This is a genomic window from Shewanella sp. SP1S2-4 (assembly GCF_031932075.1).
GTDB lineage: Bacteria > Pseudomonadota > Gammaproteobacteria > Enterobacterales > Shewanellaceae > Shewanella > Shewanella baltica.
Window position 1 is genome coordinate 1 of sequence record NZ_JAUOET010000007.1, and the last position, 57,671, is coordinate 57,671.

Below are 57,671 nucleotides of genomic sequence, written 5' to 3' on the forward strand. Positions count from 1 at the left end.
CGCACAGCGATTTCACTTAAGAATAGTCATCGCCCAGTTTGGCTTACCAAAGTTGGCCACGAGTTATCTTTTGAGTTTAAGGCAAAAAATAACCCAGCCTAAACTGGGTTATTAACGTTAGATTGGCCAATGGCGGAATAATGACCTTGCAAGGTCGTTATCCTTTAACGGCGATAAACCAATTCTCAATTTATTAAACGCGGTTACTTCGCGGCTAAAAACTTCACTAAGGCTGCCAGCTCTTCTGGCGTGTGCGCGGTTGAGGTCAGCATATAACGGCCATTAACCAGTAATGAGGGTACGCCCTTGATCCCAGCAAGCTCAGCTTGAGAGTCATAATTCATTAGAGTGAATTTGGCATCGACGGAATTCATCGCGGCATCAACATCATCCACCTTAGCACCTTGAGCGACAAAGAAAGCTTTAACTTGTTCAGGCGCAGTAAATTGCTCACCTTTCTCATGGATTTGCTTGAAAATAGCGCCATGGGTTTGCTTGGTCATCTTTAATTTTTGCGCCACATAGTAGGCAAGTTGACTCAGTTCCCAAGCAGGACGGCCAGCGCCAACCGGGGTCCGCTCAAAAGCGACATCTTTGCCGAGCAGTTGCACTGTCAAGTCCATAAGCGGTTCTTGTTTATAGCAATGCGGGCAGTTATAGGAGAAAAACTCCCGCAGCACAGGCTTTTGTGCTTCGGTAATTCCCGCTACCGTAACATAATCTTTGCCTTCTTCGAAACTTGCGGCCTGCAGTGCAAAGCTAGCACTCAGGATTAATCCGCACGCCAATGCGGCTATAGGTCGAACTCGATTAAACACGCTCATTATATTGTCTCTTTTTATTCGTCATTGATTTAAATAAGGATGACACATTCGCTCAAGCAAAACTTGGAAGCCAAAGATAACCTAAAAGCTCGGCTTTTACCTTTAACAATAATTAACCTTTCTCAACATGCCGCTAGCATATCCAGCGGAGAAGCATACTGATATCGAAAGCCTAAATCTGTGACAATGGCGTTAGCTTGGATGACTTTACTCGGCATGGATTGTTGATTAAATTCGGGCGCGACTAAACCTAGGGACTCGGCAGCAGCCTGATAAAACTCAGCTTTGGTAGGATGCATTGGCGCGCAGAGGTTATAAATCGGAGCCACAGCTAGCCCTATGCTCGTTGCCGCGAGTATCCGACTTACCGCACTAACACAATCACTTAAGTGAACTAAATTCACTGCCACATTGGCGCCACTGACATCAGTTTTCCCTGCAAGGAAACGTCCAGGATGACGTTTGGGACCTACGAGCCCCGCAAAGCGGACAATACAGCTATGGTGCCGCGCTTGAAATAAAGCTTCTGCATCTAATAGCACTTGGCTGTCGCTGGATTCTGCCAAGGCATCGGCTTCGGTCATCACTTTATCTTGGGCCGGATACACACCTGTGGTGCTGATAAACACAATCCGCTGATATTGCCAGCCTTGGGTTAATGCGATGAGTTGTTGTAATTCATCAAGATACGTGGCGTTACCGCGCTTTAATCGGGGAGGAATATTGACCACTAGATAATCGGTTTGAAATAAACCGCTTAACGCCTGAGCATCGGGGGCAGAGGGTGCTTCGCTGCCCAATTGCAGCGGATAGGCTTCAATCCCAACCTCAGTTAATATCGATAATTCATCGGCGCTACGCTTACAGCCTGTGACTCTGTAACCCTCTTGGACAAGCTGCTTTGCTAAGGCAAAACCAAACCATCCACAACCGACCAAGGCAACACTGGATTTAACTGCGCCGTTTTCTGCTTTTACATTCGCCATATTTGCCCTAAGGGAATCATATCAGCGGATAGAATACGGAACTTAGTGCATAAGATTCAAGTTTGTAGCGAACTAAAATAAAAACTAACCCCTTTATCGACTTGCAAGGTACGAATAGCGCCCTCTGACAACTCTTCCGCTTTGATGGCTTTTTGCACTGTTACGCCTTCGTCACTTAAGAAACGCAGCGAAGCATCACTCCCGTCCACTTTGCAAGCCCAGACTTGGGGCTGACTCACTTCTTTGGTGGTCATGATCACTTTCGCAATACTGTCATCGGAGAGCTTTACTATAGTTCCAGGAGGATAAATGCCAAGAATTTTAACTAACACAGAAATCAGTGATTCCGAATGTTTACTCGAACGATTTTTAAACAGATAACCCAATGCCACTTGAGGAGACGTTGCTTGCTGGCCACTGAGCTGCTGATCATAATCATTTGCTAGGCTTACGATCTGCGTAACGATTGGGATCTTATGCCCCGTTAATCCGTCAGGAAATCCAGAACCATCAACAAACTCATGGTGGTGTAGAATGACATTTAACACCTCTTTAGGGAATAATCCTGACCGATTCAACATGTCAAAACCAAAATTAGGATGCATTTGTAAATAGCTGGCTTCGTGTGTCGTCAGTGCACCACGCTTTCGGCGGATCACATCGGGCACTTTAAGCTTACCGATATCATGCAGCAAACTGCCAAGGGCAATATCACGCAGATCTCTTGGAGTTAAATCCAGCGCGTGACCTATCATCATTGCCAACACCGCCACAGAGACGCCGTGTTGGGTCACACTCACCTCTTTCTCATCCATCCCAACCAAGGTCAGAAACGGTGTTTCAACTTCCTGCAAATGGCTTAGCATGTCTTCAACCAGTGCCGCCGAAAGTCGATAGGCGCCTTCTGGATCGCTGACTATTTTACCAAACACATTACGGGAATTATTCACATTCATTAAAAAACGCTTTTGACTTAAACGCATCGCCTTACGGGTATCGGCCTTGAGATCCCGTTCGGGTTCGACTGCTATCTCGTCTTCAATGTCTTCGTCTTCTTCAACAATATCCAGTTCTGCATTCGATTCCGACAACAAAAACACATAGGGAACCCCTAAGCCACGGATCATTTCGATTTGAGCGGCACTGCTTATATCAACGCGGTTAAATAAAAAGGGGTGATTCGTCCATGACAAGGGCAACTTGACTCTCATGCCAAGTTGAATTTCTGATAGTGATAATTTTTTTTGAGGTACTTTTGCCACGCAGTATGACTCCTTTCAAATGTGATGCGAGACATAAACAGATGACCTCATCTGCGTATCCCACAGGGCACATTCAAGCTAAGTACATATAACTATAGATGATTCAAAGCGTTCGATGCAGAGTACACATGAAAAATCCTTATCAAACTGAGGCATAAGACACATTAATTTGTGCCCTGCGCCTCAGTGTTAAATAAAGGGACTAAATAACAACAGGATAGGATCTTAAGGCTGAAGCTCTTTTTGTTCTATTTTTGGCTCTTCTTTGGGCCAGTCACGGAGATAATAACTGAGTCGCTTCGATTTAATGAGATAAATGCCCGACCAGAACAAGACTAACGCGTCTAAAGCGAGGCTCCAATGGAATAGGAATTGGCCATGGTTCAGCCGCTGCCCCAGCAAGACACCATCAATCATCAGCAGCAACCACAGACCCCATTTCAAATGCACAAAAATAGGTCTTAACCATTGAGGCGAACGGCGACGTTCGGCAATCACCACAAGATAAATCAAAACCGCGCCCAGTCCCGCCCCGAGTGCTAGCAAAAAATCTGACTTTTCAGGGTAAAAAATCCGCACTAACTCAGAACGGTCACCCATCTGGGTCAGCGAGGCGATAAAAATGCACCAACCGCGCGCAAGATAAGCCAAGAGTGCGTATAAAAAGATCGGCGGTTTAATATGGCCTTTATCATCGAGCCAAGTGATGTGACTGAAATTCAAATAGGTTTCCAATTAGCAAAAACTAAAACAGCATATTAAGGAGATGGTGCCAATCGCGGCTAATTCAATAGCCAAAGCAGACTATCTTTCCCCCATTTCTTTTTACGCGTGCAAATAAAAATAGCGCCATAGGTAAGGCGCTATTTAATACTTACGATTCAGTGGTTTTTAAACTGTAGATTCAAAACATCAGACCAGAGCCAGCGGCCTATTTCAGCCCACAGCAATCAAGCGTTCGCAGCGAGCAGTGCCAATAACTCATCCTCATCCATCACTTTAACGCCAAGCTCCTGCGCTTTCGCAAGTTTTGAACCTGCCGCCTCACCTGCCACTAAGCAATCGGTATTTTTCGACACACTGCCAGCGACTTTTGCCCCCAGCGCCTGCAACTGCGCTTTAGCATCATTACGATTGAGCTGATTTAAGGTACCGGTCAATACCCAAGTTTGGCCTTTAAGCGGCTGCGCCTCTGCACTTGGCGCTTCAATGGCGGGCCAATGCACACCAGCAGCGATTAAGGCATCGATAACCTCAAGGTTATGCGGCTGAGCAAAAAAGTGGGCCACATGCTGGGCCACCACGGCGCCAACATCTTCCACTTCAGTTAACTGCTCCACACTTGCCACCCGCAGCGCATCTAAACTGGCAAAGTGCGCCGCAAGGTTTGCCGCCGTCGCCTCGCCCACTTCGCGAATGCCCAAGGCATATAAGAAACGCGCAAGTGTTGTGGTTTTGGCCGCTTCAATCGCCGCTGCTAAATTGGTTGCCGACTTCATCCCCATGCGGTCGAGCATAGTCATCATAGAGGCGGTGAGCTTAAACAGATCCGCAGGACTTTGGACGAGTTCTTTATCAATCAATTGCTCGACGACTTTGTCGCCCATGCCATCGATATCCAAAGCCTTGCGGGATGCGAAATGCTTAATCGCTTCTTTACGCTGAGCTTCGCAGAATAAACCACCGCTACAGCGCGCCACTGCCTCACCTTCGAGACGCTCGACTAAACTGCCACACACAGGGCAATTATGCGGAAATACAATGCCAGTCGCCGTTTCAGGACGTCTTTCTGGCACTATGGCAACAATTTGTGGGATCACATCACCAGCGCGGCGGATGACCACAGTGTCACCGACTTTAATGCCTAAACGGGCAATTTCATCGGCATTGTGCAGCGTCGCATTCGATACCGTCACGCCGCCAACAAATACTGGCTTTAAGCGCGCCACAGGCGTCACCGCACCTGTGCGGCCCACTTGGAAATCGACGCCTTCAAGTAGAGTCATTTCTTCCTGTGCGGGGAATTTATAGGCAATCGCCCAGCGGGGAGATTTAGCCACAAAACCTAAACGTTGCTGCTGGGCAATATCGTTAACTTTCATCACGACGCCATCGATTTCAAAGGCTAAATCGCCGCGACGAGTGAGAATGTTTTTATAGTAGTCATAGACTTGGCTTAATTCAGCGCAGACTTTGATTTCGCTACTAACGGGTAAACCCCACGACTTAAGCTGCTGTAACTGCTCGAAATGGGTTTTAGCTAACGGATGGGAATCCGGCTCAACAACCCCTAGCGCATAGGCATAAAAAGCCAATGAGCGGGCGGCGGTAATTTTACTGTCAAGTTGACGCAAGCTACCGGCAGCAGCGTTACGCGGATTAACAAAGAGTTTTTCATCCTTGGCGCGCGCCCTGTCGTTCAGCGCTTCAAAGGCGGCTTTAGGCATAAAGGCTTCGCCGCGCACTTCAACGAGTTCAGGGAAATCATTACCGCGCAATTTAAGCGGTATCGATTTAATGGTTTTAACGTTTTCAGTGATGTCTTCACCCACTGAACCATCGCCGCGGGTCGCAGCGCGCTCAAGCACGCCATGGCGATACAAGATACTCACGGCAAGGCCATCGAGTTTAGGCTCGCAGCAAAAACTCACCTCACCCACTTTATCGGTGACACGTTTGTGGAAAGCACTGAAATCCGCTTCATCGAAGGCGTTATCTAAGCTCAACATAGGTTTAAGGTGAGTGATTTGATCAAATTTGGCGAGCGCCAATCCGCCCACCCTTTGAGTCGGTGAATCAGCCACAATCAAATGGGGATATAACGCCTCAAGCTTGAGTAAACACTGCATCAACCTGTCGTACTCAGAATCAGTAATGCTCGGCGCATCATCCACATAGTAACGAATGTTGTGCTCGTTCAGTGATTGGCTGAGCGCCTGCATCACCTGCGATGCGTTTTCAGGGTTAACGTCTTCTGACACTAGTGTATCGAGTTGAATGTCTTGCATATTCTTTATCCAGAATGCTTTAGATCACAAAAGTAGATCATAAAAAATGAGGCCGCAATCGCGGCCTCATCAATGTATTAACCGCCAAATTGCGGCGTCGGCTAAGCGTTAGCGCGAATACGGTGTAAATAATCTTGCTTAGTAAACTCGCCCCAAGGCAAACGTTGACCGTCGAGTACCACGGCATCGATCTCCTCAGCGAGTTGGCGCGCAGAGTTAAGCATAATCGAGAAGTTCATTAAAGCATCGCCGTAGCAAGGTAACGTCATGAAAAATACCACACCTTGAGTACTGAACTGCTCCATGTTGTCCGGATCAAACACGCCAGGTTTTAGCATGTTAGCAATAGAGAACAAGACTTTACCATTGCCCGCATTATCCACATGGCGATGGAAAATATTCATGTCGCCATATTTAAAGTTCAAAGTTAAGAAACAAGGCAGTAGTTCAGCGCCGTTCAGCTGTTGGCCATCTTTTGCGACCACATGTAAAACCAGCACGTCGCGTGGCTCACCTAATTCATCTTCAGCGGCTTGTTCAACATGCGCTACTTGTTGATGATCTGTTTCATATTCATTTTCTTCAAACAAAGCAGTTTGCTGCGGCGCGGCACGTAGCGCTTGTTCTTGCTCCGCGGCTTTTTGCGCCACAATAGCAGCATGGGATTGACCCATTTGCGGCACTTGCGTGCCCAAGACGGGCTCTTGGCGCGAGACTTTAGGACCGCGGTGTTGCTCTTTTGCAACAGGTGGCTGCAAGCTAAAATCAGGCTGAGCTAGAATAGGTTCGTGTTTCGTTTCTACCTTCAGCTCTGGCTTAAGCCCTGATTTAAGTTCTGCTTTAAATTCTGGTGATGTCAATTCTTGCGGCTTAGTCTCTAGCTTTACTTCCTGTTTCAAATAAGGATTGGCCGCGGGAGTCTCGTTATTAGGCGTCATTTCGCCAGCTTTACGCACTCGCACAGCACCAATACCGTCGGCATCAAATCCTTCGGCATCAATTCGCTTAGGGCTCGGCTCACCTTTCTCGGCCTGTTTTTTATAAAAATTGCCCATTGGACTATCTTTCAATGACTTAGGTTGTTGTCTTCTGATAGACCAAAATCCATGCACCAGCACAGCAACTATGGCTATGGCGCCTAAAACAAACAATACTAGTTGCAAATCTTCCATTGGTTACCCTGTCTTTGTTCTAGTTATCCAGCGTCAGCCATCGCCACCGCTTGCTCTATGTCTACCGCGACTATACGAGACACACCGGGCTCGTGCATAGTCACGCCTATAAGTTGATCAGCCATTTCCATGGTTATTTTGTTATGGCTGATATAAATAAACTGTACGCTCTGTGACATTTCTTTCAGTAATCGACAGAAACGTTCAACGTTGGCATCGTCTAATGGCGCATCCACTTCGTCTAACATACAGAAGGGAGCAGGATTCAGCCTAAAAATTGCGAATACCAATGATAAAGCGGTTAAGGCTTTTTCACCACCCGAAAGAAGATGGATTGTGCTGTTCTTCTTACCTGGCGGCTGCGCCATGATAGTGACGCCAGTTTCCAGTAAATCATCATCCGTTAACGCTAAGTAAGCTCGACCACCACCAAACACCTTAGGAAATAAGCGTCCGAGATCTTCATTGACTGAATCAAATGTCGTCTTAAAGCGGCTTCGGGTTTCTTTGTCTATCTTACGGATCGCTTCCTCTAAGGTCGCCAGTCCCTTATTTAAATCGTCATCTTGATGATCAAGATAGGATTTTCGCTCACTTTGCTGTTCAAATTCTTCGATGGCTGCAAGGTTAATGGCGCCTAAGCGAACAATTTTCTGCCGTATTTGATCTAAATCACTTTGCCACTTGTCAGGCATGCCCTCTGCGGGCAAGTTGCCGAGGATTTCAGACAGAACAATTTGCTGTTCCTGTAAGGCTTCCAGCTGACTATTGGCTTGGCCTTTTATTCCTTCACGACGTAACTTTAACGTGCTCAGGCTTTGAGTCAAGCCCTCAAGCTTACCAAGCTCTTGTTTTTGCTTTATTCCTATACTGTTTAATGTCTCAGTGAGCCCACTTTGCTGCTGACGGACATTTTTTAAGCCCTGTTGTTGCTCATGTTGTTGCTGTAATAGCTGCGTTAACTGTTCAGTCAGCTGCACACTATTTTTTACGCCACTTAATTGGGCGACTTTGGCAAGTTCGGCTAACACAGACTCACGGGTGTGGATAAGTTCATTGACACGTACTTGCTGTAATTCAATTTGTTCAGTACTGACAGCCATACGCATAGTTACAGCTTGTAAGGCCGAAGTCGTGGTCGATAACTGACGTTCAACCTCTGTAATTCGCGCTTTCAAAGCTTGATGGCGCACGCTATCGGCCTGCGTGTCTTGGGTGAGTTGCCGCTGAATATCAATACTCGCCTGCAACGCATCATCAAGTTCTGTTTCTTGCTCTGCCAATACTTCGCATTGCTCGCTCAAGCGTTCAAGGTCAATCAAGCTCGCGCTTAATGCCGCTTCAAGTTTGTTCTGCTGCTCAGCGCGCGCCTTCACTTGCTCAGTTAAGCCACTGAGCTGCATCGACTTTGTTGTTTTATCCAACTCTAATTGATGCGATTTTTGCGCGCCAGCAGTCAATTGTTGCCTTTGCTGCTGCAAGATAGCCGCAAGTTCCGCCATTTTATCTTGCTGAACGTGCAGAGATTGCTGTAAATCGAGGATGTTTTGCGCTAGCTGAGCTTGCTCTTTGCTGAGCTGCACCAGTGACTGAGCGCCCTCTGTCTTAGTGATTAAAAAACCTTGACCGAGGAGATATCCGTCGGCGGTGACAATCCGCTCATCGGTCTTTAACTGTGACAGTAGTTGTTTTGCCGCGTGAATATCTTTTGCCCACTTAAGCCCCGCTAACCAAGGGGCAAGATTCACCTCAGCCTGTAAATACTCACTCTGGGTAGATTGCGACGCTAACGCTTGAAACCCCATTTCGGTTTCAGTGACGCCAACGGGCAAGGTCAACAAACCATTTAGGGCGAGTTCAGCCGCAGTTTCCCAACCATTTTCAACGGTTAAACTCTGCCATAACTGCGGTTTATCACTTTGCTGTTCCTGCTTAGTCAACCACTGTTCGACCAGCTCATGGCGCGCTTTGGTCGCGGTTAATTGCTGCTGAATCTGCTCGGCGCTATGGCGGGCGTCATCTAAAGCTTGCGTGCTTTCACTAACAAGTTGTTCTTGCTGATGATTAATCTCAGCTTGTTGTCTGGTTGCATATTCAAGAGACGCAATTTCTTGTTGCAGTGGCGTGATGTTTGAGGCGAGATCGCTGTCCACTAAAGCGATGAGCTGCGCTTGCTGCTCACTGCTTTGCTGCTGTTTATGCTGCAATAATTGCTGCTGATGCGCCAACTGACTGCGGCGCAGCTCAAGCTGTAACTTGTGCTGCGAAACATCCACGGCCTGTTGGCGCGCCACTTCGGCCTGCTGCTGACTGCGCTCTATGCTCATTTCCCATTGGGATTGCAGCTCATCCATGATTTCTTGCTGTTCATCATGCTGCGGCCCAAGCTTGGCAAGCTCAAGCTCTAACGCGCTAAGACTCGCTTTATAGCCGTTGAGCTTATCGGTGTTTTGCAGGATCTGTTCTTTAACTTGCGCCAACTGGGTTTCAAGCTGGGCATCACGCTGCTTTTGATTCTGTAACTGTTGTTCTAACTTAGCGATGTCGGTGCCAGTCAGATAATAGGCCTCAACTGCGCGTTGTTCTTGCTCCGCTAATTGGGCGAGTTGCACTTGCAATTCAGTCGTTTGCAATTCATCGGTTTGCGCGAGCGACTGCGCCGCCGCTTGTTGCACTTCTATGGCGCGGATTTGCTCAGACAGACTCGCCATCTGATCTTGCAACTCTTGATAGCGCATCACGAGGAGTTCAGCATGGGTCTTGCGCTCGGCCTGTTTTAGCTCACGATATTGCTTCGCGGCCTTGGCCTGCTGCGCCAGTTTATCTAACTGTTTGCCGAGTTCACTGCGAATATCGCCTAAACGCTCGAGGTTTTCGCGGGTATGGCGGATACGATTTTCGGTTTCGCGGCGGCGTTCTTTATAGCGAGAAATCCCTGCGGCTTCTTCAATAAAAGTGCGCAAGTCTTGAGGTTTAGATTCGATAAGGCGAGAAATCGTGCCCTGCTCAATAATGGCGTAGCTGCGCGGACCAAGACCTGTGCCCATAAACAAGTCGGTAATGTCTTTACGGCGACACTTTTGGCCATTGAGAAAATACCAAGACTCACCGTCTCGGCTCACCTGACGCTTAACGGCGATTTCTTCGTAACTGGCATACTGACCCGCGAGGCGACCATCTTTATTTTCAAAAATAAGTTCAACACCCGCCACAGACACAGGTTTTCGTGCGCTTGAGCCGTTAAAGATCACGTCGGCCATCGAATCACCGCGCAGGTGTTTCGCCGAACTTTCACCCAATACCCAACGCACGGCATCGATCACATTCGATTTACCGCAGCCATTTGGACCAATAATGGCGGTTAATGCCTGTAAAAAAGGAATTTTAGTGGGATCGACGAACGACTTAAAGCCGGCAAGTTTTATCTGTTTTAATCTCATGGTGCCAGTTAGCGCGTCTCTGAAGTCTGGCCCGAAAATGAGCCCAGTGGTGCAAATGCATTCTGCTGGCAACTTTAACAAAGCAGGCAGCATTTTGTAACGCTTTTTATTGAATTCATGCGGCTTTTAGCTTGTCATCTGCCCATGAGTTGATCACAATCGCAGTTATCTTTATATCAGGCTGTCTCTCAAGCTGTAGCCCAACTTTTTGGAAAGACGATATGACACAGAAGAAAACCTTGCCCTTCCCAGCCAAAAGCGGCGTTAATTATTTTCTCGATGGCTTTGGTTTAATTACACGTAAAGGCCTGCGCACTTTCGTATTTATTCCCTTGATGATCAACCTGCTGCTGTTTGCAGGCGTCATTTATGTGGCCATAGGCCAGTTGGACGCCATGTTCACTTGGATGAACGCCCAGCTGCCTGACTACTTAAGCTGGTTAAACTTTTTACTTTGGCCGCTTGCTGTGACCACTATGCTGGTGATGCTCGCCTTTGTGTTTAGCTCGGTGATGAACTGGCTCGCCGCTCCCTTTAATGGTCTGTTGGCTGAAAAAGTCGAGCAGCTATTAACTGGCAAGCCGCTGAATACCGGTACTGGCATAGATTTAATCAAAGACTTACCGCGTATCCTTGGGCGTGAGTGGATCAAACTTAAGTACTATCTGCCCCGCGCATTGGTGTTTTTATTGCTGTTTTTAGTGCCTATGGTGGGCCAAACGCTGGCGCCAATCTTATGGTTCCTGTTCAGCGCTTGGATGATGGCAATTCAGTACTGCGATTATCCCTTCGATAACCATAAGGTCAGTTTTAAGGATATGCGCTTTGCCTTGAATCAAACCCGTGGCACGAGTTTTAGCTTTGGCGCTACAGTGACACTGTTTTCGATGATCCCCATCGTCAACTTTATCGTGATGCCTGTGGCGATTTGTGGCGCAACGGCGATGTGGGTCGACAAGTATCGTGAAGCCTACCGCAATCATGCAATCGCACCAGAATAATTAACGATACAAATACTTATCTAAAATGATGTGGGTTTGATATCAATTCCCGCAACATAAAAACAGCCTCAATTGAGGCTGTTTTTATTGATAAAGATCGCAGAACAATCTGCGATGCCAAGTTCAGCTTAGCACTTCTGCAAAATCACACTGCCGATGGAATATCCCGCGCCAAAAGAACTTAATAAGCCTAAATCACCCGCTTTAAAGTCGCTGGAATACTTATGAAATGCAATCACAGAGCCCGCAGATGCGGTATTGGCGTACTCGTCTAATAAGACAGGCGCTTGTTCCGCTGACACATCATCCCCAAGCAGCTTTCTCACCACAAACTGATTCATGTTGATGTTAGCTTGATGCAACCACAGACGCTTAAAAGACTGCGGCGTTAACGCTTGTTCGGCCAGATGTTCATCCAAATGTTGGTAAATCATCGGCAACAGCTCTTTAAACACTTTACGTCCTTGTTGGTGGAACAGTTTATCGGCCTGATGGGCAGCACTGGGATCGCAGCGATTCAAGAAACCAAAATTACTGCGAATATTATTCGAATAATCAGTAAAACAGCGGCTTGAGAGAATTTTAAACACATTGTCAGATTGAGCTAAGCTTTGCTCTTCCAGTACCAGTGCGGTCGCGACATCACCAAAGATAAAATGGCTGTCACGGTCGCGATAATTCACCTGCGCCGAACAAATCTCAGGGTTGATGACTAACACTCTTGAAGCTGAGCCCGTCGCAATCGCATTAGCAGCGGCAACAATTGCAAAGGTTGCCGATGAACAGGCCACTTGCATGTCGTAACCATAACCGCGCGTACCGAGTGCACGTTGAATTTCAATTGCCATCGCAGGATAGGCACGCTGAGTATAAGCACAGGCAACAATCACCAGATCAATCTGTTCGGCTTTGAGATTGGCATTGTTAAGTGCCATCAATGCGGCTTCAACCCCAATTTCAGCCTGCATAGATAACTCGTCGCTACTGCGCTCTGGAATTAACGGCATCATGACTTCGGGATCGAGAATGCCCTCTTTCACCATCACATATCTGTGCTTGATGCCCGAGGCCTTTTCAATAAATTCGCTCGAGGAATAGGACAAAGCCTCGACATGGCCTTGCTCGATTAAGCCTGCATTTTCAAGATTGTAAATATCCACATAGGCATTGAAGCTCTCAACTAAGGCTTCATTAGAAATACTGTGGGGCGGCGTAAATAAGCCACTCCCCGAAATCACGACCTGTTTCATAGGTGCTCCGAACGGGTGCTTGTTGTAAGGTGAGCAGAGGCGGCATCATCACTCGTAAGCGCGGGCGCTAACTCACTTTGCCCCTGTACTTGCTGCTCTAATCGTTGCTTTTTATGCATTTGTGCTAAGTCTATCACGACTGTTGAAGATATTTTATCTTGGATCCCCTGCCGATTGGCATCCCAAAATATTTGCATAAAGCCAAGTAAGCCAGTGGTGAAGCCTGCGGCGTAACCACCATAACGGCCAAAGGCGGCCCATAAACTGATTTTAGCGCCATCGAGCTGGATCACCCGAATGCCAAGCATCTTCTTGCCTAAGGTTTGACCATCAAACCGCGCGGTAAAAACGGTAAAGTAAAACGCCGCCCAACCAAAGCCCAGCCCCATATCACTCATAAAACCTTTGACCCAAGCGATAACACTGTGGGTTGTAGATTCCTCTTCATCATCGGCGCTTTTCACTCTTGTGCTTGGCGAAGGTACTGTTTTGGTTGTGTCTGTCGTTTCGGTTACTTTTGCTGCATTAGCCACAACACCTTGCGCGGGATCAGTTGGTTCACTGGTTCCAATGGCTTGTGTCGACTTGAGCGGCTCAGACTGAGTATCAGGCATTTGCAACTCAGCTTGGGGCGCGATAACTGGCCACAAGGTGCCATCAAGGACTTCCGTCTGGAGCTTTTCGCTGTCTGCGGCAGACAAACTACTGTTGGCGATGGCGCTAAGGACTATCTCCCGTCGCTCAATCTCTGTCATGCCCTTTGATGCTGAAGCGTTTTCTATCACCTCGCGCAGGGATTGAACTTGAGTTTTACCACAAGCGTAATTATCACAAAGGCTCAACGAAATGATGGCTGGAAGCGAGGTAATAATTTGTTTACCCAATGCAGCCCCCTCAACTGCCTGCTCATTATCGGTATTGTTTGAGCCATTAACATTAAGCAGGTTATCGGCGGTCGTGAGCAACATAAAAGCTAACATTGCGGCATAAAGTCCCCATTTGAGTAAACGACCCAATTGATGACTGCGTTTCTCAATATAAATGATACCGACCACCAGCAATACAAACATCCAATCCATCTGCTCCGCTAACACTGTGATCAGTAAACCATCAATCAACATGGCTAAAGCACGTTTTAAGGGCGCCGCCAATGGCGTATAAAGTACAGTGTCTGCAATGGTAAAAGCATGGGGAGTCACCATAGTTTTTGGGTCTTTGCCCAAATCCGTTTGCTGTTGTTTCATGTTTGCGTCTTGTCCGATACGAGTGATAGGCTTGTTTTACGATTGACACATCAAGAAGTTATCCTTGCGAATGCAACAATCTTTTTTATGTTAGCAAGAGGTTAACACAGTTAAACTGGCTGCCAATCAGGGTTTGCGAATAACAGCACATCCTTTAATAACCAAATCGAATAAAGAAGAACAAACAATCACTTCTAAAAGCGCCACAGCAGATTATGATTCAATAGTGCCAACATAGGAGCAAGCAATCCATGAGCAAAATTTTCGAAGACAATTCATATACTATTGGTAATACCCCGCTAGTACGTTTAAACCGTGTTAGCCAAGGTAAAGTGCTGGCCAAAGTCGAAGCGCGTAACCCAAGTTTCAGTGTTAAATGCCGTATCGGTGCCAATATGATTTGGGATGCCGAGAAAAAGGGTCTACTGACTAAAGACCACGAGCTGATTGAGCCGACGTCTGGCAACACAGGTATTGCGTTGGCGTATGTTGCCGCGGCCCGTGGTTATAAGCTTACCCTAACGATGCCAAATACCATGAGTTTAGAGCGTCGTAAGCTGCTCAAAGCCCTTGGCGCAAATCTCGTGCTGACAGAAGGCGCGAAAGGCATGAAAGGTGCAATTGATAAAGCGGAAGAAATCCGTCAATCGGCTCCTGAAAAATACATTTTATTACAGCAGTTTAATAACCCTGCTAACCCAGAAATCCATGAAAAAACCACAGGTCCAGAAATCTGGAATGATACCGATGGCGAAGTGGATGTGTTTGTTGCCGGTGTAGGTACGGGCGGTACGATTACAGGTGTCAGCCGTTACTTGAAAAAAGTAGCAGGCAAAACCATTACCTCAGTGGCGGTTGAGCCAGCAGATTCTCCTGTGATTGCGCAAACCTTGGCGGGTTTACCGGTACAACCTGGTCCACATAAAATCCAAGGTATTGGCGCAGGCTTTATCCCTGGTAACTTAGATTTAGAGTTGATTGACCGCGTAGAAGCTGTCACCAACGATGAGGCCATCGACATGGCCCGTCGCTTAATGCAAGAAGAAGGTATTTTAGTAGGTATTTCATCGGGTGCCGCCGTTGTTGCCGCAAACCGCATCGCTGAATTGCCAGAATTTGCGGGCAAAACCATTGTGGTGATTTTGCCATCGGCTGCCGAACGTTACTTATCTTCAGTTTTGTTCCAAGGCCAATTCGGCGACGAAGAAAACATTCAATAGTTGACGTTGGATTCCCCTTTAAAATACCCAGCCCTTTAAATACCCAGCCTCTGCTGGGTATTTTTTATTTGTGACATTGCATTAATTAGATCCCGACTGCAGAGCGCAAACAAGTTCCGGCTCAAGTTTGGATGCAGCTCATAGTTCTCAGTATCACCAGTAGCATTAGCGGCTCAGTGAGTTATAAAGAACGGATATTCTCGTCAATCCATTCCTTTTTATGCCTTTTCCCCCTCAACCTATACCAACGCCATTAACACCAATATTGATAAGAAAAAATTACTTTATGAATAAAATTAATCAAATTTATTTATTCTTAATACCCGCAGTACACTGAGGACATCAAAACAGCGCCCCAAAAAAGCGATGTTAAGCATTGTCAGTATTGAGAGGTATTCAACATGACTTCAAAACGCAAACGCTGGACATCCCACGCAGCTAAACTTCCCAGCCCTATGGCAGGACTGGCACTTGCCATTGCCAGCTTAGGTTGGACTTGGGAGAACATGACACCGTCACTTAATGGCGCAGGACAACTCACAGGTGCCATCATCGCCTCTGTGTTGCTGTTACTGCTCATGGGTAAGTTTATGCTGCATCCGACAATTCTAAAGGACGAACTCAGCCACCCAGTGATTGGTAGCGTGATCCCTACCTTCGCCATGGGGCTGATGGTCGTGTCTAAAACACTCGGCGATTATTTCCCCCAAGCTGGCTTAACCCTGTGGCTAGTGGCCATAGGTATACATGTGCTCTTCTTAAGCGCGTTTATCTACTACCGCGCCATCGATTTTAAACTCGAGCACATGGTACCAAGCTGGTTCGTGCCACCGATTGGCATCATAGTCGCGGCGGTGTCTTTCCCTGTATCTGACTACCAATGGCTAGCAAACGCCATTTTGGTTTTTGGGATGTTAGCTTACTTAGTCATGCTGCCTTTAATGCTCTATCGCCTCATTTTCTGTCAGGCAATACCTGATGCCGCTAAACCAACCATTGCGATTCTCGCGGCGCCCGCTAGTTTATCACTCGCAGGTTATCTAACCGTTTGCGAGCAGACGTCAATTCCCTTAGTTGCCCTACTACTGAGCATCGCCATTTTGATGACCAGCATCATCTACTTAGCCTTCTTTCACCTGTTAAAGCTGCCCTTTAGCCCGGGATACGCAGCCTTTACCTTCCCTATGGTGATCGGTGCTACCGCGCTCTTTAAAACCGCCGCTTGGTTAACCCAGTTCAACAACATGGGTGAGTTAGCGATATGGATAAAATACTTAGCAGAATTCGAGCTTGTGATCGCCACCTTAGTGGTTGCCTATGTTGCTCTACGCTATTTAGCACACTACTTTCCACTGCAATTTAAAGTGGAAGAGCTAATAAACAGAATAGAACCAAGTAAAAATTAATTCTCAATTTTATGCGCTCTGTACACATTAATTGGAATAACCTACCAAAACTCAAAGAAAGATGAATCGAGATTCATCTTTTTTTGAGTAACGAAGATATTAATAAAACCCTCAAAAATCAGTTCAATTTCAAACCGAACCTATCCTAGCCCTTCTAAAAAAGTGCATATTTAAGAGAATCAGCCATCTAACTTAAACAGCATGAAATTCTATATATAAAGTTAAGCTGCACAAGAAAACCTGAAGAGATACAGAATGACTAACTAAATAAGCAAAATTTGCTATTTTCCCTATAAAAATAATAAAAAAGTATGATTTAACCAAAAGCAAATTAAAACAAAATGAAAACAATTATAAAAAACAAATAAACATTTAATTAACATGCTTAACAAAAAAACATCAAAACCAGTACTAAGTAGCCATCATTAACGGCATTAATGATGCACAAACCCTTTGTAAAAAAACATTTAGAATAGAAATTTACAAATTTGAAACAATTTAAGCAACATTTATAATGTTGCACTTGTTATTTCCTTGTGGTTATATCTTGAACCTAATTAAAGGTGACACTTATTGGTTACAAAAGTGACTTTTAATAAAATAAGAATTAAACAAAAAAAACAAATGTTAAGGGAGAATAGAATGCGCGCAAAATCTACATTAGCCAAAGCAGTTCGCTTTGCGTTAATCAGCGGAGCTGCTACAGCAGCATTATCAACTTCAGCAGTATTTGCTGCTGAAGACGGTGCAAAAGTTGAACGTATTGAAGTAACAGGTTCTCGTATTCAAAGAACTGATATGGAATCAGCATTGCCTGTTACGGTTTTATCGGCTGAAGATATAGCTAAAACAGGCTTAAGCGACGTTTCTGCAGTATTAGCACAAATGCCATTTAACACTGCGGGAAGTTTTATTAGTGACGCTGGAAGTTCAGCAAGTAACCATGCAAGTTCAGGTATGCGCGGATTAGGCTCTAACCGTACGCTAACATTAATTAACGGACGTCGGATCGCTCCTTCCGCAACATTTGGTGGTGATTCAACCAACCTCAACTTAATCCCCATGGATGCAATTGAGCGTATCGAAATTTTACGTGATGGTGCATCAGCTATTTATGGTTCTGACGCTATCGGTGGTGTAATTAACATCATTCTTAAAAAGACATTCGATGGCTTAGCATTCGATGCAAAATTCGGTAGCCCAACACAAGGTGGCCGTGATGAAAAATCTGCTTCTATTACATTTGGTAAAACTGATGATAAAGGTAGTAGTTTAGTTGTTATCGAACATAAGGCATTTGACCCTCTGCAAGGTGGACAACGCCCTCACATAACAGCTAACTGGGACCAAAAATATGGTCGAAGTGGTTTGTATGCTCCAGAAGGAACATATCGTCCTGTAGCATCTCGCCCAGGAAAAGGCGCTGATGGAACATTTGATGACCCTGTTTACACAGGATTACAAGTTCCAGGTAAAGACTGTCCTGCTGATAGAGTTATTACCACTAAAGATGGCTCGGCCTGTGGATTCAGTCATTTTGATGGCACAGATTACTTACCTGAACAAACTAAAGACTCTATTTTTTCAAATATGACTCATCGCATTACTGATGAACTAGAGTGGTTTGGTCAAGCAATTGTAATGCGTGATAAATCAACCACATCTTCAACAGCATTATGGACTCCTAATCTATATATGGCTGCTGATAACAAGTTAAATCCAACATATGGCACAGCTCAAGCGTCAGAGGTTCAAGCCTATCACCGCTTAAAAGGTGTAGCTGATCGCAAAACAGAATTCGACTCAAATGTAGTCGATATCGTTACTGGCTTGAATCTTGAATTAGATGCTGGTTCATTAAGCTGGTATGTTCAATATTCTGATCAAGTCGTTAATATCGAAACGGACTCTTATGTCTTTGAAGATAAGTTACAAGAAGCTGTAGATAAAGAACTGTATAACCCTTTTGTGGAAGGTGGCAATGCAACACAGGCAACCTTAGATACATTTTTGCATACAGCAACACGTAAAGCGACATCGAACACAACTGGTACAGGTTTATCTTGGGCAGCTTTAGCACCAATAGCATTACCTGGTGGCGATTTAGGCTATGCCGTCGGTGTTGAATATCAAAAAATGGAGTACAAAGATACTCGTGATGCACAACAAGCGGCAGGCAATGTACTAGGTACTTATGGTGGTGATTCAGCTGGTGACCGAAGCTATAAAGCGGCATTTGTTGAATTAGAGCTTCCAGTTCTAGAAAATTTAAACGTTAAACTTGCTAGTCGTTATGACCAATACAGTCTTCCTGATGTTGGCCAATTATCAAGTTCAATTAACGTGCGTTATGAAGTGCTTGATAACTTAGTATTAAGAGCATCTTATGGACAAGGCTTTAGAGCACCGTCTTTAGACGACTTACTAGGCGAGCCAGCAACAAGTTATGATTCAATAACTGATACAACTCTGTGCCAAAGCTTACCTGATGATCAACAAGCAGGTAACAAAGCATGTGAAGATAACCAGTATTTACGTAAAAGTTCGGGTAATAAAGACTTAGATCCAGAGAAATCTGCTCAATACTCATTCGGTGCAGTATGGAACATCACCGAAAATATTGATTTGGTTGTTGATTACTACAATATTGAAATTACTGACCAAGTAAGTTATATCGATGCTCAAACTATTGTCGACTTAGAAGCGACAGCTGGTTTAGGTGCTTACGATCCAAACTATATTTATGTAAAACGTAAAGCTGATGGCACAATAGATGAAATTGGTGCTGGCAACATCAACATGGATGGCGTACAAACTTCAGGTCTAGATGTATCCTTTACGTCTAAATACGATCTAGGCAGTATGGGCGAATTAAAGTTTGCTGTTGAGGGTACATATGCACTTGAATATTCAGAGCAAGCAAGTCCAATCGCTAAACGCTATGATGTTTTAGGAACTAAAGGTTATCCACCACTACGTTTCAATACTACATTTAGCTATGCTATTGACGATTTCTCTGCGTCTTTAATCGCTAAATATATTGATTCCTATGATGGCGAAACACCACAACAACAAGAAGCAGGCACTAATAAGCAAGACTTCTCTTCGTTTACAACTTGGGATATGACGCTAAACTATGACTTTAACAATTATGGAAAAGTTACTGTAGGTGCGCGCAACCTATTTGATGCAATGCCAAATGTAAACTATAGTTTAGGTTACCCTGGGTACGATACAGATACACACAACATCTTAGGTCGTGTAGTATTTGCTGGTTACAAAGTTAAATTCTAACCTAATCAAAAATGGCATCTTTGGATGCCATTTTTATTTGCTGTATTTGCGAAACCCAGTAAATAAGCATAAAAAATGCCCAGCTATTTGCATAATGCCACTCGCTTAAGAGCGAGTGGCATTTTTACTTGGATATTTCACCGTTTTCTTTAGCACCACACGCGGGTAGCTGGGCCGCTTCCTCTTCGCGGGTAAAATCAACCTCTTGCCATTTTCCCTCAGTCGTTTTAAGTGCTGTGGGATCGCTCCTGGACTCCCTCTGTCGCTCCAACCAAACTCATCCTGGATTAAAAACAGGGCATTAATGAAACTTATCCTCTGTGGCTCAACTTTATGCTGTACTGCCATTGCGGCCATCTCTAGCCGAACAATATTGTAGGTCGTCAAGATCCCCCATAATTCTTGATACACCCCATCCTTCTTCTTACTGCGCAAGACGGGTTTATTTTCCAGTTGATATTGCTTCAGCTCGCCATAACCCCTCTCTATCTCCCATCGCTGCCAATACACCTTGAGCAAATCGTTCACTGGATAAGTGTTGGGGCATAGACATGACGTGATAAACCCTTTGATATCACCTTTGGGTGACGGAATAAGGATAAGGCGGGCTTGCCAGCTCTCCCCCAGATAAGGCGCTTGCTGTTTAGCTTGGGGTGATACCGGCATCTCAACCAGATGGTCATACTCTGAGAATGACTCGATAATTTGATAGCGGGTCTTAGACTTTATCGGGGTTAACCAATGGGTGTTTGCACCGCTTCCTTGCCAGCTGATGAGCAATTCGGCAGACATAAACCCACGGTCAAACAACGTGAGCGAATGCTCGGGAGCTGAGCCAACCAATTGCTGGGCATAGTGAATTTCACTGTGGGTAACAGGCCCTAAAGCCGCATCAGAAAGTAAGTGGCTACGCGTAGACATTAAGGTGACCGCCAGCACAGAGGGAAAAGAAGCCGTGCTTTGTGCAAAGCCAAAGTGATGGTTTTCTTCAGTGTTATGCGTCTTAAAATACGTCCCATCAACACTGAGCAATTTCAATCCCGCTATCTCATCAAATTCGCACTGTGTTTCCCACTGTGCAGCGGTTGTTTTGAACAGATAACGCATGGGCTCTGAACCCAACTTTTCTTTGGCTTTGATGATGCTACTGGTCGCCAGTGGCGGGAGCTCCCCCTTGGCGTCGGGAAACGCCAGTGAGAGCGTATCACAGACTTGCTGAATCGAGCGGTTACGCATCAAACCAATGCCTAGAACCAACCAAACAGCTTGCTCTGCAGGGAAACGGCGGGTTCGAAGTGATGCCCTGCCAGTTTGTTGCACAGCCTCAGCCACCCAATCCATGGGAACATGTTTGGCGAATACATCAATATCCTGCGATTGGCAAAATTCAGCAGTAACGAGTAGCTCTTTAGAAAATTCAGACATAAAAAAATCAGCCGCAACTTAGGTTGCGGCTGATTATGAAGCCCTTGAAAGATCGTTCAACTACTTAAAACGATCGGCATTAAGCTATTTGCTGGGCATTTTCTTATCGTTCAACGGGTCATTTAAAACATTCTAGGAATGCTTCGTCAGCTTAATTTCACTCGCATGTTGAGGTTTTTCGGTATGTGAATGGGGCGTTGAAAAGTGCTCATGGTGAGCTTTGTGTGGATCACTTGACGTCGTTTTCCCCTGCTCTATCCACCAATAACCTAAACCCACAATCACACCACCGCCGACAATATTGCCTAGGGTGACGGGGATTAAGTTGTTGAATATAAAGTTAGTCACGGTTAAATCGGCAAACTGCTCTTGAGTCACACCTAAAGATGCAAAGAATTCTGGGCTGGCGATAGATTGGATCATCATGCCCATAGGCACCATAAACAGGTTAGCGATACTGTGTTCAAAACCGCTGCTGACGAACATGGCCACGGGTAAGATCAACAGTAGGGATTTAGTCAACACATCACGGCTGGCGAAGGTCATCCACACGCCTAAACACACCAACATGTTACACAAAATGCCTAAGCTAAAAGCTTGGATCCAAGTGTGATGCAGTTTGTGTTGCGCCACTTTAAGGGCATTTAATCCCCAGTTACCACCATCGAGTTCATACATGCCCGCGGCGGTGATCAAACAAACCATCAGTATAGCGCCGACAAAATTGCCCGCATAAACCCGGCACCAACATTTGAGTAATTCAGCGCCAGAGACTTGTTTTTGTGCCCAGGCGACGGTACTGAGTACTGAACTGGTAAACAGCTCGCCGCCGCAAACTACCACTAAAATCAGGCCTAAACTAAAGGCTATCCCCCCAACGAAACGAACTAAACCCCAAGACGCATCGCCAGCACCTGTGGTCACTGTCAGATAAAATACAAAGGCTAAGGCGATGAAGGCGCCAGCAAACACAGCCAGGCCAAAGGATTGCCAAGGCGCTTTAACCACTTTGCTGGTACCGTAAATTTCCGCCTGATTATAACAACTAAAGTGCGCTGAAACCTGTGGTGCTTCGTGGGCAGTGTTTGTCACCGTTGGGGTTGATGATGGATTTGGGCTTTTCATTGCATGACTCCAACTTCAGATAAACAGACTTGAATGCGTAGCATATATCTCTCCTGCAGCGCCGTTGCGCAGATAGCACGAATCAAAACCGAGATGTTGATTTGCTGAAAATGATGATTCACTAAAGTCTCGCTTTGTACCATACAACGCGCTAATGCTGTGAAGTAGATATTGCTAAAGCGTGATGTTATTCACACCAAAAATGTGAAAACTTTGAAGCCAAAAACACAAAAGGTTAATTGGTCTTACCAATACAGGTCAATTCTAGCCATCAGAATGACATGCTATTTAGGTTGTCCATAACACCAAAATGGCTCGTATCCAGCTAATTCAACTCTCAAGTACACTCGTTATCAAACTCGCTATCAAACGGTTCACAAAATCAGCTTCAGTAAACTCAGATCTACTCAGTCGTGAAGCATTGATTTGGCAGTGAAACAAAGATGGGGCAATAGATTGACTCGCACGCTTCAATATCCACGGTATTGACTCCGCCAGCGCCCCACACATCAGTATTGACAGTTTAGCCCAGCAGCAAGCGACAGCATGCCTGATGAGTAGCAAAAGCCTTGCTCAGCCACTCTTTTATGATTTCTAGCGGAATTCAGGTATTACCGTTTGCCCAGAGGGAGAAACCCTATGCCATTCCCTAAGCATCAACGAGATTAGCGAATAAACTACAATTAATACAAATAGCTAACAAGGAGCTTGTTTCTAAGTCACGAACACAACAACCACTGTCATACCCTATTTATCCGGCCATCACGCCATCCCAGCAAAAATCAATCGATACGAGGATAGATTTCTCCCAAATAAAGGGGGACAGTAAATGGCAACAACCAAAGGCTTAGTGATTTAAGGAGTGACAAGTTTGAATGTCACACCAAGTAGAAAAGCGTGCTGTATTCCTAATAGTAGTAAAAAAATGCTACCTAGCTAGCAAATTTGGGATTAAGCGAGCACAAACCAATCCGTTTAAGATGCGATAGCGGCAGACCTATGTTAATATGCTTGTGGGCAATTGGTCTTACCAATTACAAAAGAGATTGATCGGTAGCCGATAATCAAAGTAAGCGAATATTTGTCATCTTATCGGGTATCAATAGACAGACTTTTGGAGTGACAGCACTTCAAAATCCAGTTCCCATCATAGGGCGTCATCATGAAGGGAGCTTTATTTCAGGAATTAGCTATTGGCTTATACTCAGCATCGCTTCACGCTGATCGCCAATAACCTTTATCTCAACCAGAAGGTATTAGTACGATGACCGAAAAAACTGAACTGTTTGCCAACGCATGGGAAGGCTTTACCCCTGGCGATTGGAAATCTGAAGTCAATGTACGTGACTTTATCCAACAAAACTACGCGCCTTTTGAAGGCGACGAATCATTCCTTGCCGGTGCCACCGAAGCGACCACAATCCTGTGGGATAAAGTCATGGAAGGCATCAAACAGGAAAACCGTACCCACGCGCCTGTTGATTTCGATACTAAGATGGTCTCTACCATCACTTCCCACGACGCTGGCTACATCAACAAAGAATTAGAAACTATCGTTGGCTTACAAACAGATGCGCCGCTAAAACGCGCTATGTTGCCTAATGGTGGTATTCGTATGGTGGAAAGCTCATGCGCTGCCTACGACCGCGTGCTAGATGAAGACGTTAAATACATCTATTCAGAACTGCGTAAAACCCATAACCAAGGTGTGTTCGATGTTTACACCCCAGAAATTATGGCTTGCCGTAAATCAGGTATTTTAACCGGTTTACCTGATGCTTATGGCCGTGGCCGTATCATTGGTGACTATCGCCGTGTGGCACTTTACGGTATCGATTACCTGATGAAAGATAAGTTTGCCCAATTCACTTCACTGCAAGCGCAGTTCGAAGCGGGTGAAGAATTATCAAATGTTATCCAATTACGTGAAGAAATCGCAGAGCAACACCGTGCACTAGGTCAAATGAAGAAAATGGCTGCCAAATATGGCTGCGATATTTCTCGCCCAGCGACCACTGCACAAGAAGCAATTCAATGGACTTACTTCGGTTACTTAGCCGCAGTGAAAAGCCAAAACGGCGCGGCGATGTCATTAGGCCGTACCTCTTCATTCCTCGACATCTATATTGAACGCGATCTGAAAAATGGCACCTTAACTGAGCAACAAGCTCAGGAAATGATTGACCATTTCGTGATGAAACTGCGTATGGTACGTTTCCTACGTACTCCAGAATACGATGAATTGTTCTCTGGCGACCCAATTTGGGCGACTGAGTCAATCGGCGGTATGGGCTTAGATGGCCGTACGTTAGTGACTAAATCAAGCTTCCGTTTCTTGAACACCCTTTACACTATGGGTCCAAGTCCAGAGCCAAACATCACAGTATTGTGGTCAGATAAACTGCCCATCGGCTTCAAAAAATATTGCGCCAAAGTGTCTATCGACACTAGCTCAATCCAATATGAAAACGATGACCTAATGCGTCCAGATTTCCAATCAGACGACTACGCTATTGCCTGTTGTGTAAGCCCAATGGTTGTTGGTAAACATATGCAGTTCTTCGGTGCCCGCGCCAACTTAGCTAAAACTATGTTGTATGCGATTAACGGCGGCGTTGACGAAAAGCTGAAAATCCAAGTTGCCCCTAAAGCCGACCCTATCACTGACGCCGTATTAAACTATGACGACGTGATGAATCGCTTAGACGGGTTAATGGATTGGTTAGCGACGCAATATGTCACAGCACTGAACTCAATCCACTTCATGCACGACAAGTACTCTTACGAAGCCGCGCTAATGGCACTGCACGACAGAGACGTACGTCGCACTATGGCTTGTGGTATTGCGGGTCTGTCTATCGCAGCCGACTCACTGTCTGCCATCAAATTCGCCACTGTAAAACCTGTTCGTGATGAAAACGGCATTGCAGTTGATTTCGAAATCAGCGGTGACTATCCAAAATTTGGTAACAACGACCCACGAGTTGATGATATCGCCTGTGATTTAGTTGAACGTTTTATGGCGAAAATTCGCGACCGTAAAATGTATCGCAATGCGATCCCAACTCAGTCAATTCTGACCATCACCTCAAACGTGGTTTATGGTAAGAAAACCGGTAACACACCAGATGGACGTCGTTCAGGTGCGCCATTTGCGCCGGGTGCAAACCCTATGCATGGCCGTGATGAAAAAGGCGCAATCGCTTCTTTAACCTCAGTGGCAAAACTCCCATTTGCCCACGCTCAAGATGGTATCTCTTATACCTTCTCAATCGTGCCAAATGCGCTGGGTAAAGATGATGATGCTCGCCGTACCAACTTAGCGGCATTGATGGACGGATACTTCGACCACAATGACAAAAAAGAAGGTGGCCAACACTTGAACGTCAACGTGATGAACCGCGAGATGCTCGAAGATGCTGTTAAGCATCCAGACAAGTATCCACAGCTGACCATCCGTGTTTCTGGCTACGCAGTGCGCTTCAATTCACTGACGCCAGAGCAGCAACAAGATGTGATCACGCGTACATTCACCAAAGGTCTGTAAGCTAAATTAGTCAAGGCTGTAGTACACTGTGCTACAGCCTCACTTATTTTAACAGGAGTCACAATGGCAGTTATCGGTCGGATCCACTCAGTGGAATCCTTTGGCACAGTAGATGGTCCCGGCATACGGTTTATCACCTTTATGCAGGGCTGTTTAATGCGCTGCCAATATTGCCACAACCGTGACACTTGGGATCTTGATGGCGGAAAAGAAGTTCTGGTCGATGAGTTAATGAGTCAAATCATCAGCTATCGGCCTTTTCTCGATGCCAGCAATGGTGGTGTTACGGCCAGTGGTGGTGAAGCAATTTTACAGGCAGAATTCGTCGCCGAATTATTCACAGCCTGTCAGCAAGAAGGTATTCATACCTGTTTAGATACCAATGGTTTTGTACGTAAGTACACGCCAGTGATTGATGAGTTACTCGACCACACTGACTTGGTCCTGCTCGACATCAAACACATGGATGATGAAAAACATATTGAGTTAACCAAAGTCAGCAACCATAGAACATTGCAATTTGCGCAGTATTTGGCAGAGCGTAATCAAGCAACTTGGATACGGTATGTGGTGGTGGGCGGATTTACCGACGATGAAGCATCGGCATTACAACTGGCCGAGTTTATCAAGCCCATGAAAAACATTGAAAAGGTAGAATTACTACCCTATCACGAATTAGGTAAACACAAGTGGGAAGCCATGGGCGAAAGCTATCAACTCGATGGCATATCACCACCGAGCCGAGAAACCATGGAAAAGATCAAAGCCGTATTTGTTGGGCAAGGGATTAACGCGATTTATTAATCCACAGTAATAGAAAAGCCAATACGGATAACAGCGGCAACGGCCTAAAGTTCTTCCCAATAACTGGCATCTAAACGCTCAAAGGCTATTTTTAAAATCAGTGCCATATCGAGATAACAGGCTTTAGCGCCTAAAGTTTGGCAATTGATACCCATGGACGACAACTTCGCACTCAACTGGTTACTCCAGTCGAACAGCGTTAACGGTAATGGATGGCGCGCTCGCCAACCTAACCACAGCAGCCCCTGCAACGGTAAGCTGATGAAAAATAAACCGAGAGTGACAGCTTGGGGCAGAAATGCCCAACCGTGAATATACAGCTGGCTCATACTCACAAAAAACGCCAACACTGGCATCACCAGTATGGCGAGCTGAGTAGCTCGGACGACCCGATACTCAGGGAAATAAAAACCCAGTTGTCTAACCATAGGCCAAGTCTTCATATATTGATGACCATCACCTAAGGTTTTGAGGATCTTAATGCTCAATTTTAGACACCAACTACAATGGAATACTGCTTTTACCATAGCACAATCTGGCGAATCGCCCCAAGACTGTTATGGTAAAAACACCGCAGATCCTCATTTTTTTGAATCGTTATATTAAACACAATGGCAAAGGGTTTACACATGTCAAATAATCTGGTTTTAGTTCTCAATTGCGGTAGCTCTTCTCTCAAATTTGCCGTCATTGACGCGCAAACAGGTGACGATCAAATTTCTGGCTTAGCCGAATGTTTTGGTTTAGAAGACTCGCGCATTAAATGGAAAATCAACGGCGAAAAACATGAAGCGGCCTTAGGCGCATTTACGGCTCACCGTGAAGCAGTTGAATACATAGTTAATAAAATTCTTGCGGAACAGCCTGAATTAGCAGCAAAAATTCAAGCCGTTGGCCACCGTATTGTTCACGGCGGAGAAAAGTTCACTCGCTCTGTGATCATCGACGAAAGCGTGATCAAAGGTATCGAAGATTGTGCTTCACTAGCCCCCCTGCACAATCCTGCTCACCTTATCGGCATCCGCGCAGCCATTGCCTCTTTCCCTAAATTGCCACAGGTTGCTGTATTTGATACCGCATTCCACCAAAGTATGCCAGACAGAGCTTATGTCTACGCCCTGCCTTACAAGTTATACCGTGAACACGGTATCCGCCGTTATGGCATGCATGGCACGAGTCATTTATTCGTTAGCCGTGAAGCAGCAAAGATGCTCAACAAGCACATTGAAGAAACTAACGTTATCTGTGCTCACCTGGGCAACGGCGCGTCAGTCACGGCAATCAAAGGCGGCAAAAGTGTCGACACGTCTATGGGCTTAACCCCATTAGAAGGTTTGGTCATGGGTACACGTTGTGGCGATATTGACCCTTCAATCATCTATCACTTAGTTCATCAACTGGGTTACACCTTAGAAGAAGTGAATAACCTGATGAACAAGCAAAGTGGTCTGCTGGGTATTTCCGAGCTGACTAACGATTGTCGCGGTATCGAAGAAGGTTACGCCGACGGTCATAAAGGCGCGACCTTAGCCTTAGAAATCTTCTGCTACCGTTTAGCCAAATACATCGCCTCTTACACTGTGCCACTGGGCCGTTTAGATGCAGTTGTGTTCACCGGCGGCATTGGTGAAAACTCAGACTTAATCCGTGAAAAAGTACTCAACATGCTGGAAATCTTCAATTTCCATGTCGATAGCGAACGCAACAAAGCGGCGCGTTTCGGTAAGAAAGGCATCATCACTCAAGATAAAGGCACGATTGCCATGGTGATCCCAACGAACGAAGAATGGGTTATCGCCGAAGATTCCATTAAACTGATCAACAAATAAAAATGACCTAAGCCGTTTGCTCACCCAAACGGCTTTACGCTTTACATAGCCATACTCACAAGCAAATTTGCAGAAACTCTTCTGCCAAAAACCATCGAAACTAGAGGTTTTTATGTCTCGTAATATTATGTTAATCCCCATAGGTACAGGAGTCGGCCTGACCTCCTTAAGCCTTGGGATGGTTCGCGCACTGGAGCGCCACGGAGTTAAAGTTCAGTTCTTTAAGCCGATTTCCCAACTTAGACCTAATGATAACGGCCCAGAACGCTCAACCACTATTCTGAGTAAATCGCCGACGGTGAATCCGTTAGAGCCCTTCGACATGGCCCATGCCGAAGCCTTAATTCGTGCCGATCAAACCGACGTATTAATGGAGCAAATCATTGCCCGTGCGTCCGATTGCGCCAGCAACACTGAGACCTTAATTGTTGAAGGTTTAGTGCCAACCCGTAACCATCCCTTTGCCGACGATGTGAACTATGCCATCGCTAAAGCCATGGATGCAGACGTGATTTTTATTGCCACGCCGGGTAGCGATACTTCAACTGGGTTAATGAATCGCCTTGAAATCGCCTACAACTCTTGGGGCGGAAAAAAGAACAAACGCCTGATTGGCGCTGTGATCAACAAGATTGGTGCCCCCGTTGACGACGAAGGTCGCGCGCGCCCTGATCTCTCTGAAGTCTTTGATCACCAAGGTGTTCAACGCTCAGATGCGGCCAGCATGTTCCAAATGCCAGGTAAAAGCCCACTGCGTATTTTAGGCAGCGTGCCATACAACCTTGATCTTGTTGCACCACGTGCCTCGGATCTGGCGAAGCATTTAAGCGCACGCATTCTTAATGCCGGCGAAATGCATACTCGTCGTCTGCGTAAAGTGACGTTCTGTGCCCGCAGTATCCCTAATATGGTGACCCATATTAAGACTGATTCACTACTTGTGACCTCAGGCGATCGCTCAGATGTCATCGTTTCAGCCTGTCTTGCGGCCATGAACGGCGTGAAAATTGGTGCCCTGCTGTTGACGGGTAGCTACGAGCCAGAGCCAGAAATTCTTAAGCTGTGTGAACAGGCCTTTGAAACCGGTTTACCTGTGTTCTTAATCGACAGCAACACTTGGCAAACCTCGCTCAACATTCAACGTTTCGACCATGAAGTACCCGTAGATGACGCGGTTCGTATCGATCTTGTGCAGGATTATGTGGCCAGCCACATCGACCAAACTTGGATTGAAAGCGTCACTAAAAACTCGCCCCGTGAGCATCGCCTGTCACCACCCGCTTTCCGTTACAAACTCACGGAATTGGCGCGCGCCGCACACAAGACTGTGGTGCTGCCAGAAGGTGATGAGCCACGTACCATTAAAGCGGCGGCCATTTGTGCCGAACGCGGTATCGCTCGCTGTGTACTTTTAGGTAAAAAAGATGAAATCCTGCGTATCGCCGCACAGCAAGATGTGGTGCTTGGCGAAGGCGTGATCATTATCGATCCAGAAGAGGTGCGCGACCGTTACGTTGAACCTATGTTGGAACTGCGTCGCAGCAAAGGCTTAACGGAAGTCGTTGCCCGTGAACAGTTAGAAGACAACATGGTGCTTGGCACTATGATGCTGGCGCAAAATGAAGTTGACGGTATCGTATCTGGCGCGGTTAACACCACAGCTAATACCATCCGCCCACCACTGCAATTGATCAAAACGGCACCGGGCTCAAGCTTAGTGTCGTCCATCTTCTTTATGTTGATGCCAGATCAAGTGCTTGTTTACGGTGACTGCGCAATTAACCCAGATCCCAATGCAGAGCAATTAGCCGATATCGCCATCCAATCAGCGGAATCAGCAAAAGCCTTCGGTATTGAGCCAAGAGTGGCAATGATCAGCTACTCAACCGGTAACTCAGGCACAGGTTCAGATGTGGATAAAGTGCGTGAAGCGACCCGTATCGCCAAAGAAAAACGCCCAGATCTGATTATTGATGGTCCATTGCAATACGATGCGGCGGTTATGCCAAATGTTGCTCGCTCTAAGGCACCTGATAGTCCTGTCGCTGGCCAAGCCACCGTTTTCGTGTTCCCAGACCTCAATACAGGCAACACGACTTACAAGGCTGTACAGCGAAGCGCGGACCTGATCAGTATCGGTCCTATGCTGCAAGGTATGCGCAAACCTGTGAACGACTTATCTCGCGGCGCGTTAGTCGATGATATCGTCTACACTATCGCCCTAACGGCAATTCAAGCAGCACAAAACGACGCGGCTAAAGGCTAACACAGCGAAATCTGCATAGCGTTACGCGCAAAAAGCACTGGTACTTACCGGTGCTTTTTTTATGCTCAAATTTAACTTAAGCAAGGCTATCGCGCTGCGACAATGGCTCAATAGCAAAGTCAATATGGCAAAAATACGCAAACTAAATACGAGGAAAAAGAATTAAGCGGTGTGAATAAGGTGAGTAAACGGCGAAAAATATCCACAAGTGAAAGTGGGACATGGCGGAAAACTGAAAAGCGTCACTTTTTAACCAGCAGATAAAGCAAGACAATATCAGTGACTTACAAAGTATCACTGAAGTCTTCAACATAGTTTTCCACAGTTTCTGTGGATAACCTTTTTATATGCCTCCTAACTATATGCCACACTCAATAGGCTTGAGTCAACGCATTTCCCAATCGATCGCAAATAACGACAAAACTTGTGCATTAAGTCTAAAATCGCGATACTCAGAACAAATTCCAATAACTAAAACCTATGCGAACTCTATTTTTTATCTCCCTGCTGTTCCTCTTTGGTTGTGGCGATCCCTCGACGGAAGATCAACGCCAGTTATCGCCCGAAGAAGTGAGCTTAGGCTTTTTTAAAGCGATTTATGTTGATCGTAATGTTGAACAAGCCAAGCAATTTGTCGACGATCCCATTAAACAAGTGCTCACCCATTACCATATTGCCGCAGCCGTACAGCGTAATATGCTCGGCCTGTCGATGACCAATGTTGAAATGGAAATTGATGATATCGATATCGACTTTTTCCGTAAATTTACCAAAGACGTCATTGTTGTGGTCAAAATGAAAGGGCTTAAAGGCGGCCAGCCGTGGATTGATGACAGGACCATACGCCTCCACAAGATTGGCAGTAAATGGACTATCGTCGAGCTGATGCCAGAAAAGCGCAAAGTAAACGGTTAATTTCCCTTCTCGCTCGCCTCTTTTATTGCGCATGCCTTGTCATGCGCTCAATCCAAGTACCGATTTCAACCAAAAAAATAGCAACCCTAAGGTTGCTATTTCAATGTGCTTGTTTTGTTACGTCGGACTCATAAGTACCGTCAGTTAATCGCTATCGATTAAGCTTGGATCACTTCTTCTTCGCTTTCAGCAGGTAAAGACGTCAGTACATCGTCTTTCACTTGATAATAAGCATTTTCGTATTCATGAACTTCCATAACAACTCCTGCTTGATTGGGTAAGGTCGCAGAGGCATGTCATTCTATGCTGACATTTTGCCTATGAGGAAAGGGATATATTCCGTGGGCAGGAGTATAACAAAGCCAAAATCATAATTACAGAAAACTTTCAGTTTTGTTCGAGCGCCGGTGCCACCTAAGGCGTATTATCACTTTTAAGGCTCAAAATCTGTCCTAAAAACTGAAAGCCTTTCATTTATGGCAATGATGATTCGCCGCCCATGACGCCATTTAATGCAGCCCTATATGCACAAACGCTATTAACAGAAATCGCTTACAAACAATGAATCTAGGGAAGTGTGACGCTAGCTGCTATCAATTAAGTAATGACGCGAGTAGGAGGTAAGATATGAACGCACTTATTGAGCTTGAAGCCACTACACTAACGACATTATTTAGCCACGGCGATGTATTAGGGATCCGCATGTTTATGGAACACATGAATATGCCATTAGATGTTCAGGACAGGCTTTATGATGAAATTTCCGCCCTCAAACACTTAAACCATCATCAAGTGAGCAAAGTGATTGAAACCTTTGGAGAATCGCAGCTCTCTGAACGATTAAGCTACTGACGAAACGTTTAAGCTATTGAGTAACCATTTACTCATCAACAAGTGACTGCGTAAAAAGCTCAACACTCAAGCTAGTCTGACTGCAAGCTTGGCTTGAGTTTGCACATCCATATTTGTTGCACTTTTAGAATCAGCAATTAAATTTTCCATTTAGCTTCATTAAAAACCGACAAAAAAGGCCAGTTAATACTGGCCTGTTAAGCTAAATCAAGACTAGGTTTGAGTCGATAAACGATAACGCAGCACCTTAAGTGACTTCTCTTCAGACACATCCATAAACGCTGGCGGATTGGCTAAGCGCTCTATGTATTCGAGTGCTGGCGCCGCATCTGCGACCTGCTGGCGTAGGAAAGTGGTATCGAGCTCGGGTGCATTGAGGCAGAGTAACACTTCACCATTATCGGCAAGTAACTCAGGTAAGCGCCTGATTAAACGTACATAATCCTTAGTCGCGACAAAACTGCCCTTTTGATTGCTCGGTGGATCGGCCACAATAATGTCGTAGGGACCGAGCTTTTTCAGTTTGCCCCAAGATTTAAAAATATCATGGCCTAAAAAACGTGCTCCCGCACTAAAGCCATTCAGCAAATGATTCTGTTTACCTATGCCTAATGCGCCTTTGCTCATGTCCATATTGACCACTTCATCGGCGCCGCCTTGCAATGCCGCTACCGAGAAACCACAGGTATAGGCAAACAAATTAAGCACTTTTTTATAGTGCACATTTGCTCTCACCCACTCACGGCCGTTGGCCATATCGAGGAATAAACCGTGGTTTTGTCCGCGCATTAAATGCACCTGAAAGCGTGCGCCATTTTCACTAACAATATGCGGCTCAGGCACTTCGCCTTGCAGCACTTGAGTAAAGGTCTCGCCCACACTGCGGTATTGGTAGACTAAATTCAGTTGGCTATCAGGACGAATGGCCTGCCAACGCGCCGCAATGGCCTGCTGGCATGTGGCTAAATCGTCATCGGCTAAGGGAGTGAAACTGGTCAGCAATAGCACTGGCGCAAACCAATCTAAACATAGGTGTTCACAACCCACGTAGTGTCCACCGCGGCCGTGAAATAACCGCACTGCATCATCACCCAATTCAATTGTCGCTAGCGCTTGTATAAAACTTTGCATCTTCTATTACTTACTCTCTGTTGTACTTGTATCGGCTTCATCGGCATCGGAACTTGAGTTTTCCGTGTTGTTGGCCACGAACTTATCTTCAACATCGTCCGATAATAATATGGCTAACCAGTTACCACTTTTACTCGATTCGAGGGCAATTTTAACCACCATAGTCAGCGGCACCGACAGCAACATGCCGACAGAACCTAGCAACCAGCCCCAAAAAATTAACGATAAAAACACCACTAAGGTCGATAAGCCCAAGCCGCGGCCCATAAATCTAGGTTCAATCATATTGCCCATCACCATGTTGGCACCGACATACAAAAGCGCAGTACCGCCCGCTGCCGCAGGGCCAAGCTGAATGAAGGCTAATAACACCGCTGGAATGGCAGCGATGATAGAACCGATATTGGGAATGTAATTAAATAGGAAGGCGATCACCGCCCACAGCATGGCGTAATCCACACCAATAATGGTTAAACCGACACCGACGATAACCCCGGTCGCTAAACTCACTAGCGTCTTGATCACCATGTACTGATTAACCGATTGCAAAAAGCGGTCAATCTGCTTGAGGCGCATATCGGGATCGTCCAGCGCCAGATGCAATTTCTTTGGCAACGATTGTGCTTCAAACAGCATAAAGACGATGGTTAAGATGATCAAAAATAAATTCGCCATCACATTGCCAACACCCGACAGCATATTAGTGGTCATAGACAAGGCCATGCCAGGGTCAAAATACGCTAATACTTGATCCTTCGAAATCTGAATATTAAAGGAATGTAACTTATTTAATATCCAAGCAAATTGCTCGACTAACTGCACCCGATATTGGGGCAATTGTTTGGAGAACTCATTGACTGAACTGCCGACAACCGAGGCTAACCAGAGGCCCATCAATACAATAAAGCCCATCAAGAGGATCACCGCAAGCCATTTAGGCACACGGAATTTTGTCATTAAACCAATCGCGGGATTACAAATCACCGCCAGAAAACTGGACAGCACAAACGGCACCACAATCGGGCTCGCCGCCTTAATCCCTGCCAAAATAATCACTACAAAGGCCATAACCGCAAAGCCACGGTAAGCAGCGGAGGGCGCATTAGGTCGCGTCATTTATTAAAAATCCTTCTTGATCTTAGATAAAATTGTTAGGCTAACCCGAGAACACACTTAACCTCAGAAACCTTAGCTTAAGATAGCCATTTGCCATTATGAAACCAGAAACCGCGATTATACGCATTAAAAACTTAAGACTTCGTACTTTTATCGGCATTAAAGAAGATGAAATTCAAAATCGCCAAGACGTGATCATCAATGTCGTGATCCATTATTGTGCCGAGCGTGCCCGTAACAGTGATAATGTTGAGGATGCACTCAATTACCGCACTATCACCAAAAAGATCATTGAGCTGATTGAGAATAACCGTTTCTCATTACTCGAAAATCTTACCAGCCAAACGCTGGCCATCGCCAGTGAGCATCCTTGGGTTGAATTTGCCAGTGTTGAAATCGACAAACCCCATGCCCTGCGCTTTGCCGATTCAGTCTCTATGGAGTTGTGTTATCAGAAATAATCTCGCTAGAAATACCCAGACTAAGTGATCGTTGCACACCGTATTTCGGTATATATCCTCAGAGCTCAACCGATAAGAGAGGTTCCATGAATATACTGATCACTGGCGCAAGCGGCTTTATTGGCCGCCAATTAGTCGAACGATTGGCGCCCCATCATCAACTGACGTTATTAACGCGTTCAGTGCAACAAACGCAGAGAATTCTCGGTAATCAGCACCATTACCTTGAGAGCCTCGATGCGCTGAGCGACTTAAATCATATCGACGCCATAGTGAATCTTGCGGGCGAGCCGATCGTCGCTAAGCGCTGGAGCAAAAACCAGAAGCAGCGGATTTGTGATAGCCGTTGGGATATAACGGCAAGATTAACTCAGCTCATACAGCAGAGTAGTAATCCGCCTAAGATCATGGTGAGTGGTTCGGCAGTGGGTTATTACGGTCGACATGATGATAAATTGCTCGATGAATCCAGTGGTGCCCATGTTGAGTTTAGCCATGACATCTGCCGAAAATGGGAGCAAGAAGCGCTTAATGCAAATACTGAGCAAACCCGCGTCTGCATTATCCGTATCGGGATTGTGTTAGGAAAAGGCGGCGCATTAGAGAAAATGCTACCGCCCTTTAAGCTCGGACTCGGTGGCCCAATTGGTCATGGACGTCAAGGCATGAGCTGGATCCATGTGCAAGATCTCATCTCCCTTATCGACTTTTTACTCACCCAAGAACATTGCAAAGGCGTATTCAACGCCACAGCCCCCAACCCAGTCAGTAACGCTGTGTTTACTAAAGCGCTTGGAAAAGCACTCAATCGCCCCGCCCTCATCACGACCCCACCACTTGCGTTACGCTTAGCTATGGGTGAAATGTCTGAGCTGTTGACCGAAGGACAGTTTGTTTATCCTAAACGCGCCCTCGAAGCTGGTTTTCAGTTTCAATTCAGTGACCTCGACATTGCCTTAACCGACGTGTTAGCCAAATAGGCTAGCACGCTGATGCTAACAATCTTGCGGAATCTTGCATAAAACATCGACTATTCGGGCGCTAATGCGCACGAATTTCGGTGCTAAGGCTTGCTAGATGTTGACGTAAGCACAAGCGCAACTTTAGCAACACTAGAAAAACAATATCGTAACATCATGATTTGTAATGTGATTTAGCGACAGCGCGGCACTTTTCTGCTAAACTCGCCTCCATTCGGTCATAGGAGGCACGCATTAATCGCCTCAACCTTGACCACAGATAGACTCAGCAACATCCCATAAATAGACAGTTATTTATGCTCAAGAACAGGCTATTTAATCTGCTGTTCTTGGCCTGTAAACCATAAAACGAAACACACTCGCGCTCACTCATCCTTTAAATTTTTATCGGATTGACACTGATCTGTCCTCGACATCAAGCGCTTAACATCCAGCATTAGCAGGTACTTAATAACAAGATGGGTGACTCCTCAATGGGCATTGTGCTCACTGAAATGCCCACACTAAGACAGTTTGTAAGGAATTTTCATGCACACGACCTATACGATTGGCGAGCTAGAATCATTTTTAATTGCCATTTTCGTGCTGTTTATCGGCCACTCCATCAATCGCCATGTACGTGTCTTTAGGCAATATAATATCCCCGAACCCATAGTGGGTGGCCTCGTTGTCGCCGCGGGTGTCGCATTTCTTCACTTTCAAAATATCAGTCTCGACTTCAGCTTATCGCTGCAAAATACCTTAATGCTGATGTTTTTCAGCACGATTGGCCTCTCGGCAAACTACAAGCTGTTACTCAGCGGTGGTAAAAAAGTATTTATCTTTCTGGGTGTTGCCTCGATTTATATTGTTATCCAAAACGCCGTCGGCGTCAGTTTAGCCAATCTGTTAGGGCTAGACCCGATTATGGGCCTTATCGCAGGGTCAATTACCCTGTCGGGTGGCCATGGAACGGGCGTCGCTTGGTCACAAACCTTTGCGGAAAACTACGGTATCAATACTTTAGAGTTTGCCATGGCCGCGGCGACTTTTGGCTTAATCATGGGCGGGATTATAGGTGGCCCCGTCGCGCAGCGATTAATCGGTAAACATAATCTCGTTTCTCGCTATGGGATTGGTCGTAAGCATCACAGTGAACATCCGCATTTAGTGACTTACGATCAGTTAGAAGAAGATCAAGTTACAGCCAAAACCATATTAGAAACCCTGTTTGTACTGCTGCTGTGTGTTGCAGGCTCAAAATGGCTCACGCTGTGGATCAGCCAATCGGGCATAGCTTGGCTCAAAATGCCCGACTTTGTTTATGCTCTCTTCCTTGGCGTTATCATCGCCAATATCACTGAACTCACCCGCGGCTATAAGCCCCATACTGAAAGTATCGATGTCATAGGCACAGTCGCCCTGTCACTGTTCCTTTCTATGGCTTTGATGACCTTAAAGCTATGGGAGATTTTTGATTTAGCCATCCCGCTGCTCGTCATCTTACTGGTGCAAACCGCAGTACTGGCGGTGTTCGCCTATTTCGTGACATTCAAAGTGATGGGCAGTAATTACGATGCGGCGGTGATCACCGGTGGCCACTGCGGCTTTGGTATGGGCGCAACGCCAACGGCGGTAATGAACATGGGCGCGCTCGTCTCGCGCACAGGGCCGTCACCCCAAGCCTTTATGGTTGTGCCTATCGTCGGCGCTTTCTTTATCGACATCGTTAACTTGATTGTCTTGCAGGGCTATCTGAGCTTTATGAAGTAGTTGCTTTGAAGTAAAGCATTTTGAATCAACCAGCTAACAAAAGGGCGCCTCATTCGGCGCCCTTCTTTATGGAGCAACATCACGAATACTAGAATCCGCGCATGCTAAAACTCGCGCATGAGACGCTCAGGTCGAGGCAAGTAATGATCATCATAGTCAAGGGAGAAAACCACTGAGCTTGAACGGCCAACAATCTCATTGCGTGGCACAAAGCCAATGACCCGAGAATCAGCGCTGTTATCTCGATTATCACCCAGCGCTAGGTAATGCGCGTCTGGCACAGTGACAGGTCCAAAATTGGCAAGCCTTGAGGGAACAGGATTAAGGCGAATACTGTGGGCCATACCGAGTAAGTTCTCCTGCATTTCTGTGACATCAGCGGGAGCATAAGGACTCAATGCTTGGGATGCGTAGCCAAGAGGTTCGCCATTCAAATACAAACGATTATCCCGCATCATCACAGTATCGCCTGGCACAGCAATCACCCGCTTAATGAGTTTTTTATCGGCCTTTTTCGAATCGAACACCACGATATCACCGCGGGCGGGATCCGCCAGTTTGACTAAGGCGATATGGGTAAATGGCACCCTAAGATCGTAGGCCATCTTGTTCACCAGAATGCGATCGCCCTCGACGATAGTCGGCAGCATAGAACCCGATGGCACTGTATTCCAATCAGCCACAGCGCTCCTGAACACTAACATTAAACTGATAAACAGAAAAAAGGAGCGGTTATCCTTAAGTAGTTTTGTTATTCCTTTGAACATATATTCCCTCTCTATGGCATGTATAAGCTAGTCGCTGTTCTCAGTTAGATAGACCCATTGCGTTGCACTAAGTTCTGTTGCTACCAGCTTAAGCACAGATCAATTTGTAAGCCAATGTAAAAACGCATGTCCATGTTCAAGTTCAAACTCAGCAGATTCAGCCAGACAATAAAAAAGCACTGAGCTTATGCGGCATCAGTGCTTTAATTGTTAACGCTGTCTATTTTAAGTCATAAACTCAAGTGTTAGCCCATGCAAGCAACCACTAGCTGCCCGCCTTTAATAGCTCAGAGCAAGATTGGCTGAGCAATTGTCGGCAACGCCACACCCCAAGTAAGGCCACGATTAAAGCGCCAGAAACAGGGGCGATTCCCCACCAAGGCCAGTGCATATACACATTAAGCTCAAACACTTGCGTCTTAAGTAGATATAACGCAAATTCGGCCACTATGACGGCTAACACGCCTGCAATACCGCCAAGCAAGGCAAACTCTAAACCCGTTGCACTGCGCAATAGCCATCCCGAAGCGCCAAAGGTACGCAGCACCGCCAGTTCGCGCTGCCGAGTTGCCATGCCGGCTTCAGTCTGTGCAATCAAGACTAACGCACTGGCCAGTAAAACTAAGGCCAGCACTAAGGTGAGCGACAGCGACACTTGCTCTATGATCTGCCGTAACTGCCCCACCATAGCGCCCACATCGATGATCGATATGGTCGGGAATTGCTGAATAAGCGCAAGGATCACCGCATCCTTAGGCGTACCATCGGCACTCAGCGCTTGGCCGTTTGTTGACTGGTCATTTGTTGACTGGTCATTCGTAGCTTGCTGATCATTCAGATAAAAACTCGCCATCGAGGTATAAGCAAAGGGCGCGAGAGCTTCTTGGGTGAAAATCATAAAGAAGTTCGGCTGCAGCGTTTCCCAGTGCACGGCACGAATACTGGCAACTTTAACTGTGAGCTCTTGATTATCAATCACATAAGTCAAATTATCGCCAATGGCAATACCCAAACGGTCCGCCACGCCAGATTCCACCGACACTTCATCGGTCGCTTGATTAAAATGCCCCTCTAACAGTTCGTTATTGGCTGGCAGCGTATTGCGCCACGTTAGGTTTAACTCGCGGGAAATACCCACTCTGCCCTTTTCACCAGATTCAGACTGTTCATTCGAAATCAGCGCTTCACCGTTAATTTGAGTTAAACGGCCACGGATCACAGGATAAATGTCCGTCGCGACTATCCCCTTAGCCGTCATAAAATCATTTAAAGGTTTAGCATCGTCGGGGGCGATATTAACGAGGAAGTAGTTAGGTGCATTTTCGGGCAACTGCTTTTGCCACTCGTTGAGCAAGTCTTGTCTTAACGCAAGAATCGTCAATAACAATACCAGTGCAGCGCTAAATCCCACCAATTGCACCGCATTTTGCCGCGCACGACGTCTGAGCCCTGCCAGGGCCAACTGTAAGGGATTGGTGGTCTTCATACCAACACTGTGGCCTAAACGTATCATCACAAAGCCAAGCACGCTTAACAGCACACCGAGCAGCAGCACCGCCGCGACCACAGTCAGGGTCAAAGCCCAACTTTGGGAATACAAATAGCCCAGTAACGCCATCGCCCCTAAGCTCAAAAGTAGATGCAGCCACATCCCTAGCTGTAAGCCTTCTAACTGACGCTGTAGCACTCGTAGTGGCGGAATAGCCAGCAAGCGCATCAGAGGATAAGCCGAAAACATAAAGGCGCTGATAAGCCCTGTGCTTACGCCGAGCAATAAGGGCCGTGTGAGTGGCGGCGAATAGGCGGCAATTTCGGGCGGCAATAGATAACTGATCCCAAAATCGAGTAACACACCACCGATAAGGCCAAGCACAATCCCCATTAACGTCACTAACAATAAGTGAGTGCCGAACAACAACCGAATTTGCTTTGCTGAGGCGCCAAAGGTTTTCAGCATGGCCACCACATCGTAATGGCGCTGACAATAACGCTGGGCGGCAATGCCTATCGCGGCGCAGGCCAGTGCAATGCCCATCAAACTTGCTAGTAGTAGGAAGCGCTCAGCTCGCTTAACTGCTCCCGCTATCGGCGAATCACCGGATTGCACATCGACCCAGCGCTGGGTGCTATTGAGAAGCGGTTTAACACTTTGCTCAAAGGCCGTAAGCGAGGCTTCATCGCCAGCAAATTGATACAGATAGGTCACGCGGCTGCCCGGTTGAATCACTCCCGTTTTGGCGACATCTTCCATGCGCATCAATACCACGGGCGATGAAGCAAAAGGATTAAAGCCCGCGTCGGGTAAGCGGCTTATTTCATTGCTGAGCACAAATTCGCTGTTACCTAGTTCGATGGATTTGGGATAACCGAGGAGTCCACCTAAGCGAGTCTCAAACCAGATTTCACCCGCTTGAGGTAAAGCCTTGGTTTTACCGCTGGTGAGTTCAATGTCGCCCTTGAGTGGATAACCCGTTTCAGCGGCGCGAACTGTGACTAACTGAAACTTATCACCCGAATAGACCATGGAATTAAATTGCATGTTCGTCACATGCTTAAGCCCAAGATCCTCGGCTTTGGTTAAAATCGCCGCATCAATTTTAACCGGCGAATCGATAATCCGATCGGCGGCAATAAACTGCGAAGCTTGCCCAGTGATCGCCACTTGCAGGCGCTCACTCACCCGCGCCAACCCACTCACAGACAGTACCGCGAGCGTAATAGCGAGGATAATCAATAACAATTGCCCTTGCTGTAACTCGCGCTTAAATAGGCGCCATGCCAGACTTAACTCCATTGTTAAGCCTCCTTAGCATCGGCGAGCGGTGCTGTATGCGCCGTATCTTCCTGTAAATGGCCGTTATCCATCACCAGCTGCCGCTCACAACGCTTGGCTAATAGTAAATCGTGGGTGACGAGGATAAGAGTGGTGTGGCTTTCTTGATTCAGCTCAAACAACATATCGGCAATTTTATGGCCGTTAACGCTGTCCAAGTTACCCGTGGGTTCATCGGCAAACAGCACTGTGGGCTCACAAATAAAAGCACGGGCAATCGCCACCCTTTGCTGTTCTCCGCCCGATAATTGTTTGGGTAAATGGGTCAAACGATGGGATAAACCGACCCGCACCAGCATGGCTTGGGCTTTTTCCTTAGCATTACTCACGCCCGCAAGCTCGGCGGGTAACATAACGTTCTCCAGCGCGGTTAAGGTATCCACTAACATAAAGGATTGAAAAATAAAGCTGACCTTCTGTTTACGCAGCGCGGCTTTTTGCTCTTCATTCAATGGGGATAACGCCACACCATCGAGCCAAATTTCGCCTGAGGTAGGCGTATCAAGTGCCGCAAGCAGCCCGAGCAGGGTAGACTTGCCCGAACCCGACGGGCCAAGAATAGCCACACTCTCACCTTGCTTGACATCTAAGTTAATGCCCTTGAGGATAGTGAGCGTTCCTTCCTGAGTAGTCACTGATTTTTCGAGGTTAACAACATTGATGGCACTGTTTTTTAAGATGACGTTAGACATAGGATCCTTCTTATATAAATCATTCTGGTATCAATCGCTAAGATTAAAATCAATGGCGAAGACCCTGGGGGCATTCATCCTACTGAGTGTACTCACGGTCACGCCCGCTCACGCAGCAAAGGTGTTGATACTCGGCGACAGCTTAGGCGCTAGCTATGGTATGGCAGAGCAGTCAGGCTGGGTGGCGCTGCTGCAAAAAAATCTGCCCGAACATCAATTTACTAATGGCTCAGTGAGCGGCGAAACCACAGCGGGCGGCTTACGCCGATTACCCGCCTTACTCGATTCCGTCGCCCCCGACCTTGTGGTCGTTGAACTGGGTGGTAATGATGGTTTACGTGGATTCCCCCCAACGCAACTTGAAAATAATCTAATCCAAATCATTACCCTAGCCAAAGATAGCGGCGCAAAAGTGCTGCTGACCGAGATCATGGTACCGCCTAACTATGGCCCTCGCTACACCCAAAAGTTCACCCAAGTGTATCAAGACATATCCAAAACACAGGATATCGTGTTGATCCCCTTCTTTATGCAGGATATCGCGCCCCATCCAGAATTAATGCAGCGGGATGGCATTCACCCCAACGAAAAGGCGCAGGCGCAGATAGCAACTTGGATGCAACCATGGATAGAAGATGCGTTAACCCAATAAAATAGCTGCTATTTTAAGCTGTCGAACCGCTTACTTAGCTAAACTCATGCTCAACGGATAAAAACGTGTTCTAACGCAAGATTAACCCTATAGATAAACAGTAAAATTCGTGTTAGCAAATGGTTAACTCAAACAAGGAGTCAATATGTCCCTTAGCCATCAGCAAAAAGTGTACATACCCAAGGAAGCCCGTACCAATCAATACATCACAGCCGAAATCAAGGTGACGGATGAACTACTGAGTCAATATCCTGATTATCAAAGCTGTTATCAAACCTTAAGCCGTTTGATATTTAATTTGGCAGAACAACACGATCTGCGTAATGTCCACGTGATCACTAACGATAAACTGCCTGTTGTCCGTTACCACACCGAAGCCTATTGCTTCCAAACCACTGAACAAATTCTATTTTTTTATAATCCAGCCTACCACGAAGCCCAAAATTTATTCTCGCAAGAAAACTATCGCGCCCGTAAACTGCGCATTGTCTTCCTTGCCACGGGTGAAGATATCCGCAGTAATTCCGCCAGTTTCCACATTAGAGTGCGCGAATTACTGACAGAATTGATGCCTTTAATGCCGATAAGCGATCTTAAAGTTAAGGTCCGCGACCATCAGCATTTATCCTATGATCTGTTCGCAAAAGCCAAGGGCTATAAAGAAACCTATGGCTATAAACTGCGTGCCATCGGCCCAAGATATAAAGCCAGAAAGTGCGAATTACCAGAGAACGTCAGCTCTCTCACTTATGTAACAGTAAGCTTGCCACTGAGTCGTAAACTTAAGCAGGGTTTATTACCTGACTCAGCAACCGACTTTACGCCGTTATATCAACATCTTGAAGATTGCTTCCTCAAAGCGGCAGCCAACAGACAATTGACGCGTCTTGCCATGATAGCAAACGGCTTAACCCCGCTGGTGCGTAACAGTAAGTTTGAAAAACTCGACAGCAAAGCCGAAGTACAAATGATAGGGTTCGATCCTAATGCGACTGAGCAACAAGTGATCCGTCGCTGGAATGCCGATAACTTAGTCGAAGCCGCGCACTTCACCATAGTCGCGGGCACCAAAGACTGTGATGATTCAGGCTTCGGACGCTTTATGAACAATGTCGAAACAGCCCTGAAGGCCTTCGCCGCAGATATCGGTGTAGACCCAGAGCGTGAAGATCTCGTCGTACGCTTCCATCAACATATCAGCTATCAAATCTGATTAACGCGACATTCGATTCGCTAAAACCCAAAGGGCGCATTAAGCGCCCTTTTCTTTCTGAATGTATTCAAGCTGATATCGGGTGATAACCTAGCTTTTCAACCAATGCTTTATGATAGTCACCACTTTATCGTAATCATCATCAAAGCTATGACCACCGTCTAACTCCATCACAGTCACATTCGGCTGTTTTACTACTGGGCACAAATGCTTAGGGGCATCATCGTCTTTGCCGTATAAGCACAGCATAGGCACTGTCGTCTGCTTATTCACCTCGGGCAACGTCAGATAGCTCGCGGACTCATTGCTAGAAGTAACGATTTCACTCATATGCACTTCAAAATCCGACGTCTGCGACGGTGACAATAACACCCCGCCGAGGATCTTATGTCGATACTTAAGTGGCAGCTCATTAAGCACAAAAGGAATGATTTCGGCGCCAAAGGAATAGCCAACCAATACCACCTTTTGTGTGCCAAATTCGGCCTCGAACTTATCAATAATGGCCATAGTATCTTGAGTCACGTCCTTGGGATCTTTTTGTTTCCAGTAGTATTTTAGCGAACTCCACCCCACCACTGGCCAGCCCTGCTGTTGCAATAACTGGCTCACACCTTGATCTAAATTAGCCCAGCCACCATCGCCACTCATAAAGATGACTAAGGGCGGCTTTTTCGCACTCGCTTTGTCATTTGCGCTGCTAACGACCGGCAGAAGTGTCAGACCGAGTGAGTCAGCAAAGTCATCAGCTAAGACACTAAAGCTACTGCAAAACATCATCATAAGGCTTAGTATTTTCACAAAGGATTTATTCATCGTTCACCTACTTTTTAAATACACCGGTTGCACCACGACTCGTTAATGTCACTAAACTGCCCACCACAATTGGCAGAGATAATCCGCCATAACAAATCAAATACTTGGCCTCCCACGTTGGATTAAACTTATCCTTGTATCTTCTAAGCCCCTGAAAGTTATAAAACTTATTACCCTTCTTATACACAACCTTCGCTAGCTTAGTCCAAAATGGCACTAACGCTCTGTCGGTCAAGCCTGACATCGGCGCCATCCCGAGATTAAACCTCTGATAGCCTTGCTGTTTTCCCCATAGCAATAGTTCAGTAAACAGAAAATCCATGATGTTACTGCTCGATAATTTAGGCTCGTAACGCATTAGATCGACAGAAAATTCAACCTGAGCAGCACTAGCCCAAATATTTGAAAACGCCACGAGCTCACCGTTTGCATACACTAATGCCATAGGTGTCGAGCACAGATAAGCGGCAGAGAAATAGCCGACCGAAAACCCCTTTTCGCGCCCTTGCTTCGCCTTTAACCAAGTCGATGATATGGCTTCTAATTGCGGCAGTATGGCCCTCACTTGACTCGCCTCAATCACAGCAAAACTCAAGCCTTCACGCTGCGCCTTGGCATGACTCTGGCGCAAACTCCGATAGCGACTCGACGGTAAGTCAAATTGGTCGAGCTGAACAATCGCCTCCTCGCCTAATTTATATAAACCTAATCCTTGCTCTAAAAAGCTCGGCAGGTATTTTTGCGTCACTTGATAAAATACCGGCCAACCATCGTAGGCATCGCATAACTCCCTAAACTGCCACAATAAATCATCAAATTTATGTTGATTACCAATTGGATCGCCCATTACCACCCAGCAATGTCCAGCCCTTGCATACATAAGAAAGGCGTCTTTATCCTCGTTAAATAGGATTGATTTATCTTGCACTAAGGCTAAATAGCCATGACTGCTCGGCGACTGCGCGACAATCTCCATCGCTTGCTTTAATGAAGGCGTGTCCAGTTGTGGTGATTTAAGCTGAGTACGAGACGAGAAATAGCGCACGGCAAAGGTAAGCACGATAAAGATAGCAATCGCTCCTCCTCGCAATGCTCGTGATACATGGCTATCGGGGGAGAAGGTAAACCAGAGTGAATGATCATAATCAACATCTTGATAGGAGAAAAATAATACCCAAATCATCAAGAATAAGGCGGCAGAAAGTGATAACAGCCAACCCAAAGAGTATTTAATCCCGACGACTGAACCCTTTCGATAAAACAAATTCTCACATGGCAACATCAATGCGTACATTAATCCTATCGCGAGTGATATTTCCCATTCCGCGCCCTTAAGCATAATAAATAACATGCCCACCAACAGCAGTTTTTTCGTTAATTCAAAGGCATTATGGTAGCGTTTAAATAATCCATGGGATAACAACAATAGCAAGACACCACTCACACTCAAAATGATGCTCGATATTTCGATGATCGGCAGCGGTACTAACTCACCTAACCAGTGATACTTATGAATAATTGAAGGGTTAACCACTGACAAGAGTAATAATAAACCTGAGCTAAATACACTGATACTCAGTAGCGGTGGTAACAGTTGGCGGATAAATGCAACTCGAGTATTTAATTTTACAATTTTATCTTTATTTGACAGTGCGATCGTAATAACAAAGTATGCCAAAGAAATTAAAAATGGAATAATGTAATAAATGATCCGATAGATAATAATGGCGCCGAGGATTTGCTCAACCGGTAAATATTGCGATAAGGCCACAGTCACTACGGACTCGAGCACCCCAATACCACCCGGCACATGGGCAAGCACCCCAAGCGCATTCGCAACAAAGAAAATACTTAAGACCTGTATATAGCCCAAATTTTCTACCGCAGGCAGTAAGCTATAAAACAAGGTTCCTACGACAATCCAATCAAGTGAAGACACCAACAACTGTCTTAAAGATACAGATAACAGAGGTGGCGTAATTTCAAAGCCACGAAAGTTAAATGGCTTTTTCCGCAGCACACTCATCAGTAAATAGCCCAATACACTGAGCAGCATGCCAATACCGATTACTGTGGTTAATGAAAATAGCCATGTTGGCAAAGGTAAGGCTGATAATTGTTCAGCAGGAAAGCATACCAATGCAATACCACAAATAAAAAAGAGTCCGAGGAAGAATGTCACTGAACATGAAATGACTATTTGAGTGATTTTATTACCACTTAAGCCGAGTTCGGAATAAAAATTATATCTTATCGACGTCCCTGTTAACAGCGAGAACCCTATAGTATTGGAGAAGGTAAAACCCAGAAAAGAAATAGGCACTATTTTACGATAAGGTATCTCCTTATCGACATTTCGAACGGCAACAAAATCGTACAAGGTTAATAAAGAGTAACTTCCCACGGTAAGTAGTGCTGCACATAACAACTCAAAAAATGAAAAACCTTTAACCTCTTTAATAATGTCACTTAATTGATATTCTTGCTCTAAATTATAGAGCAAGAGTAATGAGACAGTGAATATTATAAGGCTAATAAACACCCGCACTCGTCTCCCCATGTTAATCTCCAGCACCTAAGACTGATTCAGCTAAGGTTATTTAACGTCAACATTGAAACAGCATTAAAAATTAATTAACTTTAGTTTAATACCAGTCACATTAAATATCTAATCAGTTCAGAGCCTCACAGGCATCTCAATCCAAGGCGCATTGACGCGGAAATGGTTATTCCCTTTTAAGTCAATGCAACACCGGAGTGGGATGCCTGTGAGGCTCCCGAAGGGCGGGTTTCAACGCGCTTTATACTGCGTTTAAGGCTTTCGACAGAGCACCACTATGCCTTCAAGCCTTCGCCTTGTCTAAAGCGCGTTGAACTCCCGCTGAATGAACAGATATTTAATACGATTGGTATTATTTGTAACACCACTTTATCGACGGGATTTTTAACATAGGGATTTTTCATTCGCAATGGATTTACGCATTTGCTGCATGACGTTTTATTAATGTGCTTAACAAGCTGATAGCAATAGTGAGTGAATGATTTTAAATTGAGGGGGGAATAAAATAAAAGCCAAAAAAAATCTGCAATAGATACGCAGCTTTGGGCGTTAAGCCAAACAAAAAAGTGTGAATACTCAAAAAGTATTCACACTAGATTCCGTTACATTGGACGGTTTTTCTCGATAAGACGATTAAAAATGGCATTCACAGATAAAGAGGCGCCATGGGCAATTTTAGCGGCAAGTTTCTTTCTCACCTGATAACGCATCTTATACACAGTGCGCTCTGCGGCAAGTGACATAATCACATCATCACTGGTCGAAATCGCATCAACCAACCCTAATTCAATGGCTTGCTGGCCGTACCAATGCTCGCCAGTAGCCACTTTCACTAAATCCAACTCAGGGCGATATTTACCGACAAACGCTTTGAATAAGACGTGGGTTTCTTCGAGTTCTTCTTGAAACTTCTGTCTTCCCTCATCGGAGTTTTCACCAAACACTGTCAAGGTGCGTTTAAAATTCCCGGCGGTATGTTGCTCATAATCGATTTCATGCTTTTTCAGCAAACGATTAAAATTCGGCAGTTGAGCAACAACACCAATTGAACCAACAATTGCAAAAGGCGCCGCATAAATTTTATTCGCAACACAGGCCATCATATAACCGCCACTAGCAGCCACTTTATCAACGCATACTGTTAGCGGAATATCGGCTTGGCGTAAACGGTCAAGCTGGCTGGAGGCTAAACCATAGCCATGCACCATACCGCCGCCACTTTCGACATTAACAACCACTTCATCGCCTTTTTCCGCGATAGCTAAAATGGCACTGATTTCTTCACGCAGTGACGCAACCTCAGCAGCATCGATACTGCCCTTGAAATCGATCACGAACACTTTGCCCGTGCTGGCATCATCAGCAGCTTTGTCTTTCGCCTTTTCTTCTGCCTTTAATTGCTTCTCATAGGCTTTGAATTGCTTCTTTGAAAGGAGTTCTTCTTTTAAGCCATGCTTCAGTTCTTCTAACTCTTCAGACAGGTTAGTGATCCTCAGCTCGCCCTTATCTGACTTATGTTTAACAGTGGAAGCCAACACCACAATAATAACCGCAACGATTGCGACCACTATCGTGACGGCTTTCGCCAAAAACATTCCATACTCGTATAAAAATTCCAAAGTGCTCTCCGTTAGGGCGTTACATCAATCAGTCAATTGCGCGCTATTCTAACAGCCTAAAGGCCCATAAAAAAACCCAGCATTCGCTGGGTTTTTCCGATTAAGCGCAGATTAGTTAGGACAAGTCGCAATGACATCGCTGTTTGTCACTAAAATCGTCGCATCACCTTTACCTGCAGTCGCAGCATAGTTTGCCACTTGAGTCTGCATTTCAACGGTAGCAGCAGCAGCCATACCATCTGTAGCGTCCGTTTCACCTGGGCTCACAATCGAACTATGGTGACCTTTAGAGAAACGCACAACGCCATGACCTTTACTGGTACTATCGACACAAGGTAGGCCAATAGCAGATATCAACGGCTCAGTGCCCGATAACGGAAAGTTATCTACCCGGTTCGGTAACACTTGATCAGGTAAGTTACCATTGCCATCACCGGCGATTTCAATCAAATGAACAGGTAAGTCCGTCGCCTTTAACATAGCGGCATGGTTAATTGGATCAGCAGAATCCACAGCCGTTTGAACCGCAAAGGCAAACGTAGGAATAAACTGGGCATATACTGCCTGCACCAGTGCCTCATATTCAGGACTCCCCACCTCATATCCTGCAGTATTAGCCTTATCGACCAGCGCTTGGAAAGTCGCAGATGCCTTGATATTGCTAAACAGCACTGGACCAAAGGTTGCAGAACCCGCAAATGATCCTGCTAATCCCCCTGCAGGCGCTGCTAGGGATAAGGCATTGATGACATAGGCATTTGGCAAGGCATCGCCGGTTGCAGGGTTCTTCATGCCAGTGCTGGCATAGGTCGCAAAATCGGTGCCGACAATCGCGCCTAAACTCAGACCTTGAGCACTGATTTTAGACACGTCAAATACTTGTGGCTGACCTGCTTGTGCTAAGCCCTGTGCTAATCCTGTTAGAGCAAGACGAACACCTAAATGGTCCATCGTCGCTTGACGGAAATTATCACGCACCGACAAAGTGCTAGAGATATTCACGAACACCAGCGGATTACCATTTTTAAAGGCGTCTGGTGTACCGACTACAGCCCCAAAAGAAGGATCGGTCGCAGAGACTTCATAAACCCCATCGCCGTTAGCATCGAATGAACGCGCCCCATGCAGTGGCATATCGATAGCAATAGTTGCAACGCCCATGGCTGCGTAAGAGCCCGCATAGGCCAGTGACATTTCTTTGCCGCCACCTAAACCGTGCAGTGCGATTGTGGTTGGCCAACCGGATGTAGGAGGAATAAACTCACGACCTTGCTGTTGATAAAAAGCAGCCAATTTCGTTGCATTGGGCATAGAAATCAGTACAGGTACGGTTTCATATCCTTTAATCGCTGGAATTGGGTTGAACTTAGTCAAATGCTTAGTTTTATCTACCGCTGTACCATCGTCTAACAACCAAGTTTTTCCCGCCATTAGAGACGGATTGGCTAACGCATCGGCAGGGTTCGCAATACCATTGGCTACGGCTTGCATACCAAAATTATTCTGGCTGAGTGTGCCTGCTTGCAAAGCTAATAGTACAGAGACAGGGCTATCGCCTTGTGCTTTCCAATGACCATTAATTAATGGTTTTCCTTCTGCTGACAAACAACTGACCGAAGAGCAGTCACCGTAAATCGGCAGTTTAATTTTGGCGGTATACACATCGGCTAAACTTGATACCACGTAGGCAGCTCCAGCAGCCGGTGTTAAGCCCGCAGCTTGTGCAACGGTATAACCGGCAGGCGTTGGCATCTGAGCAAAGCTGGGGGCATAAGGCGCGCCCTTTGCCATCAGCAATTTAGTCGTTTCATAGACGTTAGCGACAGACTGAGTCGTAAACAGCCCAGAGTAGCTTATGGTCGAAGGATCGACATTATGGGCCGCAGCAATGCCTTTCTCGTAGCTGTTTACTAAGGTTTGCAGCATCAATTGATCTGGCGTTTCTAATGGCAATGTCGTGATGTCTAACTTCAACAAACCATAGGTGGTTGAAGGTGCAATGCCACGACCTTCAGAATCTTGAATAAGATTGGTTGTCGCATAAATATAAGACTGCCCAGCTTTGAGTGGCTTAAGCGGCACTATTACCACTTTATTACCTGATGCGGTGGATACAAAGTCAACGCCAAACTGCAGTTCTGCTCCGACTTTACACGCTGAAACTGACGGTTTAGCAGTACATTCAGCATCAGAAGACAATGGACCACCGACAGTGGCCTCAAACATTCTGACTGCACCAGGTTGTGCAACCGATGCCGCCATTAGGGTCAGTGGTGTGCCGTCGTGTTTTTTCGCTAAATCAATATCAATGGAAATCGGCGATGTTGTCGACCAGCCATCTAACGCCCCAAGCGCGATTTGTGGATCAACATAATTGCCTGAGCTTTCACCCGGAATCGATAATGTGCCATCCTTGGTACCACTGAATAGTAAATCATTCGGTAATGGTACTTTTGAATTAGCAGGGTCGAACACCATGTGCGATTCAGGGACGAGCGGTTCAGTCTTATCCTTGAGTTCGTTAAAACTGTCCTCACCACATCCTGTGAGGCCCAGTGCAGATGCAATCGCAACACCCAAAATGAGTCTTTTCATCTTTTTTCCCCAAATCTTGTTGTAATAGTTTTGTTTTCCCCAAGAAATTAGTCACAATAGCTTTTAAATCTGTGACCAATAGGGCTTATGTTAGCCCCTAACTCATTTCAAGTTAACGTAAAAATATTGAGTTAGCCACAAGTTTGTCACAAACATTTTAGCTATTTATAACTAAGTTTCATTCATTTGTTTGAAACATGCGTTTATCACTTCAGCGACTCTAGAAGTGGCGGGCATTCCCGCCAAGAGGAAAAAGAGACTCATGTTGGAATATCAAGCAGCAAAAGATTTACTCAAAGGCAAAACAATTTTAGTGACAGGCGCTGGCGCTGGTATAGGTCGCACCGCTGCCGTTGAGTTTGCAAAGCACGGCGCCACTGTGATTTTACTCGGTAAAACAGTGAAAAAACTAGAAGCGGTTTACGATGTAATCGAACAAGCCGGTTATCCAAAACCTGCCATAGTGCCATTAGATCTTAAGGGCGCGACGGAGCAAAATTATCGCGATATGGCCGATACCATAGCCGAACAATTCGATCATTTAGACGGCTTATTACATAACGCGAGCCTGCTCGGTGCCCTAGGCCCGTTTGAACACATAGATATTCCATCACTCGAAGACGTACTCAAAGTGAACGTCACGGCCCAAGTTATGCTAACTAAAGCATTACTACCTGTGATGCGCCAAGCGCCCAGTGCATCGATTATCTTTACGTCGAGCAGTGTGGGTCGTCAAGGCCGCGCCTACTGGGGACCTTATGCCTTCTCTAAGTTTGCCACCGAAGGCATGATGCAAGTCCTCGCCCATGAGTGCGATGGCACCTCGGTTCGCGTCAACAGTATCAATCCAGGTGCAACCCGCACTGAGATGCGCGCTAAAGCCTACCCAGCTGAGAATCCACTGGATCTCAAAACCGCAGAAGAGATCATGCCGACCTATTTATATTTAATGGGTCAAGATGCTAGCGCAGTGAACGGTCAGCAGTTCAACGCTCAGTAATCGCATCGCTTATCGGTTTAGCAGTATGATTCAGCAATAATAAAGGGCCTATTGATGGCCCTTTATTATTTTAGATATTCGCAAGATGGATCTCTGTATTAATCCATGGGAATAAACAGCATAAAAACGCTGCACCACCAATCTTAACTTAACTGAATTTTTGCAAAATAAATCATCGTTTTAGCTTTAGCGGCTCTGCTTGATTCATCAAGCAAATTCTGCGTATCTAGCGGTGAGTCAGCTAACTCATGGCTTGAGTAATAACTTACCCACAACTCATTTCCGTCAATCACAACGCCCGCATAACTGGTATCGCCCTTCGATGGCAGTGTCAGTAGTTCTTGAACCACGCCAGTATCAGGATGAATTTCAACTAAAGCCGTTCGAACTTGTTCATCGTATAAGCGCACCACTGCCAACAGGCGGGATTGATACATCAACATCACTGGCCCACCAATGCGCTTATCGAGTTCTTGCCATTGCCAATCGGTGAATGGCGCGCGACTGTGACCGAGTAAACCAACAAATTCAGGCCCCCAAACGGGATCGCGCCTCAAGAGACAAAAGCCGCTGTCTTGATCAAAAACAATGGCTGTTTCGTTGACATAACCTTGATTATTAAACACCTTTAGCCAAGTCTTGAACTGCACGCCATCATCACTCTTATACAACCGAGTGTCACCATCAGGTCCTGGGCGATAGCCCACACCATAGAGCGTATTTTGATGCTCGGTTAAACGCCATAACCAATAGCCCTTATCAGCTATCTTTAGCGCATCCGACCACACTAGCCCATCGGCTGAGCGCCAAAGATGTGATTGAAGACCCGACTTATCATGTAAGGTCCCGCCACCGAGTAAAAGCAATTCCCCTTGATATTCAATCAGTTTACCGTCGCGTAAATCAGCCTCTTCCGAACGAATAAGTGCCACGCTCTGCCACGTCTCGCCGCCATCCACTGAACGTAGAATACGCAAAGCGCCATCGGGTGACACATGGGCAGTCCCTTCACGGAAAACACAAAAAAGTGCTTCCTGAAACGCGATTAAATCGGTAAACGCATTATGGGCAGCTTGCTCCCAAATCCGTCGCACTGAAATTAGCTTCATCCATTCACTCCTCAATCCAGCTGACTCTTGTTATAACATAGCTGCAAATAACAGAAAGCAAAAAGGCCGCTAAGCGGCCTTTTTCATTGGGATAAAACAACTTAGCTGCGCTGACGCGATGGCTTAGGTTTTCCCGAACCGGTTACTTTATGCTTACGTACGGCGCGGCGAATTTTAGCACTCTTCACCTGAGCACGGGCTACGCTGTGTTTATCGGCAGCAAGCATAGTGCGGGTTTCAGGCTCTAAACCTGCCAGTTTACGCAAGTAGTTAACTTGCTCCATTGGCAATTCAACCCAGCCACCCCGTGGCAGTGATTTTGGCAATTCAACCATACCGTAACGGATACGGATCAAACGGCTCACTTGCACTTCTTGGGATTCCCACAGACGGCGTACTTCGCGGTTACGACCTTCGCGTAAACATACATGCCACCACTGGTTCATGCCTTCGCCGCCCGCTGGCTTGATGCTATCAAACTGCGCAGGGCCGTCTTCTAACATTACGCCTGTACGCAAACGTTGCACTGTCGCTTCTGGGATTTCACCGAAGGTACGCACTGCGTATTCGCGGTCGACTTCGTTCGATGGATGCATTAAGCGGTTCGCTAATTCACCATCTGATGTAAACAACAATAAACCTGAGGTGTTGATGTCTAAACGACCTACCGCAACCCAGCGTGAATCACGCACTTTAGGTAAGCGATCGAATACCGTTGGACGGCCTTCAGGATCTTTACGACTACAAATTTCGCCTTCGGGTTTATGGTATGCCAATACTCGACAGATCACGTCTTCGGCAGACTTTAACGAAATCGATCTCCCATCGATACGCACTTTGGCATCGGCTTCAATCCGATCCCCAAGGCTAGCAATTTCACCATCAATACTAACTCGGCCTGCAGCAATCCATGCCTCCATCTCACGACGGGAGCCATGGCCTGCACGGGCCAAGACTTTCTGCAATTTTTCACTCATTAGTATTTTGCTCTTCTGACTGTTCCGGCGTTAATTTCACACTTGAAAAAACCGCCTGCAATGACTCAGTATCCGACAGCGGCGGTAAATCCGCTAAGGTGTCTAAGCCAAAATATGCTAAAAATTCTAAGGTAGTGGCATACAACGCGGGTCGCCCCGGTACTTCTTTATGGCCAACTACTTTAATCCAATGTCTATCTGACAAACTTTTTATGATGTGACTACTAATGGCCACACCGCGCACCTGTTCAATATCGCCGCGAGTCACAGGTTGACGATAAGCAATCACCGCCAAGGTTTCTAATGTCGCACGCGAATATTTAGGCGCCTTTTCTTGCCACAGGGGCTGCAAAAAAGGACTCAAGACTTCTAAGGTCTGGAAGCGATAACCTCCAGCGACTTTCACAAGTTGCACACCTCTGTCTTGATAATCCTGCTGCAGCTCATCCAATGCAGCTTTTATTTTGTCTCTGGAAACCGTGAAATCCACCAATACAGTGTCTTTCAACATTTTCGCCGACAAGGGTTTCCCCAATACAAACAAACTCGCTTCAATAAGCTGTTTTAATTGAGTCGGATTTATCTGCATCAATTAATAGGCCTTAACGTAAATAGTTGAAAACGGTTCTGTTTGGTACAATTCAACCAATAATTCTTTGACTAATTCCATCAGTGCTAAGAAGGTGACGACCACGCCTGCACGGCCTTCTGCTACGGTAAATAAACGTTCAAATGCCGTAAAATCTTCCGAGTTCAGCATGGCTAAAATCTGGCTCATGCGCTCACGCGTCGATAACTGTTCACGCTTAACGTGATGATCTTCATTGGCATCGATACGTTTGAGCACATCGCCAAAGGCGCGGGCAATTTCAAACAACGAGACTTCTGGCGGGATCATTAACGGCTTAATGTCAGGTGCTGCCACTGCTTTGGCTTGAAACACATCCCGCTCGAGCCGCGGCAAATCATCGAGTTTTTGCGACGCTTCTTTAATCACTTCATAGGCTTTCAACTGACGGATCAATTGCGCCCGAGGATCTTCCTCAACCTCATCTTCAGCCACCATACGCGGCAGCAGCAAACGGGATTTAATCTCGGCAAGCGTTGCCGCCATCACTAAGTAATCGGCGGCAAGTTCAATTCGAGCCTGAGTCAGCAACGTAATATATTCTAAATACTGCGCGGTGATTTGCTGAATGGGTAAATCGACAACGTCTAATTTTTGCTTACGGATCAAATATAACAGTAAATCCAATGGCCCTTCAAAGGACTCAAGGAACACTTCTAACGCCTCCGGCGGAATAAACAAATCCAGCGGCATTTCGGTCATTGCCTGACCACGAATAACGGCTAAGGGTAAACTCTGTTGCGTGCCCTGCATCCGCTATCTTGCTCCGTTAACGCTGCGCTACCCAACTTAGGCTAACGCCAAACGCGCGATTATACCTGTAAACCTGCGGCGATAAAACTGCCAAATGTTCACTGCCACTCGCCGCATCGCTCACTCGTATCTATTAGCGATAAATCTATTGCGCTGGATTTAGAGGAAAGGCGTGATATCACCCGCGCCTTCACGCAAAATTTCGGCGCCATCTTCAGACATATCAATCACTGTCGTCGGTTTTTCACCTAAATAACCGCCATGGATAATCACATCCACTTGATGCTCGAGCAAATCGCGAATTTGTTCAGGATCAGACTCGGCAAATTCTGCATTTGGCATCACTAAACTGGTCGACATCAGCGGCGCATCTAAGGCTTCAAGCAACGCCAGTGCGATCACATTGTCGGGCACGCGAATACCTATGGTCTTTTTCTTGTCATTTTGCAGACGACGCGGCACTTCTTTGGTCGCTTTAAAAATGAACGTATAAGGCCCAGGCGTGCAACTTTTTAGGATGCGATACGCCTGATTATCCACTTTGGCGTAGGTCGCAAGCTCGGATAAATCACGGCACATCAATGAAAAGTTATGATCGTTCTCGATTTGACGAATTCTCGCCATCCGCGTCATCGCGTCTTTCTCACCAATCAAGCAGCCTAAGGCATAGCCCGAATCGGTGGGATAAACAATCACACCGCCCGCTTTTAAGGCGGCAACAGCTTGACTGATAAGGCGTGTTTGCGGATTTACTTCATGTACATAAAAAAACTGACTCATGGTCGTTCCACCCAAGATTCCGATTGCCAGACCCAATCAATACCTTGGGGCTGATACAGATTTTTTCCTAATTCAATCCAATTACTTGGAAAGTGAAAATCACTCCCTATCGATGCAAGCAATTGATTTTGTAAGCTCAAGGCCACAAGGTTGGCCCTGTCGTCTAATGTTTGCTGGCCAAGTACCACTTCCATGGCATCTCCACCCGCTTCTTTATATTCGCGCACTAAGCGCTTAAGCCACTTTGCCGATAACTTATAACCACTGGGATGCGCCAACACAGCTAATCCACCCGCGTTATGAATGATATCGATGGCGCTGGCCATATCACCCCAATTATTGGGGACATAACCGGTTTTACCGCGGG

General features: G+C 46.1%; 43 protein-coding genes (1 of these 43 running past the window's edge). 16 read left to right on the forward strand and 27 right to left on the reverse strand.

The genetic code is table 11. From position 1 onward, the window contains the following. Window positions 1-203: 203 nt before the first annotated feature. The 7 genes from Q4Q52_RS09010 to Q4Q52_RS09040 all read right to left on the reverse strand — a co-directional run bounded on the left by Q4Q52_RS09010 (window position 204) and on the right by Q4Q52_RS09040 (window position 10,692). Window positions 204-824 carry a thiol:disulfide interchange protein DsbA/DsbL gene (locus tag Q4Q52_RS09010; protein ID WP_198555482.1) on the reverse strand — a complete coding sequence of 207 codons (621 nt, stop codon included), beginning with the start codon at window positions 822-824 and terminating at the stop codon, window positions 204-206. 122 nt (window positions 825-946) lie between these two features. Next, window positions 947-1,810, reverse strand: coding sequence for an SDR family NAD(P)-dependent oxidoreductase (locus tag Q4Q52_RS09015; RefSeq protein WP_311990422.1), 864 nt, complete (start codon window positions 1,808-1,810; stop codon window positions 947-949). A 56-nt stretch (window positions 1,811-1,866) separates the two neighbouring features. Then, window positions 1,867-3,072 carry an HD domain-containing phosphohydrolase gene (locus Q4Q52_RS09020; RefSeq protein ID WP_311990423.1) on the reverse strand — a complete coding sequence of 402 codons (1,206 nt, stop codon included), beginning with the start codon at window positions 3,070-3,072 and terminating at the stop codon, window positions 1,867-1,869. A 225-nt stretch (window positions 3,073-3,297) separates the two neighbouring features. Beyond that, window positions 3,298-3,795, reverse strand: a complete 498-nt coding sequence (locus Q4Q52_RS09025) for a DUF2919 domain-containing protein (protein WP_063884806.1) — start codon at window positions 3,793-3,795, stop codon at window positions 3,298-3,300. A 227-nt stretch (window positions 3,796-4,022) separates the two neighbouring features. Further along, window positions 4,023-6,080 (reverse strand): NAD-dependent DNA ligase LigA, encoded by a 2,058-nt coding sequence (gene ligA, locus Q4Q52_RS09030; RefSeq protein ID WP_311990424.1) that lies wholly within the window; start codon window positions 6,078-6,080, stop codon window positions 4,023-4,025. A gap of 101 nt (window positions 6,081-6,181) precedes the next feature. Then, a complete protein-coding gene (gene zipA, locus Q4Q52_RS09035) occupies window positions 6,182-7,252 on the reverse strand; it encodes a cell division protein ZipA (RefSeq protein ID WP_300482940.1) in 1,071 nt (356 codons plus the stop codon). A gap of 23 nt (window positions 7,253-7,275) precedes the next feature. After that, entirely contained in the window at window positions 7,276-10,692 is a 3,417-nt protein-coding gene (locus Q4Q52_RS09040) for a chromosome segregation protein SMC (protein WP_311990425.1), read from the reverse strand. Between the two features lie 221 nt (window positions 10,693-10,913). Between Q4Q52_RS09040 and cysZ the strand changes: the two genes are divergently transcribed. Further along, window positions 10,914-11,693 (forward strand): sulfate transporter CysZ, encoded by a 780-nt coding sequence (cysZ, locus tag Q4Q52_RS09045; RefSeq protein WP_006082150.1) that lies wholly within the window; start codon window positions 10,914-10,916, stop codon window positions 11,691-11,693. A 128-nt stretch (window positions 11,694-11,821) separates the two neighbouring features. Here the strand turns inward: cysZ and Q4Q52_RS09050 are convergent, their stop codons facing one another. Both Q4Q52_RS09050 and Q4Q52_RS09055 read right to left on the reverse strand, forming a co-directional pair. Then, the gene (locus tag Q4Q52_RS09050) at window positions 11,822-12,943 is read right to left on the reverse strand and encodes a beta-ketoacyl-ACP synthase III (RefSeq protein WP_311990426.1); all 1,122 of its coding nucleotides are present in this window, start codon (window positions 12,941-12,943) and stop codon (window positions 11,822-11,824) included. Then, window positions 12,940-14,187, reverse strand: coding sequence for an RDD family protein (locus tag Q4Q52_RS09055; RefSeq protein ID WP_126491682.1), 1,248 nt, complete (start codon window positions 14,185-14,187; stop codon window positions 12,940-12,942). Before Q4Q52_RS09055 ends, Q4Q52_RS09050 begins: the two co-directional genes overlap by 4 nt. Window positions 14,188-14,438: 251 nt before the next feature. Here Q4Q52_RS09055 and cysK point away from each other — a divergent pair, with 251 nt between their 5' ends. From cysK to Q4Q52_RS09070, 3 genes are all read left to right on the forward strand, one after another. Continuing rightward, a complete protein-coding gene (gene cysK, locus Q4Q52_RS09060) occupies window positions 14,439-15,407 on the forward strand; it encodes a cysteine synthase A (protein WP_006085400.1) in 969 nt (322 codons plus the stop codon). Window positions 15,408-15,808: 401 nt separating this feature from the next. Beyond that, complete coding sequence (locus tag Q4Q52_RS09065) at window positions 15,809-16,813, forward strand: TDT family transporter (RefSeq protein ID WP_311891745.1); 1,005 nt, start codon at window positions 15,809-15,811, stop codon at window positions 16,811-16,813. A gap of 642 nt (window positions 16,814-17,455) precedes the next feature. After that, window positions 17,456-20,107, forward strand: coding sequence for a TonB-dependent receptor (locus Q4Q52_RS09070; protein ID WP_311891746.1), 2,652 nt, complete (start codon window positions 17,456-17,458; stop codon window positions 20,105-20,107). A gap of 105 nt (window positions 20,108-20,212) precedes the next feature. Here Q4Q52_RS09070 and Q4Q52_RS09075 read toward each other — a convergent pair whose 3' ends face one another. Together Q4Q52_RS09075 and focA are read right to left on the reverse strand one after the other, a co-directional pair. Next, a complete protein-coding gene (locus tag Q4Q52_RS09075) occupies window positions 20,213-21,532 on the reverse strand; it encodes an IS4 family transposase (protein ID WP_311990427.1) in 1,320 nt (439 codons plus the stop codon). 132 nt (window positions 21,533-21,664) lie between these two features. Further along, entirely contained in the window at window positions 21,665-22,657 is a 993-nt protein-coding gene (gene focA / locus Q4Q52_RS09080; RefSeq protein ID WP_259541584.1) for a formate transporter FocA, read from the reverse strand. Window positions 22,658-23,921: 1,264 nt separating this feature from the next. Here focA and pflB point away from each other — a divergent pair. Further along, window positions 23,922-26,204 (forward strand): formate C-acetyltransferase, encoded by a 2,283-nt coding sequence (gene pflB, locus Q4Q52_RS09085; protein WP_107404297.1) that lies wholly within the window; start codon window positions 23,922-23,924, stop codon window positions 26,202-26,204. A 63-nt stretch (window positions 26,205-26,267) separates the two neighbouring features. Beyond that, window positions 26,268-27,008: a pyruvate formate lyase 1-activating protein gene (gene pflA, locus Q4Q52_RS09090; RefSeq protein WP_063884797.1), complete on the forward strand. Its 741-nt coding sequence runs from the start codon at window positions 26,268-26,270 to the stop codon at window positions 27,006-27,008. A 44-nt stretch (window positions 27,009-27,052) separates the two neighbouring features. On the opposite strand, the gene yfbV is transcribed toward pflA, so the two are convergent. Continuing rightward, window positions 27,053-27,496 carry a terminus macrodomain insulation protein YfbV gene (yfbV, locus tag Q4Q52_RS09095; RefSeq protein ID WP_086010619.1) on the reverse strand — a complete coding sequence of 148 codons (444 nt, stop codon included), beginning with the start codon at window positions 27,494-27,496 and terminating at the stop codon, window positions 27,053-27,055. 141 nt (window positions 27,497-27,637) lie between these two features. Here yfbV and ackA point away from each other — a divergent pair, with 141 nt between their 5' ends. The 4 genes from ackA (at window position 27,638) to Q4Q52_RS09115 (ending at window position 32,870) form a co-directional block, all read left to right on the forward strand. Further along, window positions 27,638-28,837: an acetate kinase gene (gene ackA / locus Q4Q52_RS09100; protein WP_311990428.1), complete on the forward strand. Its 1,200-nt coding sequence runs from the start codon at window positions 27,638-27,640 to the stop codon at window positions 28,835-28,837. 112 nt (window positions 28,838-28,949) lie between these two features. After that, window positions 28,950-31,103, forward strand: a complete 2,154-nt coding sequence (gene pta / locus Q4Q52_RS09105; RefSeq protein WP_006082162.1) for a phosphate acetyltransferase — start codon at window positions 28,950-28,952, stop codon at window positions 31,101-31,103. 480 nt (window positions 31,104-31,583) lie between these two features. Further along, window positions 31,584-32,018: a hypothetical protein gene (locus Q4Q52_RS09110; RefSeq protein ID WP_106650890.1), complete on the forward strand. Its 435-nt coding sequence runs from the start codon at window positions 31,584-31,586 to the stop codon at window positions 32,016-32,018. Between the two features lie 627 nt (window positions 32,019-32,645). Further along, window positions 32,646-32,870, forward strand: a complete 225-nt coding sequence (locus Q4Q52_RS09115; RefSeq protein WP_311898254.1) for a hypothetical protein — start codon at window positions 32,646-32,648, stop codon at window positions 32,868-32,870. Between the two features lie 213 nt (window positions 32,871-33,083). Here the strand turns inward: Q4Q52_RS09115 and Q4Q52_RS09120 are convergent, their stop codons facing one another. Next, window positions 33,084-34,001 (reverse strand): class I SAM-dependent methyltransferase, encoded by a 918-nt coding sequence (locus Q4Q52_RS09120; RefSeq protein WP_311990429.1) that lies wholly within the window; start codon window positions 33,999-34,001, stop codon window positions 33,084-33,086. Between the two features lie 6 nt (window positions 34,002-34,007). Then, on the reverse strand, window positions 34,008-35,117 hold the full coding sequence (locus Q4Q52_RS09125) for an AI-2E family transporter (RefSeq protein ID WP_311898252.1): 1,110 nt from the start codon (window positions 35,115-35,117) through the stop codon (window positions 34,008-34,010). A 98-nt stretch (window positions 35,118-35,215) separates the two neighbouring features. On the opposite strand from Q4Q52_RS09125, the gene folX reads away from it, so the two are divergent. The 3 genes from folX (at window position 35,216) to gltS (ending at window position 38,310) form a co-directional block, all read left to right on the forward strand. Continuing rightward, the gene (gene folX / locus Q4Q52_RS09130) at window positions 35,216-35,578 is read left to right on the forward strand and encodes a dihydroneopterin triphosphate 2'-epimerase (protein WP_006082167.1); all 363 of its coding nucleotides are present in this window, start codon (window positions 35,216-35,218) and stop codon (window positions 35,576-35,578) included. Between the two features lie 86 nt (window positions 35,579-35,664). Further along, window positions 35,665-36,558 (forward strand): TIGR01777 family oxidoreductase, encoded by an 894-nt coding sequence (locus tag Q4Q52_RS09135; RefSeq protein ID WP_311990430.1) that lies wholly within the window; start codon window positions 35,665-35,667, stop codon window positions 36,556-36,558. A gap of 528 nt (window positions 36,559-37,086) precedes the next feature. Further along, the gene (gene gltS / locus Q4Q52_RS09140) at window positions 37,087-38,310 is read left to right on the forward strand and encodes a sodium/glutamate symporter (protein WP_006082169.1); all 1,224 of its coding nucleotides are present in this window, start codon (window positions 37,087-37,089) and stop codon (window positions 38,308-38,310) included. A gap of 104 nt (window positions 38,311-38,414) precedes the next feature. Here gltS and lepB read toward each other — a convergent pair whose 3' ends face one another. The 3 genes from lepB to Q4Q52_RS09155 form a co-directional block, all read right to left on the reverse strand. Beyond that, window positions 38,415-39,077 carry a signal peptidase I gene (gene lepB, locus Q4Q52_RS09145; protein WP_006085417.1) on the reverse strand — a complete coding sequence of 221 codons (663 nt, stop codon included), beginning with the start codon at window positions 39,075-39,077 and terminating at the stop codon, window positions 38,415-38,417. Window positions 39,078-39,342: 265 nt separating this feature from the next. Continuing rightward, window positions 39,343-41,871, reverse strand: coding sequence for an FtsX-like permease family protein (locus Q4Q52_RS09150; RefSeq protein ID WP_311990431.1), 2,529 nt, complete (start codon window positions 41,869-41,871; stop codon window positions 39,343-39,345). 2 nt (window positions 41,872-41,873) lie between these two features. After that, entirely contained in the window at window positions 41,874-42,602 is a 729-nt protein-coding gene (locus tag Q4Q52_RS09155; protein ID WP_006082172.1) for an ABC transporter ATP-binding protein, read from the reverse strand. Between the two features lie 52 nt (window positions 42,603-42,654). Between Q4Q52_RS09155 and Q4Q52_RS09160 the strand changes: the two genes are divergently transcribed. Then, window positions 42,655-43,254, forward strand: coding sequence for an arylesterase (locus tag Q4Q52_RS09160; RefSeq protein WP_011847134.1), 600 nt, complete (start codon window positions 42,655-42,657; stop codon window positions 43,252-43,254). Window positions 43,255-43,399: 145 nt separating this feature from the next. Next, window positions 43,400-44,467: a DUF3083 family protein gene (locus Q4Q52_RS09165; RefSeq protein ID WP_006082174.1), complete on the forward strand. Its 1,068-nt coding sequence runs from the start codon at window positions 43,400-43,402 to the stop codon at window positions 44,465-44,467. Window positions 44,468-44,557: 90 nt separating this feature from the next. On the opposite strand, the gene Q4Q52_RS09170 is transcribed toward Q4Q52_RS09165, so the two are convergent. The 4 genes from Q4Q52_RS09170 to Q4Q52_RS09185 all read right to left on the reverse strand — a co-directional run bounded on the left by Q4Q52_RS09170 (window position 44,558) and on the right by Q4Q52_RS09185 (window position 52,057). Next, complete coding sequence (locus Q4Q52_RS09170) at window positions 44,558-45,283, reverse strand: AcvB/VirJ family lysyl-phosphatidylglycerol hydrolase (protein WP_006085420.1); 726 nt, start codon at window positions 45,281-45,283, stop codon at window positions 44,558-44,560. 7 nt (window positions 45,284-45,290) lie between these two features. Then, window positions 45,291-47,843 (reverse strand): bifunctional lysylphosphatidylglycerol flippase/synthetase MprF, encoded by a 2,553-nt coding sequence (gene mprF, locus Q4Q52_RS09175; protein WP_311990432.1) that lies wholly within the window; start codon window positions 47,841-47,843, stop codon window positions 45,291-45,293. A gap of 602 nt (window positions 47,844-48,445) precedes the next feature. Continuing rightward, window positions 48,446-49,462, reverse strand: a complete 1,017-nt coding sequence (gene sohB / locus Q4Q52_RS09180) for a protease SohB (RefSeq protein ID WP_311990433.1) — start codon at window positions 49,460-49,462, stop codon at window positions 48,446-48,448. 111 nt (window positions 49,463-49,573) lie between these two features. After that, window positions 49,574-52,057 carry a VolA/Pla-1 family phospholipase gene (locus Q4Q52_RS09185; RefSeq protein WP_311990434.1) on the reverse strand — a complete coding sequence of 828 codons (2,484 nt, stop codon included), beginning with the start codon at window positions 52,055-52,057 and terminating at the stop codon, window positions 49,574-49,576. 262 nt (window positions 52,058-52,319) lie between these two features. Between Q4Q52_RS09185 and Q4Q52_RS09190 the strand changes: the two genes are divergently transcribed. Further along, the gene (locus tag Q4Q52_RS09190) at window positions 52,320-53,057 is read left to right on the forward strand and encodes a YciK family oxidoreductase (RefSeq protein WP_311990435.1); all 738 of its coding nucleotides are present in this window, start codon (window positions 52,320-52,322) and stop codon (window positions 53,055-53,057) included. A 143-nt stretch (window positions 53,058-53,200) separates the two neighbouring features. On the opposite strand, the gene Q4Q52_RS09195 is transcribed toward Q4Q52_RS09190, so the two are convergent. The 6 genes from Q4Q52_RS09195 to rnm form a co-directional block, all read right to left on the reverse strand. Continuing rightward, entirely contained in the window at window positions 53,201-54,166 is a 966-nt protein-coding gene (locus Q4Q52_RS09195; RefSeq protein ID WP_259560597.1) for an exo-alpha-sialidase, read from the reverse strand. Between the two features lie 101 nt (window positions 54,167-54,267). Then, window positions 54,268-55,143 (reverse strand): 23S rRNA pseudouridine(2605) synthase RluB, encoded by an 876-nt coding sequence (gene rluB / locus Q4Q52_RS09200; protein WP_006082181.1) that lies wholly within the window; start codon window positions 55,141-55,143, stop codon window positions 54,268-54,270. Then, window positions 55,136-55,732: an SMC-Scp complex subunit ScpB gene (gene scpB, locus Q4Q52_RS09205; RefSeq protein WP_012089553.1), complete on the reverse strand. Its 597-nt coding sequence runs from the start codon at window positions 55,730-55,732 to the stop codon at window positions 55,136-55,138. The genes rluB and scpB overlap by 8 nt, the downstream gene beginning before the upstream one ends. Window positions 55,733-55,735: 3 nt before the next feature. Then, window positions 55,736-56,524 (reverse strand): ScpA family protein, encoded by a 789-nt coding sequence (locus Q4Q52_RS09210; RefSeq protein WP_011847143.1) that lies wholly within the window; start codon window positions 56,522-56,524, stop codon window positions 55,736-55,738. A 159-nt stretch (window positions 56,525-56,683) separates the two neighbouring features. Continuing rightward, the gene (locus Q4Q52_RS09215; protein ID WP_006082184.1) at window positions 56,684-57,304 is read right to left on the reverse strand and encodes an L-threonylcarbamoyladenylate synthase; all 621 of its coding nucleotides are present in this window, start codon (window positions 57,302-57,304) and stop codon (window positions 56,684-56,686) included. Continuing rightward, on the reverse strand, window positions 57,301-57,671 hold the final stretch of the coding sequence (gene rnm / locus Q4Q52_RS09220; RefSeq protein ID WP_041411197.1) for an RNase RNM. Its footprint extends 490 nt past the window's final position; the window shows 371 of its 861 coding nt (coding positions 491-861); its start codon lies off the right edge, out of view; its stop codon occupies window positions 57,301-57,303. The genes Q4Q52_RS09215 and rnm overlap by 4 nt, the downstream gene beginning before the upstream one ends.

Bases quoted from the DNA above. Each gene is read 5' to 3' on its own strand.
- Q4Q52_RS09010 (WP_198555482.1), bottom strand. From the start codon at position 824: ATGAGCGTGTTTAATCGAGTTCGACCTATAGCCGCATTGGCGTGCGGA.
- Q4Q52_RS09015 (WP_311990422.1), bottom strand. From the start codon at position 1,810: ATGGCGAATGTAAAAGCAGAAAACGGCGCAGTTAAATCCAGTGTTGCC.
- ligA (WP_311990424.1), bottom strand. From the start codon at position 6,080: ATGCAAGACATTCAACTCGATACACTAGTGTCAGAAGACGTTAACCCT.
- zipA (WP_300482940.1), bottom strand. From the start codon at position 7,252: ATGGAAGATTTGCAACTAGTATTGTTTGTTTTAGGCGCCATAGCCATA.
- Q4Q52_RS09040 (WP_311990425.1), bottom strand. From the start codon at position 10,692: ATGAGATTAAAACAGATAAAACTTGCCGGCTTTAAGTCGTTCGTCGAT.
- cysZ (WP_006082150.1), top strand. From the start codon at position 10,914: ATGACACAGAAGAAAACCTTGCCCTTCCCAGCCAAAAGCGGCGTTAAT.
- Q4Q52_RS09050 (WP_311990426.1), bottom strand. From the start codon at position 12,943: ATGAAACAGGTCGTGATTTCGGGGAGTGGCTTATTTACGCCGCCCCAC.
- Q4Q52_RS09055 (WP_126491682.1), bottom strand. From the start codon at position 14,187: ATGAAACAACAGCAAACGGATTTGGGCAAAGACCCAAAAACTATGGTG.
- cysK (WP_006085400.1), top strand. From the start codon at position 14,439: ATGAGCAAAATTTTCGAAGACAATTCATATACTATTGGTAATACCCCG.
- Q4Q52_RS09065 (WP_311891745.1), top strand. From the start codon at position 15,809: ATGACTTCAAAACGCAAACGCTGGACATCCCACGCAGCTAAACTTCCC.
- Q4Q52_RS09070 (WP_311891746.1), top strand. From the start codon at position 17,456: ATGCGCGCAAAATCTACATTAGCCAAAGCAGTTCGCTTTGCGTTAATC.
- Q4Q52_RS09075 (WP_311990427.1), bottom strand. From the start codon at position 21,532: ATGTCTGAATTTTCTAAAGAGCTACTCGTTACTGCTGAATTTTGCCAA.
- focA (WP_259541584.1), bottom strand. From the start codon at position 22,657: ATGAAAAGCCCAAATCCATCATCAACCCCAACGGTGACAAACACTGCC.
- pflB (WP_107404297.1), top strand. From the start codon at position 23,922: ATGACCGAAAAAACTGAACTGTTTGCCAACGCATGGGAAGGCTTTACC.
- pflA (WP_063884797.1), top strand. From the start codon at position 26,268: ATGGCAGTTATCGGTCGGATCCACTCAGTGGAATCCTTTGGCACAGTA.
- ackA (WP_311990428.1), top strand. From the start codon at position 27,638: ATGTCAAATAATCTGGTTTTAGTTCTCAATTGCGGTAGCTCTTCTCTC.
- pta (WP_006082162.1), top strand. From the start codon at position 28,950: ATGTCTCGTAATATTATGTTAATCCCCATAGGTACAGGAGTCGGCCTG.
- Q4Q52_RS09110 (WP_106650890.1), top strand. From the start codon at position 31,584: ATGCGAACTCTATTTTTTATCTCCCTGCTGTTCCTCTTTGGTTGTGGC.
- Q4Q52_RS09115 (WP_311898254.1), top strand. From the start codon at position 32,646: ATGAACGCACTTATTGAGCTTGAAGCCACTACACTAACGACATTATTT.
- Q4Q52_RS09120 (WP_311990429.1), bottom strand. From the start codon at position 34,001: ATGCAAAGTTTTATACAAGCGCTAGCGACAATTGAATTGGGTGATGAT.
- Q4Q52_RS09125 (WP_311898252.1), bottom strand. From the start codon at position 35,117: ATGACGCGACCTAATGCGCCCTCCGCTGCTTACCGTGGCTTTGCGGTT.
- folX (WP_006082167.1), top strand. From the start codon at position 35,216: ATGAAACCAGAAACCGCGATTATACGCATTAAAAACTTAAGACTTCGT.
- Q4Q52_RS09135 (WP_311990430.1), top strand. From the start codon at position 35,665: ATGAATATACTGATCACTGGCGCAAGCGGCTTTATTGGCCGCCAATTA.
- gltS (WP_006082169.1), top strand. From the start codon at position 37,087: ATGCACACGACCTATACGATTGGCGAGCTAGAATCATTTTTAATTGCC.
- lepB (WP_006085417.1), bottom strand. From the start codon at position 39,077: ATGTTCAAAGGAATAACAAAACTACTTAAGGATAACCGCTCCTTTTTT.
- Q4Q52_RS09150 (WP_311990431.1), bottom strand. From the start codon at position 41,871: ATGGAGTTAAGTCTGGCATGGCGCCTATTTAAGCGCGAGTTACAGCAA.
- Q4Q52_RS09155 (WP_006082172.1), bottom strand. From the start codon at position 42,602: ATGTCTAACGTCATCTTAAAAAACAGTGCCATCAATGTTGTTAACCTC.
- Q4Q52_RS09160 (WP_011847134.1), top strand. From the start codon at position 42,655: ATGGCGAAGACCCTGGGGGCATTCATCCTACTGAGTGTACTCACGGTC.
- Q4Q52_RS09165 (WP_006082174.1), top strand. From the start codon at position 43,400: ATGTCCCTTAGCCATCAGCAAAAAGTGTACATACCCAAGGAAGCCCGT.
- Q4Q52_RS09170 (WP_006085420.1), bottom strand. From the start codon at position 45,283: ATGAATAAATCCTTTGTGAAAATACTAAGCCTTATGATGATGTTTTGC.
- mprF (WP_311990432.1), bottom strand. From the start codon at position 47,843: ATGGGGAGACGAGTGCGGGTGTTTATTAGCCTTATAATATTCACTGTC.
- Q4Q52_RS09185 (WP_311990434.1), bottom strand. From the start codon at position 52,057: ATGAAAAGACTCATTTTGGGTGTTGCGATTGCATCTGCACTGGGCCTC.
- Q4Q52_RS09190 (WP_311990435.1), top strand. From the start codon at position 52,320: ATGTTGGAATATCAAGCAGCAAAAGATTTACTCAAAGGCAAAACAATT.
- Q4Q52_RS09195 (WP_259560597.1), bottom strand. From the start codon at position 54,166: ATGAAGCTAATTTCAGTGCGACGGATTTGGGAGCAAGCTGCCCATAAT.
- rluB (WP_006082181.1), bottom strand. From the start codon at position 55,143: ATGAGTGAAAAATTGCAGAAAGTCTTGGCCCGTGCAGGCCATGGCTCC.
- scpB (WP_012089553.1), bottom strand. From the start codon at position 55,732: ATGCAGATAAATCCGACTCAATTAAAACAGCTTATTGAAGCGAGTTTG.
- Q4Q52_RS09210 (WP_011847143.1), bottom strand. From the start codon at position 56,524: ATGCAGGGCACGCAACAGAGTTTACCCTTAGCCGTTATTCGTGGTCAG.
- Q4Q52_RS09215 (WP_006082184.1), bottom strand. From the start codon at position 57,304: ATGAGTCAGTTTTTTTATGTACATGAAGTAAATCCGCAAACACGCCTT.